Origin of the sequence: Mobilicoccus caccae, assembly GCF_030161635.1 — a bacterium.
In the GTDB taxonomy this organism is placed as follows: domain Bacteria; phylum Actinomycetota; class Actinomycetes; order Actinomycetales; family Dermatophilaceae; genus Mobilicoccus; species Mobilicoccus caccae.
Map to the genome: position 1 here is coordinate 1,139,394 of NZ_BSUO01000001.1, position 57,671 is coordinate 1,197,064.

Below are 57,671 nucleotides of genomic sequence, written 5' to 3' on the forward strand. Positions count from 1 at the left end.
GCCCTTCATCGCCTCCATGTCGGCGGTGGCGGCGGCGAGGTCGCCCTCGTCCTTGGACTTGTCGGTCTTGAGCAGGAACGCGGCGACGGCGAAGCTGACCAGCGTCGCGGCGAGCACCGACAGCGTCACGCCGATGTAGCTGTCGGAGGCCGTCTGCAGGTAGATGGCGATGATCGAGCCGGGAGCGGCCGGGGCCCGCAGGCCGACGTCGAAGAGGACGTTGACGAACACGCCGGTCATGCCACCGAGGATGACCGCGGCCAGCAGCTTCGGCTTCATGAGCACGTACGGGAAGTAGATCTCGTGGATGCCACCGAGGAAGTGGATGAGGATCGCGCCGGGCGCCGAGCCCTTGGCCATGCCGGTGCCGAAGAACATGAACGCGAGCAGGACACCCAGACCCGGGCCGGGGTTGGCCTCGAGGAGGAAGAGGACGGACTTGCCGTCGACCAGCGCCTGGTTGGTGCCGATCGGGGTGAGGATGCCGTGGTTGATCGCGTTGTTGAGGAAGAGGATCTTGGCCGGCTCGATGAAGACCGAGGTCAGCGGCAGCAACTGGCTCTGGACGAGGAAGTTGACGACGGAGGCGGCCGCGTTGCTGAAGGCCTCGACGACCGGGCTGATGAGGAAGAACCCGATGAAGGCGAGGATCATGCCCCAGATGCCGGCGGAGAAGTTGTTGACGAGCATCTCGAAGCCGGGACGGATGCGGTGGGTCCACAGGGCGTCGAGCTTCTTCATGCTCCAGCCGCCGAGCGGGCCCATGATCATGGCGCCCATGAACATCGGGATGCCGGCGCCGGCGATGACACCCATCGCGGCGATCGCGCCGACGACACCACCGCGGGCGTCGTAGACCATGCGGCCGCCGGTGTAGGCGATGAGGATCGGCAGCAGGTAGGTGATCATCGGGCCGACGATGCCGCCGTCGGCGAAGTCACCCCATCCCCCGATGCGGGCGACCCAGCTGTCGGCGCCCCACACGGCGCGCTCGCCGCCGCCGAGGTTGAGCCAGCCGGATTCGATGAAGAGGGCCGTGATCAGACCCCAGGCGATGAAGGCGCCGATGTTCGGCATCACCATGTTCGAGAGGAAGGTGCCGAACTGCTGCACCCGGACCCGCGCTGAGGTCTTCGGGGCCGCATCGGCCGTGGCCGGTGTCGCCATGGGGCGCTCCTGTCCATGCGGGGATCCACACCGTCGTGAATCTGTGATCTTGTTTATATACGTCTGTTTGGTTCCGGTCAAGACCCCCTTGACGGACAAACCCCAACAAGGCAGGCTGTGTCTCACACCAATCCCACACGAACAGGCATGTGTGCGGCCCGTTGCAAAGGAGCATCCGGATGAAGGCCCTGCGTTTCTACGCACCCGGCGACGTTCGACTCGAAGACGTCCCCGAGCCCGTGTGCGGCTCGGACGAGGTGAAGATCAAGGTCAAGAACTGCTCGACCTGCGGCACCGACGTCAAGATCTTCAACAACGGCCACGTCAACATCACCGGTGTGACGGTCATGGGTCACGAGATCGCCGGCGAGGTCGTCGAGGTCGGCGCCGACGCCCTCGGCGGGTTTTCCGTGGGTGACCGTGTGCAGGTCATCGCGGCCGTGCCGTGCGGCGACTGCCACGAGTGCAGCAGGGGCTGGATGGAGGTCTGCCAGAACCAGACCTCGGTCGGCTACCAGTACGACGGCGGCTTCGCCGAGTACATGATCGTGCCCCGGCAGGTGCTCAAGGTCGACGGCCTCAACCGCATCCCCGACAACGTGGGCTTCGACGAGGCCTCCGCTCTCGAGCCGTTCGCGTGCGCCATCAACGCCCAGGAGCAGCTCGGCATCTCCGAGGGCGACTTCACGGTCGTCTTCGGCGCCGGACCGATCGGCTGCATGCACATCCGCATCGCCCGCGGCGTGCACAAGGTGGGCCCGATCGTCCTGGTCGACATCAACGCCGAGCGTCTCAAGATGTCGGCCGACGCGGTGCAGCCCGACCACGTCATCGACGCCTCGACCGAGGACGTCGTCGCGAAGATCCTCGAACTGACCGACGGACGCGGCGCCGACGTCGTCATCACGGCGACCCCGGCCAACATCAACCAGGAGCAGGCCATCGCGATGGCCGCCCGCAACGGCCGGATCTCCTTCTTCGGCGGTCTGCCCAAGACCGACCCGACCATCACCTGCGACTCCAACCTCGTGCACTACCGCCAGCTGCACATCCACGGCGCCAACGGCTCGGCCCCGCGCCACCACAAGGCGGCGTTGGAGTACGTCTCCACCGGTCAGATCCCCGTCAAGGACCTCATCACCAAGCACATCCCGCTGGAGAACGTGCTCGAGGCCTTCGACATCGTCCGCAAGGGCGAGGCCATCAAGGTCACCGTCGAACCCTGAGAACCCTCCCGAAAGACGGGCGAGCCCGGTCACTGCTGCGTAGAGTGACCGGGCTTCGTCATGCCGCTAAGCGATGACCGTCACCCCGCTCGAGCGGCTCAAGATGACCGCTCGTCGGCCGACAGGTCACGGAGACCCGAAAGCAGGTTGAAGTTCCCCCTGGAGCGTAGAGGCATCCACAATGAGGGATCGAGATGCCAGAGAAGCGTAAGAAGTACGACCGGGAGTTCCGTGAGGGAGCGGTCCGGATCGTCGAGGAGACGAACAAGCCGATCGCGCAGGTCGCTCGCGATCTTGGCGTGAACGAGGGCACGCTGGGCAACTGGGTCCAACGCGCCCGTGCCGCACGCGAGGGTCATGGAGAGCTGTCCAAGGACGACTACGAGGAGCTGAAACGGCTGCGCGCCGAGGTCGCCGAGCTGCGGATGGAGCGTGATGTCCTCAAGCGATCCGTGGTCCTGTGGGTGAAGGAGGCGACGAAGTGAGCGTGGCACGCTTCATCGCCGACCAGAGGACCAACTACGCCGTGCCACACGCCCTTGTCTGCTCGCTGCTCGGAGTCTCCGAAGCGTGGTTCTACAAGTGGATCAAGCGCGCCGACGGTCCCGGCGCTGCCAGCGGGCTGTTCACCGACACCGACCGCCGCCGCGACACCGTCGACCGCGCGGTGCGCGTCGCGTTCAAGAACGCCAAGGGCCTGCACGGCTCACCGCGCTTGCACGCCGACCTGCGCGAGGCTGGCTGGCAGATCAGCGAGAAGACGGTCGCCGAGTCGATGCGCCGCCAAGGCCTGGTCGCCCGCGTCATCAAGCGGCGCAGCGGCCTGACCAGGCAGGACAAGACCGCACCCAAGTTCCCGGACCTGGTGCGTCGCAACTTCACCGCGCCGGCGCCGAACTGCAAGTGGGTCGGCGACATCACCGAGATCCCCACGGCCGAGGGCAAGCTGTACCTGGCCACCGTGATCGACCTGTACTCGCGCCGGTTGCTCGGCGCGGCCACCAGTGCCCACCCCGACGCTGACCTGGCGTGCGCGGCGATCCAGATGGCCGTGACCGCTCGCGGCGGCAAGGAGGCGATCTGGCGCGAGGACGAGTCCGACCGGGTCATCTTCCACACCGACCGGGGCTCGACCTACACGGCGACCTCGTTCACCCGGCTCTGCGCCGACCTCGGGATCCGCCAGTCGATGGGCCGGGTCGGGTCGTGCTTCGACAACGCCGCCGCCGAGGCGTTCTTCTCCTCCCTGGAGTGGGAGGTCCTGTCCCGGCAGGCGTTCGACACCCGAGCCCAGGCCCGGGCCCTGGTCATCGACTGGGCCTACGGATTCTACAACCACCAACGCCGGCATAGCGCGGCTGGCATGATGTCACCGGTCAACTACGAGCAGTCCACCGCAGCGTCCGTCCCGGACGCCGCGTAGCCCGAAGCCCTCCACGATCCGGGGGAACCACAGGTGACACGGTGACGGATCAGACTCTGTCCATGTCGGCGACCCGACCCGCGGGGGAAGACGTCGCCGCCGACGGCCTGGTCGCGCATTTCCAGCCCTTCTACAACCTGGGGACGGGCGCGCTCCAGGGAGTCGAGGCGCTCGCCCGGCTGGCCGGTGACGCCGGCGCCACCACGCCCGGCCCTTTCTTCGACGCCGTCCGCGACTCCGGGTGCATGGCGGAGGTCGACCGCTGGATCCTCCGGCAGTCGGTGCAGCAGTTGAGCCGTCTGCAGCAGGAGGAGGATCTGCGCAGGCTCATCCTCTCGGTCAACCTGTCGGGGGAGTTCGTCTGCTCCGAGGGGTTCCACACCGAGGTGCTCGAGGAGCTCGAGGCCGGCGGCGTCGCCGGTGACCGTCTCCTCGTGGACATCTCGACCGCGACGTTCCGCCGTCTGCAGGGCGCGGACTCGGGCGCGTTCGCGCGGCTGGTCGCGCTGCAGGAGCAGGAGATCACGTTCTGTCTGGACGGGTTCACCGTCGACGACCTCGATCTGCTTCCCGCCCTGACCGACGCCCGGGTCGACATCGTCAAGCTCCACCCGCGCGAGATCGCCGAGGGTGACTCCGACCGACTGTCCGCGATCGTCACCGCCGTGCACGACGCGGGCCTCCCCGCCGTGGTGGCGGGGATCGAGACCCCGATCAGCTCCGGCAGGCCACCGAACTCGGATTCGGTTGGGCCCAGGGCTTCCTCCTGGGCGCGCCGGTGCCGGGGGATGAGGTCCTGGCCTCCCCACGCGTGCTGACGATCTGAGTGCCGCCCGTGCCCCGGCGGAGGGGGTGGCCCCTTCTTCTCGGGGTCGCCTTCTCTGTGGTGGCCGGGGTGGCGATCTGGTACCTGGCCGACCCGTTCGGGTCGGGTGCCTCCGCGCACATGGTCCTCACGGCCGTCCTCCTGCTGGGGATGGCACTCGGCCCGGTGATCCGCCGTGTGCGACCGCGGCGGGTGTGGTTCGCCGCCGGCGCCGCGGGGCTGTTCTTCGTCGCCACGGCGTTCGACGCACTGGTGCCGGTACGGATCGGCCCGATGGAGTACTCCGACGCGATGTTCCTGTCGGGGTACGGCTTCCTCATCCTGTGGCTCGCGCTCATGTGCACCTACGGCGGGACGACGGATCGGGGCACCCTGGCCGCGACCGCGGCCTCGTGTACGGGCGCGGCGCTGGCGCTGTGGGTGACGATCCTCGCCCCGTTGGGCAACGGTGGAGGATCTCGCCACGGGCATCGTCTGGTCGCTCTACCCGCCGCTGGACATCGTGATCCTCACCCTCGCGGCGCAACTCGGCCGTCGCCTCGGCCGGGTGACGCCACCCCTGGTGTGGTTCATGTCGGCGATGGCGGTGTGGCTGGTCGTGGACACGGCCTACGCGGTCGTCGAGACGACGGCGCAGCAGGCCTACGACATCCCCGTGCTCGAGGCGGCCTACCTCCTGGCCCACTTCGCGCTGGCGGTCGCGTTCGTGCATCCCCGGCTGCGCGAACTCAGCCCGGCGCCCCGCCGGATCGCGCCGAGGTTCACCGGCGATCGCTCGACGATGATCCTCCTCACGGTCTTTCCCGTGATCCTCTCCAGCGCCGTCCCCGACGTGGACGCCTGGGACACGATGGTGCGCACCCTGATGATCACCGTGCTGGTGTCGCTGGTGTTCTGGCGCTGTCCACCACGGTCTCCGCGCTCTCCCGGGCAGAGGCCGACAGCCACCACCGCGCCACCCACGACCTGCTCACCGGGCTGCTCAACCGGGCCGCCCTGCTCGACGCGCTCGAGGACCGGTTGATCCGTGATGCCGTGACCGGCCGCTTCACCGTCGTGCTCTTCCTCGACTGCAACGACTTCAAGCGCGTCAACGACACCTGGGGACACCACGCGGGAGACACGGTGCTGCGTGACATCGCGACGCGCCTCCCTGCGGTGTTGCACCCCCGGGAGATCGTGGCGCGGCACGGTGGCGACGAGTTCGTCGTCGTCTCCTCGACCGAGGACACCGCCGGGGCGGTCTCGCTGGCCGAGCGGGTGCGGAGCGCGTTCGACGCGCCATTACGGATCATACCCGGGCGCGTCCACGCCATGACACCGGCGATGGGTCTGGCCCTGGCCGGTCCGGACGACCGGTGCACGACCGAGGAACTGCTCGGTCGTGCGGATGCGGCGATGTACGAGTCCAAGCAGCGTGGCTGCGGCGGTCACGTCGTGTTCGACGACGCCCTCGCCCTGCGGTTGCGCACGCGGGCCGAGGTGGGAGACCGCCTCGAGCAGGTCACCTGCACGGACCCGTTCGACATCGTGTTGCAACCGATCATGGGCGGCCCCGAGCACCGGACGCTCATCGGTCGGGAGGCCCTCGCCCGCTGGCGGGACCCGCAGCTCGGTGACGTCCCGCCCGACGTCTTCGTGCCGGTGGCCGAGCAGTTGGGACTCATCACCACGCTCGGCGAGGCCGTGCTGCGCCGCGCCTGCCGAGAGGCGGCCGGCCTGCGGGCGACGGGGGAGGAGGACGAGGTCGACCTGTTCGTCAACGTCTCCCCGGCGCAGCTGCGCGATCCGGGGTTCGCCGGAGTCGTCCGGGACGCCCTCGCCACGACCGGGCTCCCGCCCGCTCGACTCCGCCTGGAGGTGACCGAGACCGAACTCGTCGACGAGGGCCCGGCCACCGCGGAGACGCTGGAGGCGCTGCGCGAGGCCGGGATCAGGCTCTGCGTCGACGACTTCGGAACCGGGTACGCCTCCCTGGCGACGCTGCTGCGCCTGCCCGTCGACTGCGTCAAGCTCGACCGCTCGCTCGTGGCCGGGCTGGGCGAGAGCGAGGCCGCTGAACGTCAGCTCGCGGCCGTCATGTCACTGGTGCGCAGCCTCGGGATCGAGGACATCGTCGCCGAGGGCGTGGAGACCGAGCAGCAGGCGATCGCCCTGCTCGAACTGGGCTGTCCCCTCGCCCAGGGGTGGTTCTACGGCCGACCCTGCCCGAGCACGGACGCACTCGTCGGACGCCACCTGCTCGAGCGGCGCGCCGCGCGGCGCGACGCGGGTGGGCCGGCGACCGCCGCCCCACCCTGACGGCCCTGACCGGCCTGCGGTGACCGGCCGGTGCCTCACTCCTTGGGCGGCGGGGGAGGAGTTCGGCGTCGCGGACCTCGACGTGGTCGGCGTTCGTGTAGGTGATGTCACCGTCGACGCGACCGGCGGCGCGCAGGTCGGCCTCGGCGGCGCGGATCGCCGCGCAGGCGGCCTCCGGCCCGGCGATGGTCACCGACGACACCGTGGCGCGCATGCCGACCTTGGCGTCGGACTTGGCCCGGCGGATGCCGCCCAGGGCCTGCCCCACCCACGGGAGCATGTCGATGTCGACGGGTGCCGCCTCGGCGCCGTGCCCATCGCCCACCTCGGGGGTGCGGCACTCCTCCGGCTGCGGCCACACCTGGCGGTGTACCGATCCGCTGCGCCACCAGCTCCAGACCTCTTCGGTTGCGAACGGCAGCACCGGCGCGAACAGCCGCAGCAGCACGTCGAGCGCGACACGCAATGCGGCTCGGGCGCTCTGGGTCTGCGCCGACGCCGACCCGTCACCCTCGTCGTCCGCGCCGTAGGCCGGGCCTTGACCAGCTCGAGGTAGTCGTCGCAGAACGTCCAGAAGAACGTCTCGGTGACCTCCAGGGCCCGCGTGTGGTCGTACTTCTCATACCCCTCGGTCGCCTGGACGACGACCTGGGCGAGGGCGGCGAGCATCGCGCGGTCCAGCGGCTCGCTGACGAGGAGCGCCAGGTCGTGGGTGCAGTTCTGGGCCCCGCAGGACGCACCCGACGATGGGGTCTCGGGGAACCCGAGGACGAACTTGCTCGCGTTGAGCACCTTCATCGCGAGGCGCCGGCCGACCTTCATCTGGCCGGTGTCGAAGGCGGCGTCGGTGCCCAGGCGCGCGGAGGCGGCCCAGTAGCGCACCGCGTCGGATCCGTGCTGGTCGAGCATGCCCTCGGGGGTCTCGGCGTTGCCCTTGGACTTGCTCATCTTCTTGCGGTCGGGGTCGAGGATCCACCCCGAGATCGCCGCGTGGCGCCACGGCACCTCGCCCGCGAGGTGGTGGGCGCGGACCACCGTGGAGAAGAGCCACGTGCGGATGATGTCCTGGCCCTGGGGGCGCAGGTCCATCGGGAAGAGTGCGGCGTAGAGCTCGTCGTCGCCGCCGAGCGCCTCCCCGCCCCACCCCGTGGTGATCTGGGGGGTGAGTGAGGACGTGGCCCACGTGTCCATGACGTCGGGGTCGCCGACGAACCCGCCGGGCTCGCCGCGCTGGGACTCGGTGTACCCGGCCGGCGCATCGGCCGAGGGGTCGATCGGCAGCGCGTCCTGCGCCGGGACGATAGGGGAGTCGAAGACCGGCTCGCCGTGCTCGTCGAGGGGATACCACAGCGGGATCGGGACGCCGAAGAACCGCTGGCGGCTGATGAGCCAGTCGCCGTTGAGGCCGCCCACCCAGTTCTCGTACCGCACCCGCATGAAGTCGGGGTGGAAGTCGATCTGCGTGCCGCGCTCGATGAGCTCCTCGCGCAACTGCGCGTCGCGTCCGCCGTTGCGGATGTACCACTGGCGGCTGGTGACGATCTCGAGCGGCTTGTCGCCGCGCTCGTAGAAGTTGGCCTTGCGCTGGGTGGCCTTGGGCTCCCCGTCGAGGTCTCCGGAGGCCTGCAGCGCCTCGACGACGGCCTTGCGGGCAGCGAAGGTCGTGGCTCCGGCGACCGACCCGGCGTAGAAGTCGGCGCCCTCGCCCGAGAGCCAGTCGGGGGTCTCGGAGACCATGCGTCCGGTGCGGCCCACGAGCGAACGCATCGGCAGTTGCAGCTCGCGCCACCACGTGACGTCGGTGAGGTCACCGAACGTGCAGCACATGGCGATTCCGGCGCCCTTGTCCATCTCGGCACCGGGGTGGGCGAGGACGGGCAGCTCGACGCCGAACACCGGGCTCGTCACCGTGGTGCCGAACAACGGGGCGTACCGCTCGTCGTCGGGGTGGGCGATGAGCGCGACGCACGAGGGCAGCAGCTCGGGGCGGGTGGTCTCGATGTGGACGGGCTCGCCGCGCGAGCCGTCCTCGTTGACCCGGTGGAAGGCGACGCGGTGGTAGTGACCGGGGTAGTCGCGGGCCTCGAGCTCGGCCTGCGCGACGGCCGTCTGGTAGGTGACGTCCCACAGCCCGGGCGCCTCGGACTGGTAGGCGTTGCCCGCGGCCAGGTGGTCGAGGAACGCCTTCTGCGACACCGCGCGGCTGCGGTCGTCGATGGTGCGGTAGGAGATGTTCCAGTCGACGGAGAGACCGAGGCGCTTCCACAGCCGCTCGAAGGCCTTCTCGTCCTCGACGGTGCGTTCGTCGCACAACTCGATGAAGTTGGCGCGGCTCACGGCCTCCTGCTTGGAGGCGTCCTTGACGTCCTTGGCCGACATGTCGCCGCGGTACTTGGGCTCGTAGTTCGGCACGTACGGCAGCGAGGAGTCGCCGCGGACGCCGTAGTAGTTCTGCACGCGCTTCTCGGTGGGCAACCCGTTGTCGTCCCACCCCATCGGGTAGAACACCTCGAGCCCCCGCATGCGCTTGTAGCGGGCCATGCAGTCGGTGTGCGTGTAGGAGAACACGTGTCCCACGTGCAGGGATCCGCTGGCCGTGGGAGGCGGGGTGTCGATGGCGTAGACCTGCTCGCGCGGCGCGGCCAGGGCCCGCTCACGATCGAAGACGTAGGTACCCTCGTCTGCCCATACCTCGACCCACCGGTCCTCGAGGCCGTCGACCGACGGCTTGTCAGGGATGGGGCGGGCTGCGGAGGGGGTGTTGGTCATGGCGTCATTGTTCCAGAGAGGTCCGACACTCCTGCACCGCCGCAGGCGCGCCCGGGGGCCTCAGCGGCGAACGAGGCGGACGAGGCGTCGCATCCACTGTGGGCGGGCCGCGCCGCTGCGTCGCAGATGGACGAGTCGGGTGCGGGCCCGGGTGGAGGGGGTGATCAGCGTGGTCATCCAGAGGCCCTGGGCGGCCTGCTGCCACGTGGGCAGGTTGGACTGACGCAGGCGGCCGAGGTAGCGCGCCAGGCCGACGACGTCGGGGGAGCCGCCGGACAGTGCCCGTCGGAGTTGGTGGCGTTCGAGGAGGAACAACGGCATGGCCTCCCCGTAGGGAGGCTCCGACTGCCCCATGAGGCGGGCGGCGACCTCCCAGTTGGCCTCGAAGTCGGCGATCTCGCGGGTGCACTGCTCGGGCGAGGGCGCGAGCTGGGTGTTGCTCATGCTCGACCCGTGCACCCGGTACCCGCCGAGCGGTTCGGAGACGGAGACGATCTCGCCCAGGTAGGGCATCACCGCGCATCCGGCGCCGTCCAGGGGCAGCCGCGGGTTCTCCGCCTCCAACCCGAGTCCACGCAGGGTCGCGGTGTGGAAGACGTTGCCCGAGGTGGGTGGGCACTGGTAGAAGCCGATGACCCGGTTGTCCTCCTGCATCGCGGCCCGGTCGTATCCGTCGGCGAAGCTGGGGAAGACCGAGCCGTTGGGCTCGCCCTCCTCGTCGATGGCCGCCAACTGGAACTGCAGCTTGACCGGCGTCGACGCGAGCAGCGGAGCGCACTTCTCGACCAGGTGCGGGTCGGCGGTGTCGTCGGCGTCGAGGAAGTGGACGTACTCCGCCTGCACCCGGGCCAGGCCCGCGAGGCAGGCGCCGAGCAGGCCGGTGTTCTCCTGGGCCACGATCTCGAGGTGGTCGGCGTACCGGCGGATGACGTCCAGGGAGTCGTCGGTGGAGCCGTCGTCGACGACGATGACCTGGCTGTACGGACGCGTCTGATCCAGGACGCTGGTGATCGCCGCGCCGATGAACTCGGCGTAGTTGTGACACGGGATGACGACGGCGATCCCCGGGAGGCGCGGCTCGGCAGGGGTGAGCGCCTCGGGTGTGCGGGGATGGCGGGCTCGCGTGGAGGATGTCGGCCGGGTCGCGCCCGTGGAGGACTGGGCGGGGGGAGGCATGGCAGTCCTTCGCGTGGTGGACGGGGTTGTCCACCAGCATAGTTCGCGTGTCCTGCGGCGCAACGGAGGCACGTCGCGCGGCGCGCGGGCACTCAGCCCAGGTAGGACTTGCCCGGGTTGCAGATGCCCTTGGGGTCGAAGACGGCCTTGAGCTGACGCATGCGGGCGATGGCCGCCTCGCCCACCTGACGCCGCAGGTAGGGGGCCTTGATGGTGCCGATGCCGTGCTCGCCGGAGATGGTGCCGCCGAGGGCGATGGACAGGTCCACCAGGTCGGAGAACGCGGCGTGGCCGCGCGCGTTCGCGTCGGGGTCGGTGGGGTCGAAGAAGATCGAGGGGTGGAGGTTGCCGTCGCCGCCGTGGCCGGACATCGTCACCTCCACGCCGCGTGCGGCGCAGAGTTCACGCCCCTCCTCGACCAGTCGGGGCAGCGCGCGGATGGGGACGCACATGTCCTCGATGAGGTTGGGCCCTTTGGCCTCGAGCGCCGCGTTGAGGGCGCGTCGGCCGGCGAGCAGGGCGTCGGCCTCCTGCGCGTCGTCGGCGACGGCGATCTCGTCGGCGCCGTGGGACTGCATGAGGTCGGCGAAGCGCTGGGTGTCCTCGCCGACGTGGCCCGGGCGGTCGGACTGGACGAGCAGCGCGGCGGCGCAGTCGGAGGGGAATCCGTAGTCGGCCAGGGCCTGGATCGCGGCGATCGACGGCGCGTCGAGGAACTCGATGAGCGACGGCGGGTTGGGGTCGCGCCGCAGGGCGATGATGGCCTCGGCCGCCGAGGTGAGGTCGGGGAACGTGGCGAGCGCGGTGAGCGGGTCCTCGGGTGCCGGGACGAGCCGCGTGATGACCTTGGTGACGACCCCGAGGGTGCCCTCGGACCCGACGAACAGGCCGGTGAGGTCCAGCCCGGCGACGCTCTTGGCGGTGCGGCGGCCGGTGGTGATGGTCTCGCCGCCGGGGAGCACGACCTCGAGGCCGCGGATGTAGTCGGCGGTGACTCCGTACTTGATGCAGCACAAGCCGCCGGCGTTGGTGGCCACGTTGCCGCCGAGGGTCGAGGACGCCGCCGACGCGGGGTCGGGCGGGAAGAACATGCCCTCCACGCGCGCGGCCTTCTTCAGCTCCTCGGTGACGACGCCGGCCCCGGCCACGGCGATGCCGTCGACGGGGTCGACGAGCTCGATCTCCTTGAGGGCCTCGGTGTTGAGGACGATGCACCCCTGGGTGGCCACGGCCGCACCGTTGAGTCCGGTCCGGGCGCCCTGGGGGACGACGGGGACGCCGTGCTCGTGCGCATGTCGCATGACCTCGACGACGTCGGCGACGTCGCGGGCCCGGACGACCTCGAAGTCGTCCGGCGCGGCCGCACCGAAACTCGCGTCGACCGCATAGACGCGCTTGACGTCGGGGTCGCTGATCAGGGGCAGGGACGAGGACAGAGCGCTCACCCGACCACTATGCCCGAGCGTGTGGATGCCGGTCTCGGGGTCGGTGAGGATCGCGACAGGGGTCACTCCCGGCTCGGCCGGTGGTCGGCGCCTGACCCGCCGGGTAGGATGACTCCCATCGGCATCGACCCGGCCATCACCGGCGAGCCTCCGGAAGAACGGCGTCACCCTTCACAGGTCGGCACTCAGTAGAACCGGACGGGCAGGGCCCGTCACAGCCCGAACGAAGCGGCATCGCCCGCGAGCGCAGGTCAGGCGCGCGTGGGGGTGCAAGCGAGGTGGTACCGCGGGAACCGGCGCGCAGGATGCGTCCGATGCTCGTCCTCGTGTTCCGACCGGTCAGCGACCGGATCCGAAACGATCGAGAGGCACGTCCCGGCGATGAGCTACCCCCAGACCGCCACCGGCACCACCGACGCCGCACCAGGCGCCGCGTTCGGCGTCACCAGCGCCGTCCCCGCCTCCCCCGCTTTCCCGACATCGAGACGCGGATCCTGGACTACTGGGCCGCCGACGACACCTTCCGCGCGAGCGTCGAGAACCGCGACGCCGGCGAGAACGGAAGCAACGAGTTCGTCTTCTACGACGGCCCGCCCTTCGCCAACGGCCTGCCGCACTACGGTCACCTGCTGACCGGCTACGTCAAGGACGTCGTCCCCCGCTACCAGACGATGCGCGGACGCCGCGTCGAGCGCCGGTTCGGGTGGGACACCCACGGGCTGCCCGCCGAGCTCGAGGCCATGAGCCAGCTCGGCATCAAGACCACCGACGAGATCCGCGAGCTCGGCATCGAGAAGTTCAACGCCGCCTGCCGCGAGTCCGTGCTGCGCTACACCGACGAGTGGCGCGACTACGTCACCCGCCAGGCGCGGTGGGTCGACTTCGACAACGACTACAAGACGCTCGAGCCGGAGTACATGGAGAGCGTCATCTGGGCGTTCAAGCAGCTGCACGAGAAGGGCCTCGCGTACGAGGGGTTCCGCGTCCTGCCGTACTGCTGGAACGACGAGACGCCCCTGTCCAACCACGAACTGCGCATGGACGACGACGTCTACCAGGACCGCAACGACCCCGCCTGCACCGTGGGTCTGCGCCTGGGCACCAAGGCCGACGGGTCCGACCCGCTCGGCCTGACCGGCGTCCTCGCCACGATCTGGACGACGACGCCGTGGACCCTGCCGAGCAACCTCGCGATCATGGTCGGGCCCGAGCTGGACTACGTCGTCGTCGAGTCCGACGTGCCCACCGGCACGACCGAGCGCTACCTCTTCGGCGCCGAGCGGGCGCAGGCCTACGCCAAGGAGCTGACGGGGAGTCCAAGGGCGACGTCTCGGCGCGGATCGTGGCTCGGTACACGGGCGCCGACCTCGTCGGGTACGAGTACACGCCGCCGTTCGGGTACTACCTCGGTCACGAGAACGCGTTCCGGCTCGTGCCGGCCGAGTTCGTCACCACCACCGACGGTACGGGCCTGGTGCACACCGCCGGCGCCTTCGGTGAGGACGACAAGATCGTCACCGACCGGGAAGACATCGAGGCGGTCATGCCCGTCGGCATCGACGGACGCTTCACCGCGCCGGTGGACGACTACGTCGACATGCTCGTCTTCGACGCCAACGGCCCGATCCTCGACCACCTCAAGGCCCGCACGCGCCTCGACGCGGACGGCGCCGAGGGCGAGGTCGGGACGACCACCGGCGGCACCGTGCTCGTGCGGCGGGAGTCCTACACGCACTCCTACCCGCACTGCTGGCGGTGTCGTCAGCCGCTCATCTACAAGGGCGTGAGCAGCTGGTTCGTCTCCACCACGAAGATCCGCGACCGCATGCTCGAGCTCAACCAGGAGATCACCTGGGTGCCCGAGCACGTCAAGGACGGCCAGTTCGGCAGGTGGCTGGAGAACACCCGCGACTGGTCGATCAGCCGAAACCGGTTCTGGGGCAGCCCGATCCCGGTGTGGAAGTCCGACGACCCCGCCTACCCGCGCGTCGACGTCTACGGCTCCTTCGCCGAGCTCGAGCGCGACTTCGGCGTCGAGGTCACCGACCTGCACCGCCCGTTCGTCGACGAGCTGACCCGGCCCAACCCCGACGACCCGACGGGCAAGAGCACCATGCGCCGCGTCACCGACGTCCTCGACTGCTGGTTCGAGTCGGGCTCGATGAGCTTCGCGCAGGTGCACTACCCCTTCGAGAACGCCGAGTGGTTCGAGCACCACTTCCCGGGCGACTTCATCGTCGAGTACATCGGGCAGACCCGCGGCTGGTTCTACACGATGCACGTCATGGCCTCGGCGCTGTTCGACCGGCCCGCGTTCCGTACGTGCATCAGCCACGGCATCGTGCTGGGCAACGACGGCCAGAAGATGAGCAAGTCGCTGCGCAACTACCCCGACGTGCGCGAGGTCTTCGACCGCGACGGCGCCGACGCGATGCGCTGGTTCCTCATGAGCAGCCCGATCCTGCGCGGCGGCAACCTCGTGGTCACCGAGCAGGGCATCCGCGAAGGCGTCCGGCAGGCGCTGCTGCCGCTGTGGTCGACGTGGTACTTCTTCACCCTCTACGCCAACGCGGCGAACGAGGGCGCCGGGTACGACGCCAAGTGGTCCACGGCCTCGACGCACGTTCTCGACCGCTACCTGCTGGCCAAGCTGCGCGAGCTCGTCGAGGGCGTCACCGCCGCGCTCGATGTCGACGACATCGCCGGCGCCTGCGACCAGATCCGAGGCTTCCTCGACGTGCTCACCAACTGGTACGTGCGCCGCAGCCGGGACCGGTTCTGGGACACCGCCGGCGCCGACACCGAGGAGGCGACCCACGCCTTCGACACGCTGTACACGACGCTGGAGGTGCTCTGCCGGGTGGCGGCCCCGTTGCTGCCGCTGACCACCGAGGAGGTCTGGCGCGGACTCACCGGCGGCCGCTCGGTGCACCTCACCGACTGGCCCGTCGCCGACGACCTGCCCGCCGACCACGAACTCGTCGTGGCGATGGACCGGGCCCGCGACATCTGCTCGGTGACCTCCAGCCTTCGCAAGGCCGGCGGGCTGCGGACCAGGCTTCCGCTGGCCGAGCTCATCGTCGTCACCGAGGGTGCGGACACGCTCACCCCGTTCACCGGGATCATCGCCGACGAGGTCAACGTCAAGCGCGTCGACGTCGTCGAACTCTCCGGTGCCGACTCGGCGGAGTTCGGCGTCGAGCAGCGCCTCACCGTCAACGCCCGCGCCGCCGGCCCCCGACTGGGCAAGCAGGTCCAGACCGTCATCAAGGGCAGCAAGACCGGCGACTGGAGCGTGGACGGCGAGGTCGTCACCTGCGCCGGCATCGAGCTGGCCGAGGGCGAGTACTCCCTGGAGACCGTCGTGGCCGACTCCGGTCGCGCCGAGACGCACGCCACCGCGGTGCTGCCCGGAGGCGGGTTCGTCGTCCTCGACACCGAGGTCACCCCCGAGCTCGCCGCCGAGGGGTTGGCCCGCGACATCGTCCGCGCCGTCCAGCAGGCCCGTCGCGACGCCGGCCTCGAGGTCTCCGACCGCATCTCCCTCACGGTGCTCGGCGGCACCGAGGTGTGGGAGGCGACGGTGGCGCACCAGGCGCTCATCGTCACCGAGACCCTCGCCACCCAGTTCGGTTCGGCCGCCGACCTCGACGCCCTGCCCGGGCGCGGGGTCGAGGCCACAGTCGGCGACGGCACACCGGTACGGATCATCCTGGAGAAGCTGTGAGTGGGACACGGCCCGGGGCGCAGTCCGCGTCCGGCGCGACCCCCATCGTCGTCCGCCCCGCCATCGGGGACGACCTCGAGGGCGTCGTCAACGTCGGCCGGACGACGTGGCAGACCACCTACACCTCGATCCTCCCGCCCGAACTGCTCGAGCTGTTCCTCGCAAAGTGGTGGACCAAGGACGCCAACATCCCGGCGATCCGCGGCCGGCGCACCTTCGTCGCCGACCGCGGGGGCCGGATCGTGGGCATGGCCTCCTACGGGACGCACGAGGGCCGCCTCATCGTGTGGAAGATCTACGTGCTGGACGAGGCACAGGGGCAGGGCGTCGGTGGCCGGCTGCTCGAGGCGGTGTACGAGCGCGCGTCCGAGGGGCACGACAGCGTGTACCTCTCCTTCACCGACGGCAACGCCGCCGCGTACGACTTCGCGCGCTCGCACGGCTACGTCGAGGATCACCGCGAGGCGCAGAGCGGACTACCGGATCTCATCTGGATGCGGCACGATTTCGCCGACCCCGGGCCGGCCGAGGGCCGGGCGTCGGGGACCGGCGAGGAGAGCGTGGGTTCAGCATGATCGAACGACCCGACCCCCGACGCGAGGCGAGCGAGGCGCTGGAGGCCCGCCGCCGCCTGCGGGAGGTGGAGGAGGCCATCCTCGCCCGCGCCCCCGAGCACGACATCGACCCCACGCTCGACCGGGTCGCGGACGTCCTGCACCTGCTCGGCTCGCCCGAGCGGAACGCGCCGATCATCCACATCGCCGGCACCAACGGCAAGACCTCCACCGCGCGGATGATCGAGACCCTCGCCATGGAGACCGGCCTGTCGACCGGCCGGTTCACCTCCCCGCACCTTCACGACATCACCGAACGGATCGTGCTGTCGGGCAGGCCGATCGAGGCGCGGCGGTTCGTCGAGACCTACGACGACGTCATCCCCTACGTCGAGATGATCGACGCGCGCTCCCAGGCCGAGGGCGGGCCGAGGCTGTCGTTCTTCGAGGTACTCGTCGTCATGGCCTTCGCGGCGTTCGCCGACGCCCCCGTCGACGTGATGATCGTCGAGGTCGGCTTGGGCGGGACCTGGGACGCCACCAACGCCGCCGACGGGTCGGTGTGCGTCATCACGCCGATCGCCGTCGACCACGAGGCCTACCTCGGCAACGACATCGCCGGGATCGCCGAGAACAAGGCGGGCATCCTCACGCCCGACTGCATCGCCGTCGTCGCCGGTCAGGAGCCGGATGCGGCCGAGGTGATCACGGCCCGCGTGGAGGAGCTGGGCGTCAGCGCCGCGTACGAAGGGCGCGACATCGAGGTCGTCTCCCGCGAACTCGCCGTCGGCGGACAGCTCGTGACGCTGCGCGGTCTGGCGCGGGAGTACTCCGACGTCATGATCCCGCTGCACGGCGAGCACCAGGCCCACAACGCGCTGCTGGCCGTCGCCGCCGTCGAGGCGCTGCTCGGCGGGGGGAACGAGGGGCTCGACCCCGAGCTGGTGCGTGAGGCGTTCGGCCGGGTCTCCTCACCGGGGCGGCTCGAGATCGTGCGCCGGTCGCCGACCGTCATCGTGGACTCCGCCCACAACCCCGCGGGAGCCCGCAGCCTGGCCGCGGCCCTCATGGACTCCTTCACGTTCGGCCGGATCATCGGGGTCATGGCGGTCATGGCCGACAAGGACGCCGAGGGGATCCTCGAGGAGCTGGAGTCGGTGTTCGACGAGATCGTCGTCACCCGCTCGACGTCGGCGCGGGGCATGGCTCCGGCCCGCCTGGGCGAGCTGGCCGCCGACATCTTCGGTGAACACCGCGTCCACGTGATCCGCGACCTGCCCGACGCCCTCGACGCCGCAGCCGAACTCGCCGACTCCGGCGACAGCGGCGGGGTCATCGGGGGAGTCGTCGCCACCGGGTCGGTCATCACCGCTGGTGAGGTCCGGATGCTCCTGGGCGTCACCGACGTGTGAGGCGCCGTCCGTTCGGCTGAACGGCGACCGCAGGGTGAGGTTCAGGGGCGTGCCTGACGGTCGATCCGGCCGGTCGCCCCGTCCAGGGAGATCGTGTCCCCGTCCTCGATCGTGGTGGTCACGCCCGGGACGGCGAGGACGGCGGGGATGCCGAGCTCCCGGGCGACGATGGCCGCGTGGGACAGCACTCCTCCGGTCTCGGTGACCACTCCCGCTGCGATGCGGAAGAGGGGTGTCCAGGCGGGGTCGGTGGTCCGGCAGATGAGGATGTCCCCGGCTCGGACGCAGGCGAAGTCGGTGGGACCGTGGACGATCCGCGCGGGGCCGTGGGCCCGTCCGGCGGCTGCGCCCGCTCCCCACAGGATCGTCGTAGACCGGTCGCCGGGCTCGTCGGGTCCGTCGGGTTCGTCGGGTTCGTCGATGACGGGGCGCGTCGACGTCGGGACCGGTGAGGCGGTGATGGGTCGGGCCTGCAGGACGCGCACCCGTCCTCCGGCGAGGGCCCATTCGAGATCCACGGGGTGACCGAGGACGTCCTGGGCTCGTCGTGCCGCCGCGTCGACGGCGAGGACGTCGGCGGTCGACAGGCACGGTCCGAGGCGCGGGGGAGCCGGGAGGTCGACGAGGTGGTCGCCCCGGCGGTCGGTGCGGGTCGTGAGGACGCCCGGTCGGTGGTCGATGACGCGGCCCCGCTCGATCCTCCAGGAATCGGGGGTGATGCGGCCGCCGACGAGCGCCTCTCCGAGACCGGGCGTCGCCTCGACGATCCGTGGGTCGGTGGTGAACGCGACGCCGGAGACCTCGGCGTCGACGAGGCGCTGGACCAGCACGGCCATGGCGGGGGACTCGGCGGGCGCGGGGTGGGCCCGGCGGTAGGCGATCGCCCGCTCGTTCCACAGCGACGCCCAGCACCGGGTGACGGCGTCGGCGACGGCGCGGGTGCCGCGGACGGCGAGGACCGTCTCGTGTTGTCCGGCGGCCGAGGCCGACGGGGTGTCCTCACCGATGGCCGAGGAGCGCACCGCCACGTGCCCGGCGTCGGGGGCGCCGAACAGGTCTGTCAGGGCTGCGTCGATCTCGTCGAGGAGTTCGGCGCTCGGTGGGCGGAGGGCGGGGGCCCTCTGCCGCACGTCGGCGGTCGAGGGGGCGGCCGCATGATCCCGGTAGGCGTCCGTGGTGATGACGAAGCCGTCGGGGACGGTGATGCCGGCCTGCCGGAGGGTGGCCAGGGTGGCCGCCTTGCCGCCGGAGGTCGCCGGGGTGGCGTCGTCGAGGGGGATGACGTTCACGATCAACCCGGCAGCGGGGTGGGGTCGGGTGCGTCGAGGTGGCTCACGTCGTTGACACACCGGATCGAGGCGAGCTCGCCCTCGGGGAGGTCGACGATCGTCAGGCCGGTGTTGGCGATGCCTGCCAGGGACATCCAGGCGGCCGGCGGCGCGCCCAGCACGTGACGGACGAGCCAGGCCACGGGGTAGGCGTGGGTGACGAGCAACTCGCGGGTCGACCGGCGCCCCGGCCCCGGAGAGTGGGCGAAGCGGCGGACCGAGGACGCCGCCGTGCGCGCTCCGGCCTCCGCCTCCCGGGTGGAGTAGCCGTCGAAGAACCCGACCCACGCCCCGGACCTCGCGGTCGCGGGTGGGACGTGGGGGATGTGATCGACCAGTTCGGGAGCCTCGTCCAGCAGGACGCCGGGGTGCCTCCGGGCGATGATCTCGGCGGACTCCACGGCCCGCGGCAGGGGTGAGTGCCAGATCGCGTCGAAGGGGACCTCGGCCAGGCGCAGACCCAGGCGTCGGCTCTGCTCGCGGCCCTCGTCGGTGAGGGTTCCGAGGGCGTCGGCGGCGCCGTGACGCACGAGGTACAGGGTGCGGGTGCTGATGGCGAGGCGCCGGCGTTCGTGCCTGCCGGGTCGGTGCGCTCGCGGCTGAGGCTGAACAGCAGGTCCTGGTGCAGTTCGGCCCAGACGACGTGGCACGACAGGATCCCGACCCCGGTGACCCACCGCAGGCCGTCGACGCGGGCCTTCGCGACGGCGGCGTCGTACTGCGCCGGATAGCGCCCGAACCGGGGCAGCGCCGTGATCGCCCCGGACAGGGCTGTGCGCAGGTCGGCTCCCAGGTCGGTGAGTCGGGCGAGCAGTTCCTCGACCGCGCCGGTGTCGGCACCGGTGTATCCGTGCTCGTCGCCGGAGCTGGAGCGCAGCTGCCACGTGGAGACGACCCGGAGGAACCGCGCGTTGACGGGTTCGAACGCGGCCAGCGCGGAGGTCAATGCCTCGGTGGATGCCGCGTCGGCGACGTCGGTGGCCAGCAGGGTGGCCAATCGGGCCTGGCCGGTCTCGGTGACGGTGAATCCGCGCAGGTCGGCGAAGGAGAGCGGCTCGATCCACCCGTCCTGCTCGGCGCGCACCAGGATCGCCGCGAGGGTGTCCTCGCGGATCAGGGCCCGATCCAGCAGGGCGTCGCGGTCGGCCAGTCCGGCCAGACGGACCGCCTGCAACACGACCACCTCGGGCGAGGAGCCGCTCACCGGCCGGCGTCCCTCGGGGTCGAGGTGTCGGTGGAGCCCGGCAGGCGTGTGGAGACCCGCTGGAGGCGTTGCTGCGCGGCCTGCGGTGAGCGGAGCCCGAGCAGGTCGGCGATCTCGGGCCACGTCATGCCCTCCGCTCGGGCAGTGAACAACAGGGCCGTCTCCAGGGCGTCGAGATCGGCGCGCGCACCCTCGAGCAACACCAGTGCTGCGGCCAACTCCTCGCGGGACGCGTGCCCCACCTGCCCCGAGGCTCGCGACAAGGCGAAACGCAGCAGCGTCACGTCGTCCGGCGGCTCGTTCGGATGCTGCCAGGGGCGGTGCGGCAGGTCGGCGGCCCCGGCTGTCAGGAGCCGGTCGCGGGCCGCCACGACGCGGTCCTGCTCGGCTGATTCAGGGGAGTGCATGCACTCACTCGAGCACGGCAACGGGGTGTTGTCAACAGAATGTTGTCAATAGGTCGTTGAGATAGCGCGCCTCGAAGGGTTGTCGGTGGTCGAGGGCAGGGTGTGTCGCACGGTCTCACTGCGGCTCGGAATCGGTTCGTCCGCGGCGTGGTGGGGTCGTCCACAGAGGGGGTTGAGTCTCGGTGGACAGTGTCGAACTGGCGTATGATTGCTCGTGTGTCGAACAGCTATGAAAGGGTGCATTGTCATGTGGTCAACGTCTTCTCCCGCGGTGCTGAGTGCGCCTGAGGAGTGGGGCGTGGGCGGGCCGGTACCGGCGTCGGTGTTCGCCGACTTGAGTGATGACGAGTTGCTGGGTGAGGTCGAGACGATCGAGCGGATCAGTGCGTGGTTGGCCGCGCGGAGTGTGTCGGTGGTCGACGAGTTGGCCCGCCGCCGGGAGGGGGCTGCGGTGGTGGCGTCGGGTCCGGATGCCTCCTCCGGCGCGCGGAGGTTGGCGGTGACCGGGGCCCGGGAGGCGGTGGTCGACGAGGTCGTCCTGGCGACCGGGTTGGGGCGGCGGGCCGTGGAGACCCGGGTCGATCTCGCGCGCAAGGACGAACGACACGCCGCGACGCGGCAGGCGCTGGCGGCGGGACGGTTGTCGTGGAGTCGGGTGCTGCAGGTGCTCGACAAGACGGCGGCGGTCGATGCGCATCGGATGCGTGGGGTGGTGGAGGCTGTCCTGGCGCCGTGGCAGGCCCCGACCGAGGACGGTCCCGGTGACGAGGGTGGGCTCGCGGTGCCGCAGAGCGTGTTCTCCTGGCGGTTGGGTCGGGCGGTGGCTGCGGCCACGACGGCCGCGGCGCGGCATCGCGAGGCGGTCGATCGGCGCGATCTGTGGTCGGTGATCTCTGCGGACGCGGACGGCAGTCTGACGGTGACTGGGGATGCGGCGCGGGTCGCGGCGGCCACGCATCGGGTGGAGTCCATCGTGCGGCGGTTGCGTCGCGAGGGTGATGCGCGGACGTTGGCGCATCTGCGCAGTGATGTGGCGCTGGATCTGTTGCAGTACGGCGACCTGGGCGAGGGGCTGCCGGCAGAGGCTGCTGCCGGGTATGCGACGTTCGCCGGTGCGCTCCCGCCGGCGCGGGTGGACGTGACGATCTCGGCGGCCAGTCTGGTCGGGGTCAGTCACGAGCCCGGTGCGATCACCGTGGGTGGTCGGGAGTGCCATGTGCCGGCGTTGATGGTGCGGGATATCGCGTATCGGGCGGGATCGACGTGGCGGCGGATCGTGACCGATCCGGCGACAGGGTACATGGCCGATGTGTCGCGGGAGGGGTATGCGATCACCGGCGAGTTGCGCGAGCGGGTCTTCGCGCGGGATCGGCACTCTCGGGTTCCGGGCAGCATGCGACCGGCGGCGCTCTGCGATACCGATCATGACGTCGACTACGCCGAGGGCGGGGCCAGTAGTGAGTCGAACGCGTCGGCCAAGAATCGCCGGGGGCACAACCACAAGACGACCAAGCGGTGGTCCAGTCGGCGTGAGCCGGAGGTGCACGGGTCGATCACCTGGACCACCGGCACCGGGCGCAGCTACGTCACGACCCCTTCGATCACCGCGACCCGACCCCCACCCGCGATGAGAACTGGCGCGCGTTGCGGTCCTTCCTCGCCAGCCGCCAGATGGAGCACGCAGACCTCGACGACGACCCCCACCCCGACGACGACTGGGACGGCGATGACCACGACGGCGGACGCGGCCACGACGGACGCGGCCACGACGGCGGTGGCGGTGGCGGCAGTGGCAGGGACGGCAGTGGCATGGGCGGCAGTGGTGGCGGCGCCGGCAGGGGCATCGGCGGCGCCGTCGACCCTGGACCCGGCGAGCCTGCGGACTCGGTGACCTCCGAACCTCTCCCGTTGCGCGTTCGGGGACGCCGGCGCCTCGGACCCCAGACCCGGGCAGAGGCAGAGGCAGAGGCAGGGGCCGACGTCGACGCAGCGCCACCTACTGAGGCGGCAATGTCCACTGACGCTGCTCCGCTCGTTGATGGTGTGCCGCTCGTTGATGCTGTGCCGCCCGCTGACGCTGCGCTGCCGGCGAATGCTGCCTCGTCCGCTGATGCAGCGAATCCTGCTGACTCACCGGCGGATGCGGGGTCGCCCGGCACCTCCATCGCTTCCAGAGTCAGGAGGGCAGCCGCAGCCGGAGATCCGACACCGTGAACGGGCGGAGATCCCGGTCCGCCGCCCTTCTGACCTCGACTTCGCGACCGCCGCGTCGGTTTCGCGGGGTCATCGACACGACCGGCGGGATCGAGCGCCTCGGGGCGCCTTCCCGTGGGAGGGGGTTCGGCAAGCACGGGCCGGAGCTGGTCTCCCGCACGGGGAATCCGGCAGGGGCGGCGCTCCCAGTAGGCTGGCGGACATGGCCACGTCTCTCCCCTTCCACGGCATGCTCGGTCCGATGCAGCGGCGGCTGGGAGCGATCGTCCTCGGGAGTCAGGTGCCCGTCATCGTCTTCGGCGCCCTGGCCGTGTGGGGCCTCGCCTCGGCGCAGGACGACCCCCGGGCCGGTGTCTTCCTCGCCTCCGGGTTCGGCCTGGCGCTCGCCTCGATCGTGGCCGCGGCACTCCTGCGGCGGCCGTTCGGTGTCACGCTCGGGTGGGTCGTGCAGATCGCGATGTTCGCCAGCGCCGTCATCGCGCCCGTTATCGTCCTGGTCGCCGGCATCTTCATGGCCCTGTGGGTCACCGCCCTGGTCCAGGGGTTCAAGATGGACCTCCTCACTGCCCGCCGCGAGGCGGCTCGCGCCGAGACCGCCTGAGCGCGTGAAGCACCCGCCGCGGGGCCACGACCGGCAGGAACGGCGGGTGCGACGGCTGGATAGGGTGAGGCCATGACCGAACGCTCACTCGTCCTCGTCAAGCCCGACGGATACGCCCGCGGCCTCACCGGAGAGGTGCTCCGCCGCGTCGAGGCCAAGGGATACACCCTCGCCGCCCTGCAGGTGCTCACCCCCGGCCGCGAGCTCCTCGCCCAGCACTACGCCGAGCACGAGGGCAAGCCGTTCTACGAGCCGCTCGTGGAGTTCATGAGCTCCGGTCCCGTCACCGCCGTCGTCATCGAGGGCGAACGCTGCATCGAGGGCTTCCGCGCGCTCGCGGGCGCCACCGACCCGACGACCGCCGCCCCCGGCACCATCCGCGGCGACCTCGGCCGCGACTGGGGCGAGAAGGTGCAGAAGAACATCGTCCACGGTTCGGACTCACCGGAGTCGGCCGACCGCGAGATCGGCCTGTGGTTTCCGAACCTCTGATCCCAGCGGGTGCGACAACCCCGCGAGTGCGATAGACAGACCACGACGGCCCGCCACCACGGCGGTGACCGCCTGACATCGTGGCCCTCGGCCACTCGATCCCCCAGGAGCAGCGATGAGCGACACGACGACCAACCCCGTGGGTGACGGCGGCGCCGACGGCGGCGCGGACTCCGGCGCACAGGCCCCGGCCACCGGCCTCACCGCCGGCTCGCCCCAGGCCCAGGGTGACGTCGGCGCCGACGGCGGTGCCGATGGTGGCGCGGACGGCGGCGCCGATGGTGGCGCGGACTCCGGTGCCGACGGCGGTGCCGATGGTGGCGCCGACCAGGGTGCGGGTGCCGACAAGGGCGCCGACGCCGACGGTGGCGCTGACGGCGGTGCCGATGGTGGCGCCGACGGTGGGGCCAACCCCACCGGCGACGGCGGTGCCGACTCCGGCGCCGGCGTTCCCGCCTGACCCACCGTGACCCAGCAACACCACCGCACGCCACGGGCGAGTGCCGTCACCTCGGCACTCGCCCGTGTCGTCGGTGCAGACCTCCCCGGTTTCGAGGCGGCATGGGGGCGCGCGCCGTGGCTGTACGACGGCCCCGGCTACGACGATCTCCTCGACCTGGCCGGCATCGACGAACTCCTGAGCACCCGCGGCCTGCGCACCCCGTTCCTCCGGGTCGCCAAGAACGGGTCGACGCTGCCCGACCGGTCCTTCACCGCCGGTGGCGGGGTGGGCGCGGCCATCGCCGACCAAGTCAGCGACGCGCGCCTGGCGCACCTCTTCGCCGACGGATCCACGCTCGTCCTGCAGGCACTGCACCGCACCTGGGCACCGATCGCCGAGTTCACCGCGGCCCTCGCGGGTGAGCTGGGTCACCCGGTCCAGGCCAACGCCTACGTGACTCCGCCGCAGTCGCAAGGGTTCTCGGCGCACTACGACGTGCACGACGTGTTCGTGCTGCAACTGGCCGGTGAGAAGCGGTGGATCATCCACGAACCGGTCCTCACCTGGCCGATGCGCGACGAGCCGTGGGACTCCGGCGGGCGCCGTGAGCAGGTGGCGACCGCCGCCGAGGGCGATGCCGTCCTCGACGTCGTCCTCCGACCCGGCGACTGCCTCTACCTGCCGCGCGGATACCTCCACTCCGCGCGGGCGCTCGGCGGCGTCAGCGCGCACCTCACCCTGGGCATCCACGTGTGGACCCGCCACCACCTCGCCACGGAGATGATGCGCCGAGCCCTCGCACAGGCGGACGATCTGCGCCGTCCGCTCGACCTCGGCGTGCAGGTCGGTGACGCCGACACGATCGCCGCCGACACCGCCGCCGTGCGGACCGCGCTCATCGAGGCGATCGAGCACCTCGACGACGACGACCTCGCCGCCCTCATGGACGCCCGCGCCGACGACACCGGCCGGCCCGAACCCGTGCGGCCCCTGGCCCAGGCGGCGGCCGCCCGCGACCTCACCCCCGACACCCCGGTGCGCCTCCGACGACACCTTCGGCTGCGACGGACCGACGCCTCCGACGGTGTGCGCCTGCAGGGCCGAGGCGTCGACGTCCTCCTGGAGGCATCACCCGACCTCGACGTGCTGGATGCCCTCCTCGACGGCGGAGTGCACACGGCGGCAGAGCTCGATGCTCAGTTCGGTGGCGAGTCCCAGGGCGACGGAACAGCGCTGGTGGCCCGGCTCGTCGCTGCCGGGGTCCTCGTCCCGGCCTGACCCACTCCGGCCCGACCCGCTCCGGCCTGACCCGTGATCGGGACCCGAGCGACACCCACGTCGCCGAAACCGTCGCCTATAGGGGGCGGTTTCGGCGGAACCCACCCATGTCGTCGAGGCCGCCGGTTATAGGGGGCGGTTCCGGCGCGGTGACCCATGGAGCCGAGGTCGTTGGTTGCAGGGGGCGGTTCCGGCGGGGAGTGACGTCTGCGCGGGGATGCGTTCGGTGGTTGCGCTCAGCGCACGATGCCGATGGGGCGGTGCGTGTGTCCGGGGAACACCGAGGCGAGCTTCGGGGTGGCGAGGCGCTTGGTGAGGATCTCGCCGACGACGTCGCGGTAGTCGGTGGTCACCGCGAGGTCGCCGTCGTGCAGGGCCGAGGCGGCCAGGCCCGGCCAGCGCCCGTGGACCCGCCCACCGGCGACGTTGCCGCCCGCCACGAGCATCACGTTGCCGTGCCCGTGATCGGTCCCGCCGGTCGAGTTCTCCTCGACGCGACGGCCGAACTCGCTCATCGTCACGATCGTCGTGCGGCCCCACAGGTCGCCGATGTCGGCCCGGAACGCGGCGATGCCGCGGGCGAGGGAGTCGACGTTGCGGCGCATCGGTCCCCACTCCTCGTCGGGGGCGCCGTGGTCGCGGTGCAGGTCCCAGTCGCGGTGGTCGATGCACGCCGCCTCGACCGGAGCACCCGCGCGCATCATGCGGGCGATCTCGGCCATGCCCTTGCCGAAGGGGTCGTCCGGGTAGCCCGTGGGTCGTGGCGCGGTGGCGCGAGCGCGGGCCAGGGCGCCCACGGCCGAGAAGGTGCGGCTCGCGTCGCGGGCGAGGCTCCCACCGGCCCGGCCGTACATGCCCCGCAGGGTCGCGTCGATGCTCCGGCGATACCCCGACCAGCCGGAGATGTCGAAGGACTGCACGTCGTCCATCGACGCGGTGGGGAACGAGCCGCCGGCGGCCACGGACGCGCGGTCCCCGATGGTGACCGCACGCACGAGGTCGGTCCGTCGCGAGGTGGCCGCGAGGTGTCGGCCCAGCCATCCACTGCGCACCCCGACTGGAGCTGCACGCTCCATGTCGAGCTGGGCGTCGAAGTGACTGCGCGTGGCGTCCGGGTTGCCGACCGCGTGGACGACGGCCACCTGCTTGGACTGCCACAGCGGCATGAGCGGAGCCATCGCGGGGTGGAAGCCGAAGCCGCCTCCCGCGGGCAGGGTGACGTCGCCGGAGAGGGCGAGTCTCGGTCGTGCGCGCCGATAGTCGGCATCGTCGACGGGCGCCACCATCTGCAGTCCGTCGCTCGCGCCGCGCAGGAACACGACGATGAGGGTGTCCCGGCGGGTCGTCGCGGCACTCGGGGCGGCGAACGCGTACCTCGGTCGGGACGACACCGCACCCAGCGCGCCGAGGGCGGCCAACCCGCCCAGCACCGCGCGGCGACCCACCCGGCCGCCGGCCTGGCCGCCCTCGCCGAGGGCCTCGGCGGCCAGGCCGAGCGCGGTGTCCCCGCAGGCGTGGTCGCAGGCGATCTCGGACGCCTCACGCGCCCCGCCCAGCACGTCGGTCGAGCCGGTCGTGGTGCGCCGCACGAGGATCTCGCGGTCGTCGTGCGTGTGGACCGGGACGATGTCGTCGTCGAGTCGCCACAGATGGTCGGTGATCACGGCAGCTCCGTCGCTCAACGCAGGGACATGTAGGGGGACGCGAGGACGAGGCGGACGGCCTCGTCGAGATTCCAGCGGATCGCGTCACCGGTGACCCGCGCCGAGGCCTTCGGCACCCCGCTGCGCAGGGAGGAATCGGCGAGGAACGCGGCGACCGCGTCACGGTCCTTGGCCGCCGGCGCGTACCCGGTCAGCAGGGTGAACATCCGGGTGGTCGCCTGGGCGTAGGTGAGTTTCGTGGACACACCCAGGGTTCGGGCCCACCCCCGCCGCACGAGGGTCTCGTCCCAGCCGCCGGCGATCGCCTCGGCCGCGTTCCACGTGCCGAGCATCGACCCGGAGTGCATCCACGCGCTCACCGTGTCGGGGTAGCCCTCGGGGTCGGGGTAGGCCAGGGGCAGGTGCCCGAGTCGCTCGGCCAGCCAGGCGTAGGTGCCGAGCGGGGACCACGGGGTGAGCTCCTTGGGAGCCCGGTAGCTCGGGGCCGAGGAGGCGTACGCGGAGGCGAGGAACTCCTGCGGACGCGCCCACTTGCGACCGGTCGAGGCCGCGAACTCCTTGCTGGTGAACAGCACCCGCAGCACCGGAGCGATGCGCGTGCGGTTCGCGCGGTAGGCGACCTCGAGCCGGGAGACCAGAGACGCGGGCGGGGAGTCGGAGACGAACCGGCGCGCGAGCCGCAGGCACACGCGGCGCACCGTCGCGGGGTGCATCGCCAGGTGCTCGACCAGCGCCCGCAGCGCCTCCGGGCCCGCGCCGGGGGACGCGTTCGGGTGCCGGAACCCGACGATCGAGACGGGCCCCACCGCGTGCTGGGTGGGCCGGTAGCGGAACGCGCCCGAGGTGTCGTCGACGCTGAACCCGGTGAGCAGGCGCGACAGGTGCTCCACGTCGGCCTCGGTGTGGCGGCCCACGCCGACGGTGTGCAGTTCGAGGAGTTCGCGGGCGAGGTTCTCGACGGGGTGGTCGGGGTCGGACCAGACGTTGTCGAGGTAGTGGAGCATCGCGGGGTGCGTGGTGGTCGCGTACAGCAGGTCGGCGAAGCGGCCGAGCGCGTGCGGGCGCACCGCCTCGCGGTCGTACACGCAGACCCACCCGTGCACCTTGTCGCTGTTCAGGGCGATGTGCAGGTGGTCGTGCCACACCTCGACGACCCGTTCGAGCAGGGGCCGTTTCGTCGTCATCTGCCGCCACAGGGTCGCGCGGGCCAGGGACGCCTGGGCCTCCCACGTGCGGTCGGACGTGAGTCGCCGGATCCCCGGCATGTCCGCGCGGGTGACGGGAAAGGTGCGCGCGACGAAGGCCTCGCACGCGCGGTCGTCGATCGCCGACGGGGCGAGCTGTCGATCGAGCCAGCGCGTCGTGCCGAGCCGGCGGATCGCGGTCACCTGGGAGGCCGTGGCCGCATGGGTCGCGCGACGGGCGAGCAGCCACGCGGGGTCGACGGTCAGCGGCAGCCCGGGAGCCAGGGGGAGGTCGCGGTGGCCGGGGCAGGGCGTGTGCTCACGCACCCTCGCTTCGATGATGTGGCAGGACTCGGGTCGCCCTCCACGTCGGCATCGACGGGGTGGTCCTGACCACCGCGCGGGGCCGACTTCGACGCCCGTCCGAATCCCGTTGTGCCGGGCCGAAAGCCCGGCGGAACTCATCTGCGAGTGAGGGTCAGGCGTCGACGCGGGACCGTGCGAGACGGTGCGAGAGGTAGGCCGCCAGCAGACCCGCGGCCAGGGGCACGAGCAGCGCATAGCGCAGCCCGACGCCGTCGGAGATCACGCCGATCACCGGGGAGGTGAGCAGGAACCCCAGACGCATGACCCACCCGAGCATCGCGATCCCCGTCCCGTGGGGGAGGCCCGGCACCCGGGCCGAGGCCGCGAACGCGGCGGGCACCAGCGTGGCGGACCCGAAACCCATGAGGCCGAACCCGATCAGCACCAGCGTCCACGCCGGGCTGACCATGGCCAGCGCCATGCCCGCCGCGACGAGGAGACCGCCGAGCCGCGCGACGGCCTCTCGGCCCCAGCGGTCGGTCATCGGATCGCCGACGATGCGGCCGACGAACTGCGCGGCCAGCACGATCGTGAATCCGAGACCGGCGAGCTCCGGCGGGGCGTCCGTCTCACGCCCGAGGAACAGCGCCGACCAACTGTTGGCGACCTCCTCCATGAGAGTTCCGCAGGTGGCGAGCACGGCCAGCGGCAGGAGCAGGCGCCACGGACGAGGCCCGGCCGCCGCCACGTCCTCGACCTGACCCGCCTCCGGCGCGCGCGAGGTCGCAGACGCCTCCGAGGTCGCCGATGCCTCTGACTGGTGGGCCGCGCCGGTCCGCGCATCGTGCGGTGTCGCGGCCAGCACGGCCGCGGCGACGGCCACGACGACCCACACGGCACCGTTGACGATCATCTGCGTCGTGAGCGGGATGCCCGAGACGGCGCACCACGTGCCGATCAGTCCGCCGCTGGTCGCGCCGAGACTCCAGATGGCGTGCATGGAGTTGATGATCGAGCGACCCTTCCACTCCTCCACGAGGATGCCCTGCACGTTCTGGGCGGAGTCGACGATCGCGTCGGTGACACCGGCCAGGAACAGCCCGGCGGCGAAGAACAGCGGGGTCGGGCTGTGCACCGCCGCCGCGAGCACGACCCCGAGCACGACCGAACCGACCCCGTTGACCCACCGCGCGCCGAACCGGCGGATCAGCGGCGCGGCGGTCGCGGCGGCACCGATCGCACCGAGCGGCATCGCGACGACGAGCAGCCCGAACTGCGCCCCGGTGAGGTCATAGGCGTCCTTGACCTCGGGATACCGGGGGAGGAGAGCAGCGAAGAGCACCCCGTTGGTGAAGAACATCAGGGAGACACCGAGGCGTGCGCGCGCCGGGGAGGTCGGAGGCATGAGCGCGACGATAGATGCTCGAACGATCAGCCGCGGTGACCATCTCGCGCGAAACGATCACGCGGGGACGAACGCGGCTCGGACCGCCTCCGGGTGGAGGCGGTCCGAGCTCGGGGTGCGTCAGTCGTGCTTCTCGCTCTGGCCCGGCGTCGCGCGACCCTCCGCGGCGTCCTTCTGATCGCCGACGTCCTGGTAGTTGCCGTCATGGTCCATGACCTTGGCCCGGCCCTCCTCGACGATGAGGTCACCACGCCGACGGAACTCCGCACCCGCCGTCACGTCGTGATCGGCCGGATCGTGGTCCTTGGCGAACTGCTCACGCTTCGCCTCCTCCTCACGACGCTCCTCCTCGTCGTCGGAGTCGTCGTCGCGATCGTCGTCGTCGCGATCCCCGTCGTCGGGGTCATCGTCGTCGGAGTCCTCGGCACGATCGGTGGCGTCGGGACGTCGCACGTCGGGGTCGCTCGCCTCGCCCAGGTCGGCGTCGCGGTCGTCGTCCTGGCGATCGTCCTCGTCTCGGTCGTCGCGGTCGTCGCGTCGATGCTCGTCGTCGCGGTCGTGGTCGGTGCCGACCGGGACGGCGGGGTCGCCCCGGTCGTCGTGGAGGGTGTGCAGGCGGTCCTCGACGTCGTCTGCGCGGGACTCGAACTCGCGGTCGTCGATGCCCTCGCGGCCGTCGGCGTCGTGGTCGCCGAGTCCGGAGTCGCTGCTGCGGGGGTCTGATGCGGATTCATTGGCGGTGCTGCCCATGACACGTCCTTCGCCGTTGGAGGTCGTCCTATGGCCGCCAACCTACTGCGCGGAACGCCCCGTCGCGCGGCGCAGCGACGGGGCGTTCCCTCACCCGGGGCTCGTTCCTCCGGGCGCATTCACTCGCTCGCTCACTCCGCGAGGATCACCACCAGGGTGCGCGGGCCGTGGACTCCCTCGACCCGGGAGAGTTCGATGTCGCTGGTGGCCGAACCGCCGGAGATCCACGTGATCGGCTGCCGCTGCTCGCGCACCGACGGCGCGATCCGGGCGACCGCCTCGGGGACGTCGGAGACAACCTGGTCGGCCCGCACCACGCAGACGTGCAGGTCGGGGACGAGGGAGAGGGCGCGCCGCCCCTGGTCGCCGCGGTGGTCGAGCATGATCGTGCCCGACTCGGCCGCCCCCACGCAGCACGCCGTGACCACCGCGTCGGTCGCGTCGAGCTCGGCCCGCGACAGGCGGGGCTCGTCCTCGCGGATCTCGATCCCGGCGCCCGAGATCGCCTCGCGCCACGCGGGATCCAACTCGGCGGGGACGACGACCGTTCCCGCCTCGCGGCTGCTCAGGGCCTCGGCGATGCGGGCCGGCACCTCCTCGGCGCGGCACCGGACCACCTCGGCCTTGTAGTCCTCGACGCGCTCGACGAACACCTCGAGCACACCCTCGGTGCGGGTGGGCCGGCCGTACGACCAGGCCACCGGGGTGTCCTGCTCCGGCGGTGTGTCACCCGCGTCGGGGACGTCGGACAGGGCCGTGCGGATGCGGGCGAGGATCTCGTCCTTGGCGCTCGTGCTGGTCGTCACTGCTCTTCCCCTCCACGTTCGCGCTTCCACCAGGACCGGAAGGATTCGGTGGGTGGGACCGGGACGTCACGGGCGTTCGTCCACAGCGACAACGGTCCCGGCATCGGACCGATGTGGTCCAGACGCCCGAGCAACCGGCCGCTGAGCCCGGCGCCCTTGGTGGCAGCCTTCCAGCGGCGGTGGTCGGCCATCATCCACGCCGCCGCGGTGAGCGACGCGGACTCGCCGTGGGCCAGGAACGGCAACCCCTTCTTGGCCTTGGCCTCGGCCTTCTTGGTCTCCACGACCTTGTTGCGCATGTGCACCAGCAGGTCGGGGATGGGGATGCGCACCGGGCAGACGTCGAAACACGCGCCGCACAGCGAACTCGCGAACGGCAGCGACTTGTCCACCGCGGAGCCCGTGCCGCGCAGCTGCGGGGTGAGGATCGACCCGATCGGGCCGGGGTAGACCGAGCCGTAGGCGTGCCCGCCGACCTTCTCGTAGACCGGGCACACGTTGAGGCAGGCGGTGCAGCGGATGCAGCGCAGCGCGGCGCGGCCCTGCCGGTCCTGCAGGACGTGCGTGCGGCCGTTGTCGAGCAGCACCACGTGGACGTTCGCCGGGCCGTCGACCCCGTCGGGACCCGTCCCGGTCCACAGCGAGGTGTAGGGGTTCATCCGCTCGGCCGTGCTGGAGCGCGGCAGGAGCTGGAGGAACACCTCGAGGTCCTCGAACGTCGGCAGCACCTTCTCGATGCCCACGACCGAGATGAGGGTCTGCGGCAGCGTCAGGCACATGCGGCCGTTGCCCTCGGACTCCACCACGCACAGGGTGCCGGTGTCGGCGACGGCGAAGTTGGCCCCGGAGATCGCGACCTTGGCCCGCATGAACTTCTCGCGCAGGTGCAGCCGGGCCGCGCCCGCGAGGTGGCGGGGTTCGGAGTCGAGGTCCGCCGGGGCGGGGCGACCGTAGTTGCCCATCTCCTCGAGGAAGATCTCGCGGACCTCCGCGCGGTTGCGGTGGATCGCCGGGACGAGGAAGTGACTCGGGCGGTCGTGCCCGAGCTGGACGATGATCTCGGCGAGGTCGGTCTCCCAGGCGGCGATGCCCGCGGCCTCGAGGGCCTCGTTCATGTCGATCTCCTGGGTGACCATCGACTTGACCTTGACCACCTCGTCGCCCACCACGCCGGTGCCGTCGTAGCCGCACGCGTCGTCGTCCTCGGCCAGAGCCGCGCGGGTGAGCCGGATGATGATCTCGTTGGCCTCGGCCGCGTCGCGGGCCCAGTGGACGGTGGCGCCGGCCCGGGTGAGGTTCTCCTCGAGCTGCACCAGGTAGTGGTCGAGGTGGCGCAGCGTCCGGTTCTTGATGGCCTCGCCCGCGAGCCGCAGGTCCTCCCAGTTGTCCAGCTCGGCGACGACCCGCTCGCGCTTGGTGCGGATCGTCGTCATGGCGTGGTGGAGGTTGCCGCGCTGGACCGGGTTGGCCAGCTCACGGCGGGCGGCCACGGGAAAGCCCGGGGCGTCACGCAGTTCACCCGACGGTGGGGCCGGGGTGCGGCGGTTCGCGCCCTCGTACCGCGGGGCCGGGTGTCCGGCGACGGGGATCGTCGCGCCGAGGAAGGTCGGCGTGCGGTCGGTGCGGTGGGTGCCGTCGGTCGTGGTCATGACCGCTCTCCTTCCGTGCTCGCGAGGATCTCGGCGAGGTGGATGGGTTTGACCCCACCCTGCTGCCGGCCGGTGACGCCGGAGATGTTGAGCAGGCACAGGTTGTCGCCGGCGACGAGGTACTCCGCGCCGGTGTCGAGCACGTGCCGTGCCTTGTCGCCGGCCATCGAGGTGGACACGTCGGGGTTCTTCATCGCGAACGTCCCGCCGAAGCCGCAGCACCGTTCGGCGTCGACCAGCGGCAGGATCGTGATGCCCTTGACGGCCTCGAGCAGCCGCATCGGCTTGTCGCCGACCCGCGCGATGCGCATTGAGTGGCACGTCGGGTGGAACGTGACCTTGTGGGGGAAGTAGGCGCCCACGTCGACCACCCCGAGCACGTCGACGAGGAACTCGCTGATGTCGTACGTGCGCGAGGCCACCGCGTCGGCCTCACGGGCCAGGCCGGCATCCCCGGCGTGCTCGGCGAGCATCCGGTGCTGGTGGCGGACCGCGCCGACGCACGACCCCGAGGGGCCCACGACGTACTCGTACTCGGCGAACGTCTCCACGTGGTTGCGCACCACCGGGACCGACTCGTCGAAGTAGCCGCTGTTGACGAACGGCTGCGCGCAACACGTCTGCCGTTCGGGAAAGACCACCGTGCACCCGAGACGCTCCAGCAGCGTCACGACCGCCTTCGGCGTCTGGGGGAACATCACGTCGTTCGCGCAGGTGGCGAACAGGGCGACCCGGAGCCCCGCGCCGCTGGAGCGCGGGGTCGCCGTCGTCGGGGACGTGGCGGGTGTGGTCGACGTCGGGGCGGTCATCGTGTCTCCGTTCATCGGTGCGGTGCTCACGGCAACATCCAGGACAGGACCGGGGTCGACTGGAGGCCGACCAGCAGGCACATGAGCACGAGCAGCCCGAGGCTCCACCAGATCACACGCCGGAGGATCTCGGACTCCCGGCCCAGCAGCCCGACGGCCGTCGCGGCGATCGTGAGGTTCTGCGGGCTGATCATCTTGCCGACGACACCACCGGAGGTGTTGGCCGCCACGAGCAGCGTCGGGTCGATGCCGATCTCCTGCGCCGCGGCCTGCTGCAGGGTGGCGAACAGGGCGTTGGCGCTGGTGTCGGACCCGGTGACCGCGGTGCCGAGCCACCCGAGGATCGGGGAGAGGAAGGCGAACGCGGCGCCGGTGCCCGCGATCCACGTGCCGATGGTGATGGTCTGACCGGACAGGTTCATCACGTACGCGAGGCCGAGGACCGAGGCCACCGTGAGGAAGGAGAACCGCATCTTGTGGGCGTTGTGCGTGTACTCGCCGAAGAACTTCGACGCCGGCACGCGGTAGACGAGGGCGACGACCACGGCGCAGATGAGCAGGATCGTGCCCGGGCTGGACAGCCACCCGAACGTGTAGACCGTCGATGCGCTCGGCTTGCCGGCGGCGGTGAGGATCTGGCCGTCCAGGCCAGGCCAGGGGATCTTGAGGTCCGTGGCGGTCAGGGCGGCGGAGGCGGCCGGGACGAGCTTGGCCACCGAGAAGAACGCGATGACCAGCAGGTAGGGGAACAGGGCCATGCCGATGCGGCCGGCGGTGAGGGCGGGACGGTCGCCGCGCTCGGTGGCGGGCTCGGACTCGGCGCGCTCGGCGTCGGTCATGTCGGCGCGCTCACGCTCGTACTCCTCGCGGAGGGAGGCGCGGGCCTCGTCGCGGCCCTGGGGCTTCCAGAAGCGGAGCATGAGGACGACGACCGCCAGGCCGCACAGCGAGCTGATGATGTCGGTGAGCTCCATCGAGATGTACGTGGCGCTGATCCACTGCGAGACGCCGAAGGCGAGCCCGGTCACGAGGGCGAGCGGCCACACCTGCTTGACGCCGCGGCGTCCGTCGGTGAGGAAGCAGATGAACAGCGGCACGAAGAACGCCACGATCGGGGTCTGGTGGCCGACGTAGGCGCCGATGACCGCCGGGTCGATGTGGGTGAGCCGGCCGGCGGTGAGGATCGGGGTGCCGATGGCGCCGAACGCGACCGGCGCGGTGTTGGCGAGGAGGACGACCGTGGCGGCGCGCAGCGAGGAGAACCCGACGGCCATGAGCATCACACCGGTGATGGCCACGGGGGCGCCGAACCCGGCGAGGGCCTCCATGAGTCCGCCGAAGCAGAAGGCGATGACGATGGCCTGCACGCGCGGGTCGTCGGAGATGAGGTCGAACACGGCGCGGAGGTCCTCGAACCGTCCTGACACCACGGTGATCTGGTACAGCACGATCGCGTTGAAGACGATCCACATGATCGGGAAGAGGCCGAAGACCATGCCCATGACGCCCGAGTTGAGGGCGTGTGCCACGGGCATGTGGTAGGCGAGGACGGCCACGAGGACCGCGACCGCCAGGCCGGTCAGTCCGGCGTAATGGGCCTTCCACTTGAGGAGTCCCAGGGTGACGAAGACGGTGGCGAGGGGGAGCATCCCGACCAGTGCGGACAGCCAGAGCGGTCCGAGTGGGGAGATGTCGGGCTGGTAGGCAGTGATCATCGGCGCGGCTCCGGGACGATGGAAGGATGTGATGGCCGACCGTTAGTGGTCAGACCAATACGCTCAAGGTAGAATCGTGTGGTCCGGGCGTCAAGAGTCTCCGTCCGTTTCGGGCGATACGCCGCCGACGATGCGCCGAACGGTCGCTCGAGGCCGCCCGGCGGTCGGGGTGGACGCGTCACTCAGGTGGCCGTCCGTGAGTTCGAGTGCGCGGTCGGCGTATCCGACGATGACGGGGTCGTGCGTGGTGAGGAGCGCCGTCATCGAGCGCGCCGCGATCGTGCTGCGGATCAACGCCACGATCTCGGCGGAGGTCTCCGAATCGAGCTGACCGGTGGGCTCGTCCGCGAGCAACACTGCGGGCTGCGCCACGAGGGCGCGGGCCAGGGACACCCGCTGATGCTGGCCACCGGACAGCTGACGCGGCGTCTGCCGGGTGTGCGGGCCGAGCCCGACCTCCTCGAGGATGTCGGCGACGCGGCGGTCGCGTTCCCGCGGCGGCATCCGGCGCAACCGCAGCGGGATCGACACGTTCTCCTCGGCGGTCAGCTCGGGGATCAGACCGAAGGACTGGAAGACGTAGGCCACGACGTCCCGGCGCAGCGCGAGTCTGCCCTCCTCGTCCAGGGCACCGACGTCGCGGCCCTCGACGGTGACACTGCCGGCGTCGAGACTCTCCAGGGCGCCGATGACGTGCAGCATCGTCGTCTTGCCCGAGCCCGACCGCCCGCGGACGGCGACCATCTCACCCCGCGCGACGTCGAGATCGAGGTCGCGCAGGGCGTGCACGGCCCTCTCGCCGCTGCCGAAGGTCTTGCACACACCCCGCAGGCGCAACGCGTCGGTCATGGCGTCCTCTCCTCGGGGGTCTCGGGGGTCTCAGGTGTCTCGGACGTCTCGGGTGACGCGGTCGTGCGGCCCGGCCAGACGCCGATGTGGTCGGGTCGGAGGTCGAGGCGGACGCGGTCGCGCAGGTCGAGGGCGCGGGTGAAGTCGCGGGGCAACTGCAGTCGCCCGGCGCGGTCGAGGACGGCGTACTCCTCGGCGACGAGTTCGGAGCGGCCCTCGTGGTCGATCTCGGTGCGGCGCAGGACCTCCGAGCTGGTGCGTCCGTCGCGGATGCCGACGGTGCGCCCCACCTGCTCGGAGACGCCCGGATCGTGCGTCACGACGACGACGGTCGTCCCGAGGTGGGCGTTGACCGTCCGCAGCGCGGCGAAGACCTCCTCGGCGGTGGCCGTGTCGAGTTCGCCGGTCGGCTCGTCGGCCAGCAGGACCGTGGGGGAGTTGGCGAGGGCGACCGCGAGCCCGGCGCGTTGTTGCTGGCCGCCCGACAACGCTGCGGGCCGACGATCCGCGTGGTCGGCGAGTCCCACGAGGTCGAGCAGGTCGGCGACCCGGGTGCGCACCTGCGCGGAGCGGGCTCCGGCGAGGTGCATCGGTGTGGCCACGTTGTCGGCCACGGACAGGTAGGGCAGCAGGTTGTCGGCGGCCTGCTGGTAGAGGAATCCGACGGTCTCGCGACGGAATCGGAGCCGTTCGCGGCGGCCCATCGCGATGAGGTCGTGCCCGGCCACGTGCGCCGACCCGGCGCTCGGGCGGTCGAGGCCGGACAGGATGCGCAGGAGGGTCGACTTGCCGCTGCCGGAGGCGCCGACCACGGCCACGAACTCCCCGTCGGAGACGAGGAGGTCGAGCCCCGAGAGCGCCACGACCTCGACGCCGGCGGAGGTGAAGATGCGGACGAGGTTCTCGCACCGGATGACGACGCTCATGGGTCTTCTCCTGCCCGTAGGTGGGACGTGAGGTGGCCGGTGGTGGCGCGCAGATCGATCGCGACGACGGCCAGCACGAGGACGAGCAGGCCGGCACCGATGGCGGCGACGGCCGCCCACGACGGGGTCAGCGGCGGCCAGGGCGCGCCGCCGGTGAACGGCGACAGGTCGACCAGCCGCGGCACCAGGGGTGGCAGGGCCTGGCCGGTGAGGAGTCCGGCAGCGATGGCCGCGACCGCCGGGGGCAGGACCTGGACGGCCACCAGCCGGCGACGGTCACCGGTCCGCATCCCGAGGACGCGGGCGCGGGCCAGCACGCGGCGGCGGGCGGTGGCGGTCGCGGCGGCGAGCGCGTGCACGGCCAGGGCGGCCAGCAGCGCGGCGGCGGCCGCCGTGAGGATCACCACGGTGTCGATGTGCGCCGTGAGGGGTTCTTCGCCGCGGGACCGGGCGATGGCGGCCCGGCCCACGACGTCGGTGACCATCGGTGACAGCCCGGGCACCTGCGCGGCGAGGTCGGCGGCGGCGCTCTCGTCGGCGGCGACGAGCAGCCGGGTCGTCGTCACCGGCCGGCCGAGCGCCCGTTCGACCGCCTCGCGGGGAGCGAGGACCACCGGGCGGTCCCCGGAGGCGAGCCCGGGGTCGACGACGACCGAGGCGATGGGCAGGCGGCGGTTCTCCACGACGAGGGTGGGGTCGGGGCGGTCCAGCGCCGGCAGGGGTGCGGAGGTCACGACGGCGAGGCCGTCGCCGCCGAGCACGCGTGGGGGCGCGGCGTCCTCGCCGGGCTCGAGCGGGGTGCCGGCATGGACGGCGTCGACCTCGGCCGACGAGCCGAGGAGTACCTCGACGGACACCCGTGATCCGAGGCCGCCACCGGCACCGGCCACCTGACCCGGCCGCTCGGCCAGGGGCGCGACCGTGTGCACTCCGGAGTGGGCGCGGACGGTGCCGGTCACGTCCTCGAGGCGATCGCCGTCGATGCGCAGGGCGGCGCCGGTCTCGCGCCAGGTCTGCAGCTCGCGGTGCTCGGTGAGGGTGTGCGAGATCGACGTCAGCCACACGGTGAGCGACGCGGCCACGACGATCGCGACGACGGGCAGGGTGGCGACCTGGGGCGAGCGCACGCTCTGGAGCAGCCCGAGCCAGACCCCGACGCCGCGCCGCGAGCCGCAGGCGGCCAGGAGGCGGGTGAGCCCCCGCAGGAGGAGGACCAGCAGGACCCCGGCGCACACCGCCAGGAGCACGGGCAGGCTCTGGGTGAGCAGGTCGGGACGCGGCGCGAGGCCGCGGGGCGTCTCGGCCGCGGTCTGCCGCGCGGTGAGCACGGCGGCGACGGTGACGCCGAGGCCGAGGAGCAGCGCCACGACCCGCGTCGTGGAGCGGACGCGGCCGAGACGCCGTCGGTCTCCGCGGCCGGTCAGGTCGGTGAGCCCCGACAGGGTCGAGTGGGCCGTGGCCACGGCGACCGCGGCGAGCAGGAGGGCCGCCCACCAGCCCGGGACACCTCGTCCGACGCTCAGGCACGCCGCGGCGTACCCGACGAGGGCCCCCGCCAGCGCGGCCGGTGCGACGTCGAGCAGGGCGAGGCCGACCGACTGCCCGCGGGAGGCGCCGCGCGAGGTGAGCAGCCGGTCGGCCTCGCGGCGGTCCTCGGCGCGCAACCGGCACAGCAGGAGCAGCAGCGGGATGCCGAGCACGACGAGCCCGGTCCCGACCGCGCCGTCCATGACCCGCGTGGTGACGACCGCGGTCCGCCAGCGGTCGATCGTCACGTCGAGGCCGGACCGCACCTGCACGGGGCCGCCGGTGCGGTCGGCGGTCGCGGACCGCAGCCGGGCCATCGCCGCCTCGAAATCCGGGATGTCCGCGGGGGTGATCCGATCCGGCCGGATCGCCCAGGCCCACTCGTAGAGGAACGGCCCGGCGAAGACCTCCCGCAGGCGCTGATGCTCCCCGGGGGCGACGACCAGGCCGGTGAACTGCGCGATCCCGCCGTCCGGCTGGGGGATGGGGACGGGCGTGCGCAGCTCGGAGAACGCCGACCACAGGTCCGCCTCGGCGGCGACCGGGTCGTAGAGGCCGACGACGACGACCCGACGCCGCTGTTCGGGGGCGGCGGGGGAGGTGGCGATGCTCCACTCGTCCCCGACGCGGACGCGCAGTGCTCGGGCCGAGGTGGCCGAGAGTCCTACCTGGAGTACGGGATCGGTGGTGGCTGCCGGCGCCCGGCCCTCGACCCAGCGCACCGCGTCGTCGAGGGTGGGGGAGAGGACGAGACGGGCCAGTCGCTGCTCGCCGGGTGGGGCGGGGGAGACCGCGAGGGTGCCGACCGTCGACACCGTGGGGGTCACCGGCGAGAAGTGGGCCATCGCGGCCGGACCCATGACCTGCTCCACCCCTGCCGTGACCGGGTCGAACGGTGTTCCCTCGGTGGGCATCTCGGGCACGTCGTACCCGGTGGTGACCGAGAGGGACCGGCCGGCGCGGGGCGCCTCCCGCACGCTCTGGGTGAGGCGCTGGGCCGCGGCGTCGTCGGTGAGGGGCGGCAGCGCCGCGGCCGGCGCGGTCACGACGGCGACGGTGACGGCCACGAGCAGCAGCAGAACCCGTGACCGGGCCGAGCCCGCCAGGCGGGTCCAGGTGCGGGGACCGGTCACGACGCACCCTCCCGCAGGCGGTGCGACGGCGACGCGTCGTGCGCCCGGAGGCCCGGGAGGGCGGCGAGCCACACCAGGGCGGTGAGACCGGCGGCGCCGAGTCCGAGCATCCCGACCGGGAGGACGGGGGTGGGCAGGACGGTGGGCGTCACGGTCCACGCACCCGCGACGGCGAAGGCCAGCAGCGTCCCCGCCCCCGTCCCGACGACGACGCAGAGCAGGACGTGGAGCAGTTCGCTGCGGCCCACCCCGCGCCGCACGAGTCCCGGCGGCGCGCCCAGCGCGGCCAGCACGGCGTGATCGCGCCTGCGGGCACGTCGCGCGCCGACGGCGCAGGCGAGGGCGGCGAGGACGCAGGCCGTGAGCGTGGTGCCCAGGCCGAGCAGGAGCACACCACGCAGCGCGGCGGACGCCGGTTGCGCGTGGGCGCGGTCGAAGGCCTCCTGCTGGGTGGAGATGCGCAGGTCGCCGCGGTCGAGCGCGGCCGCGGTCGATCTCGGGGCGTCGGTCCAGATCTGCCGAGGTGAGATGTCGACCCCGCTCATCGCCGCGCGGAACGCGGTGAGGTCGGTGAGGACGGCGTACGTCTCGCCGCCCTGTCCCGGAACCCGATCGGTGATGCCCACCACGCGCAGCGGCACCTGCGTGGATCCCACCGTGAGCTGCGTGGATCCGCCCACTGCGACACCGACGAGATCCGCCAGTGACCGGGTGAGCACCGCCGGCGGGGCGCCCGGGCCGCTGCGCCCCAGCGCGTCGGCGGCCTGCGGCCAGGTGGGGTCGGGATCCGGGCCGACCAGAGGTGTCGAGGCCACCGCCGCGTCGTCGACGGCGATCACGGCCCCACGTGTTCCGGCGCCCAGGGTGAACTCGCCGCGCCAGACGGCGGTCGAGCTCGGCAGGTGCGAGAGGAGTTCGGAGGTGCGCTCCGGCCCGGTGAGGGCGACGTCGACGGACGTGGGCGCGGGAACCTCGGCGATGGCGCGCTCCCGGGCGGTGGACCCGGCGGTGGCGAGCTGGGTGAGCGTCAGGGCGAGGACGGCCGCGGTCAGCACGGTGAGCAGCCGCATCGTCACGATCACGGGGGAGGGGCGTCGCGCCGACCACGCGCCCCACGTCGTCGCGAATCCCCCTGGGAGGCGGCCGGTCAGTCCGGCGAGCGCGAGGACGAGGACGACACCGACCGCGCCGGCCCCGAGCGCCAGCAGGGCGGGGGCGAGCGTGGTCAGCGGCCCCGGTTCGGGCGCGGTCCGCAGGCGCCACCAGGCGAGCGCGGCGAGGGCCACCGACAGCACGGGCCCGGCGAGACCGAGCCGGTCACCCCCGAGATCGCGCACCCCGGACAGGCTCGCGGTGGTCGAGGCGATCGCGCCGAAGACCGCGGTGAGGACGGCGACACCCCAGGTCGTCGCAAAGATCCTCGCGTCGCCACCGCCGGGGAGCAGATCCGCGAGGACGGGCGCGAGCAGGGCGGCGCCGATGACGACGGGCACGAGCACGAGCATCCCGAGCAGCACGAGGGCGAGGACCTGGGCGCGTGAGGCGCCGCGGCTGATGAGCAGCCGGTCACCGTGCCGGTGGACCTCTCCGAGGAGCAGCCCGACGAGGGCGACCGCCACGAGCGCCACCATGCCCAGGAGCATGCCGGGCCCGACGACGACCGCGGCGGTCGCGCGTTCTTGCTCGTCGGCGGCCTGGAGCGACTCGATCAGGTGGGTGTGCACCGAGAACCCCGCGAGGGCGGGGTCACCGCGCAGGGAGGCCAGGGCGGCCGTGACGGGTCCGAGCAGGTCCCGGGTCTGCGACGGGGGAGTGATCCACCAGGTCCCCGACGCGCCGGCCGCGAGCGTCGGGTGGTCCCGGCCGGCCACGAGCAGGGGGCCCACGGTGATGTAGTCGCTCTCGCGGATCCCGCCGCCGGTCAGGACGTCGCGCATGACCAGATCGTCGGGATCGGCACGGTAGATCCCGACCAACCGCAGGGCCGGCACCGCGGGGCGTCCCGGCACGAGCGTGGCGGGGACGATCTCCTCGCCCACCCGCCGACCCAGGCGCTGCGCCACCGCCTCCGGGACCGCGACCTCGGCGATCCCCGTGGGCGCCCTGCCGGTGATGATCTCCACGCCGCCCGCCCCGTCACCGTGGGCGAACTCGAGGCGCAGCCGGGGATCGCCGCCGGTCAGGCCGTAGGTCGCGGAGGTCAGCCACCGCTGGAGCCGAGATCCGGGGATGCCGGCGGCGATGCCGGCCACGGCCCGGTCGGCCTCGGGGAGCCCGGTGACGTCGGGCCTCGCACGACGATCCGCGGGTCCTGCGAGGCCAGAGCCTGGGCGCGCGCCGCCTCGCCGGCGGCCTGCGCGTGCACCTGCGCGGTCGTCGTCGCCAAACAGGCGAGCAGGACGCACAGGGCTCCCAGGGCCGCGGCGCCGGGATGTCGGCGCACGCGCCGGTGGGCGAGTCGTGTCACGAACCTCATGTACGCCCCCGAGTCGCATCGTTGCGGGGGAATCCTGCCACGCCCGTCCCGACGGGGAAGGGAACTCCGAGATTGTCGGCGACGCACCGACCTTCGTCAGGCCGGGACGTCCACGGCGTCGGCGAGGGCGTCGAGCACGTGACGGTAGGGCCGGCCGGTCGCCCGGCTCAGACCCATCTCGCACGTCCGGTTGGAGGAGAGGTAGAGGTCGTAGGACCGCGCGGTGACCTCGGCGGACTCCCGCGCAGTGGCCGCGGCGGTGAGCTCGGGGTGCAGCATCCCGCGGTCGCCGGCGAACCCGCAGCAGCCGGCCTCGACCGGCACGACCACCTCCTCCGCGATCGCCTCGGCCAGCCGGGTCAGGCTGGGGAGGTCGCCCGCGTGGCGGTCCGAGCACGTGGGGTGCAGGACGGCCGAGGCGACCCGGCGCCCGATCGTCAGCCGCGGCAGCACCTGCTCGGCGACGAAGCGGGTGGAGTCGATGATCGTCAGGGCCTCCAGGCGCGCGGCGAGCCTCTCCTCGCCCGCCGAGCGGAGGTCGGACGGCAGCGCGTGCAGGCCGTGCGTGCAGGAGCTCGCGTCGGTGACGACGGGGACGCGGCCGTCCTCGCTCGCCTCGAGCAACGCGCGGGCGGTGCGGACCGCCATCCGGTCGCGTCCGTCGACCAACCCCTTGCTGCGCCAGACGGTTCCGCAGCACAGCGTGTGCATCTGCTCGGGCAGGCGCACGGCCACCCCGGCCCGGTCGCACAGGGTGAGGAACGCCGCCGCGGCGCCGGAGCCGCCACCGTCGGGACCGAACAGCTCGTCGATGCAGGAGGGCAGCAGGACGACGTCGCCGGGCTCCTGCCGGGCACTCGTGCGCCGGGAGTACCCGGGCCCGGGGAGGTCGCCGCCGACACGGGGCAGCAGGTCGGGGGAGACGAGGCGCCGAGCGGTGTCGGTGAGGCGTTCGAGCAGGGTCGCCGGGGCGAGTCCGGCGGCGCCGACACCGGTGCGCAGCGCCGTCAGGGTGGGCCCCCAGTGGTCGGCGAGCATGACGCCGACCTGCTGGGCGGTGTCCGGCTGGGCCCGGCGGCGCAGGTCCTTCATCACGGCGCCGGTGTCGATGCCCACCGGGCAAGCGGGCAGGCACAGGGAGTCGACCGCGCAGGTCTGCACCGCCATGTAGTCGAAGTCGGGCGCGATGGACTCGGCGCCCGCGGCCATCTCGCGCATGAGGACGATGCGCTGGCGCGGGGTCGTCGTCGCGTCGCGGCTCGGGCACACCGGCTCGCAGTACCCGCACTCGACGCAGCGGTCGATCGCCTCGTCCACGAGCGTCGGGTGCTTGAGGTCACGCAGGTGGGCCTGGGCGTCGTCGGTGATGATGACGCCGGGGTTGAGCACGTTGTGGGGGTCGAACAGGTGCTTGACCTCGCGCATCACCGCGTACAGCTCCTCGCCGTACTGACGCTCCACGAACGGCGCCATGACGCGGCCCGTGCCGTGCTCGGCCTTGAGCGAGCCGTCGGCGGCGAGGATGAGGTCCACGAGGTCGTCGCTGAACGCCGCCAGGGTGTCGACCTGGGCCGGGTCGCGCAGGTCGGGATTGATCATGAAGTGCAGGTTGGCGTCCTTGGCGTGCCCGAAGACCACCGCGTCGCCGTAGCCGTGCCGCGCGCAGAGCTCACCGAGGTCGCGCACCGTCTGGGTGAGGGCGGGCATGGGGACGACGACGTCCTCGAGCAGTGCCGTCGACCCGGCCGGGCGGGCGCTCGCGACGGCGGTGTAGAGGCCCTTGCGCACCTGCCAGGCCTGGGCGCGGGGGATCGGGTCGGTCGAGAAGCGGGTGGGGACGGCGAGGTCGGTCAGCGCACCGTCGCGGGTCAGGTCGGCGAGGATCGAGGAGAGGACCTCCACGCGCGCGTCGAGCTCGTCGCGTTCGGGGGCCTGTGCCTCCACGAGCAAAGCCGTGTGCTCGCGCACGTGCAGATCGCGGAGGGCCTCGACCGGGTTCGTCAGTCCCTGCGCGACGCGCAGCGAGGCGGCGTCCATGAGCTCGGCGGTGGCGGCCCCGGCCTCGATGATCGCGGGGAGGGCGGCCGTGGCCGGTTCGATCCGGTCGAAGACGAGCAGTCCCGTCGAGACGTGGGGGTGCACCGCGACGGTGCGGAACGTGGCCGAGGAGATGAATCCCAGCGTGCCCTCGGAGCCCACGAGCAGGTGGGCGAGGATCTGCACCGGCTCGTCGTGGTCGACGAAGCTGTTGACCCCGTAGCCCATCGTGTTCTTCATCGAGAACTGGTGGGCGATGCGCCGGAGGGAGTCGGGGTTGCCGCGCACGCGGTCCCGCAGCCGGGCCAGGCCCTCCCACACCTCCGGTTCGGCGGCGCGCAGCCGGGCGTCGGCGTCGGGCAGCGCGGTGTCGACGACGGTGCCGCTCGGCAGGACCGCCTCGATGGCGTCCAGGGTGCGGTAGGTGTTGTGGGTCGTGCCGCACGCCATCCCCGAGGAGTTGTCGGCGACGACACCGCCGATCGTGCACGCCGCCTCGCTGGCGGGGTCGGGGCCGAGCGCCCGGCCGTAGGGGGCGAGGTGGGCGTTGACCGTGCGCACCGTGGCGCCGGGGCGGCACCGCACCCGCGCCCCGTCGTCGAGGACCTCGACGTCGCGGAAGCCGCGGCGTGTGTCGATGAGCACACCGTCGGTCACGGCCTGACCCGACAGCGAGGTGCCACCCGAGCGGAACGTGACCGGCACCCCGTGGCGGGCCGCGACGGCCAGGGTGCGCGCGACGTCGGGGGTGTCGCGCGCCACGACGAGCGCGCGGGGGTGAAGCAGCACGTGGGAGGCGTCGTGGGCCATCCGCGAGAGGTCGACGGGCCGGTCGCTGACCACCTCCTGCGACCTCGACAGGGCGGACCTAAGATCGGAGAGGAGTGCGGTGGTCATCGTGCGTCTCCCGTCGTAGCGATGTCCCCTCATTCTAACCCCCGAGCGCCGCGTGCGGGCGGGGTTGAGCAGGGCCGACGTGCCCGGCCGGCACGGGGGTCGGTCGAACCGGCAGCGACGGTGAGAGGATCGAGAGGTGCCTGGACTTCGAGACACCCCCGACCCCGAGTGGCGCCCGGTCGAACGGACCCGAGCGTATGAGTCGGTGATCCACCAGATCGAGGAGCAGATCGCCGCCGGGGCGTTGCGGGTCGGTGACCGCCTGCCCGCCGAACGCGACCTCGCGACCAGACTCGGCGTGAGCCGCGCAGCGGTCCGTGAGGCGTTGCGGGCGCTGGAGGCCGTCGGCGTCGTGCGGGCGGGGCAGGGGCGCGACGGCGGGTCGGTGCTCGCCTCCATGTCGGCCGAGGCGCTGACCGGGATGCTGCGGCTGCACATCGGCCTGGCGAATTTTCCGATGCCCGACGTCATCGAGGCGCGGGTGATGCTCGAACGGTGGAGCGTCGGCCTGGCGGCCGCGAACGCGACCGAGGAGGACATCGCGGCCATGCGCGAACTCCTGGAGCGCATGGACGACCCCGAGATCACCCGTGAGGACTTCAACGTCCTCGACACCGACTACCACGTCGCGATCGCCGAGGCCGGCGGCAACCGGCTCGTCTCGGCGATGACGACGGCGATCCGTGCCTCGATGGCGACGGCGATCCTGCGGTCCTTCCACAGCAACCCCCGCTGGGAGGACCTCGTGGACGACCTGCGGGCCGGGCACCACGCCATCCTCGACGCGCTGGCCGCCCGCGATCCGCAGGGCGCGGCCGACGCCCTCGAACGCCACGTGCGCTTCGCCTACTCCTCGCTGTCCTGGTCGACCGAGAGCTGAGCAGGGAGGTCGGACCCCTCCACGCCGGGGGAATCCTCAAGTACCCCCGATCGTTGCAGTGAGGCCTGTCGCCACGCCGTGCTCTTCGACGTCCGGCCGAGGCCGAACGCCTAGGCTCGGCTCGTGCGGTGCTCGCGCGCGTGAGATCGGCGGCAAGCACGACACGAGACGCGCCCGCCACCTGCCGTGACGACGCGGATCGAGGCCCGGCCGTCTGCGGCGCGAGCCCTCGGTCGCCGGTTCGAGCCTCAGGAACAGCCCGGCCCGGCCGACATGTCCTACGAGTGAAAGAGGGTGGCAGCGTGACACGTCCATCGGAGCGCCGACCGCCGGAGGAGGTGCCGCCGACGGCGGGGCCGAGCAGCAGCGGTGCGAACGGCACCGACCTCGTCACCTTCTTCCAACCGTTCTACAACCTGCGCTCCGGGCGGTTGCAGGGCGTCGAGGCGTTGGTGCGCCGGCACGGTGCGAGCGACGGCCGGCACCAACTCCCGGTCGACTTCTTCGCCGCGGCCAGCGACGAGGGCTCGATGCGGGGCATCGACCTGCTCGTACTCGAGGACGCCCTCGGGTACCTGGCACGTCGGCGGCGGACCGACGGCCGCACCGATCTCATCTGTTCGGTCAACCTCTCGTGGGAGTTCGTCTCCCACCGCGACGTGTCGAGTGACATCGAGGACGCCCTCGTCCGTCACGGCGTCCCCGGCGACCGGCTGCTCATCGACATCACGACCCACACCTTCCGCCGCCTGGTCGAGGTCGACGGTGACTGCCTCGAGCGGTTGAACCGGTTGCAGCGGCGGGAGGTCTCGTTCTGCCTGGACGGGTTCACCGTCGAGGACCTCGACCTGTTGCCCGACGCGGCCTCGGTCCCCGTCGACATCATCAAGCTCCACCCCAGTCAGGTGGCCGTCGACACCGAGGACACGAGGCGGCAGCTGGGGGAGATCGCGCAGGCCATCCAGGCCGCGGGTCTGCCCGTCGTGGCGGCAGGTGTGGAGACCGCCGACCAACTCGAGTTCGTCCGCGAGCTCGGGTTCGAGTGGGCGCAGGGATTCCTGCTCGGTGCGCCCACGGCGGCCGACGACACCCTGTCGCATCCCGCCTCGCTGCAGGCCGACTGAGACCGACCACGCTCATGGCCATCGCCGCGGCCATGCGCCGCATCGCTTCCGTCGGCACCCGGGTGATCGAGATCTGCGCCGGGCCCATCCGCCCCTGGCTCATCGGGCTCGGGTTCGTGTGGGCCGCGGGCATCGCGGTCGCGTTCGCCCGCGACCCCTCGGGCGTCGGTGGGATGATCTTCTTCGTCTCCGCGGCGGTCCTCATCCTCATTATCTCCTTCGGCCCGATCCTGCTGGGGGCCCGGCCCCGACGGATCTGGGCGCTGGAGACCCTGGCCGGCATCACCCTGCTCCTGTCGCTACTCGGGCAGTCCCTCATGTGGCGGATCGGGCCGTTGACGTACGTCGACCTCACGTACTTCGCCGCCTACATCCTCCTGCTCCTGTGGCTCCTCCTGCTGTCCCGCCACGTCGGCGGTGGCGGAGACCGGACCTCGGTCCTCGACTCCGCCGGGGCTGCTGTCGGTCTGTCCCTGGCGCTGTGGTCGACGGCGCTGGCACCGATCGCGGACGGATCGACGCTGCCGTCGAGTGTCGTGTACCTCGTCTATCCCACGGTCGACGTGGCGCTCCTCGCGCTGGCGACCCACCTGGCCATGCGGCTGGGCAGGTTGCATCCGGCCATGATGTGGCTGCTCGCCTCCTTCCTTCTCCAGCTCACCATCGACACCGCCCACTCGGTCGTGCGGATCGTCTCGCCGGACACGAACACGGCGCCGATCTTCGCCGCGTTCATCTTCTGGCTCTACGGCCTGGCCGTGGCCGCCACGGACCCCTCGGTCGTCGAGCTGTCGCGGCAGCCGTCCGACACCCGCCACGGGCACGGATCCCTGCGCACGGCCGCACTGCTCATGCTAGGCGTCTCGCCCGCGATCCTCACCGTCGCCGTCCCGGTGAGCGGCATGAACGACCGCATGGTCCGGACCGTCCTCGTCGCGCTGCTGCTCACGCTCCTGATGGTGCGTCTGTGGCGGACGATGGCCGCGTTGTCGCGGGCCGAGGCCGACAGCCACCATCGGGCGACCCACGACGAACTCACCGGACTCCTCAACCGGGCGGCACTCGCGGGGCGGTTGGATCAGCTGCTGGCCGCCAACGCGGTGGCCGGCCGCGCCACGGCCGTGCTCTTCTTCGACTGCGACGACTTCAAGTACGTCAACGACACCTGGGGGCATCAGGCCGGGGACACCCTGCTGCGCGACATCGCGATCCGGCTGCCCGCCTGCCTCGGCCCCCACGACACGCTTGCCCGGCAGGGCGGTGACGAGTTCGTGGTGCTCGCCACCGTGGACGGCCTGCCGGAGGCCGTGATGCTGGCCGACCGTGTCGAGGCCTTCTTCGACGAACCGCTGCAGATCCTGCCCGGCCGCGTCCACGCCGTGACCACGTCGATGGGGCTCGTGGTGACCCCGCCCGGGGCCGAGGGCACGACGCAGGAGATCCTCGGCAGGGCCGACCTCGCGATGTACGAGGCCAAGGCGGGTGGACGTGCGCGCTACGTGGTGTTCGACCAACACCTCGAGCAGGGCAGCCGCACGCGTTCGGCCGTGGGCGACCGGTTGGAGGAGGCCGTCCACGACGGCGTCATCGGGCTCGAACTGCAACCGATCATGGGCGGAGAGGGATACACGTCGGTCGTCGGGTGGGAGGCGTTGGCGCGCTGGAACGACCCGGATCTCGGGGCCGTGCCCCCCGACGTCTTCGTCCCTCTGGCCGAGCAACTCGGCCTCATCGCCGACCTGGGCGAGGCCGTTCTGCGCCGCGCGTGCCTGGATCTGGCGCGGCTGCATCGCCTGTCGGGGGAGGACGACCTCGCGATCTTCGTCAACGTCTCCCCGGCCCAGTTGTGGCGGACCGACTTCGGTGCCGTCGTGCGCGACGCGCTCTCCTCGGCCGGGCTCCCCGGCCGTTGCCTGCGGCTGGAGCTGACCGAGACGTTGCTGGTCGACAAGGGGTCCGCGGCGCTCGGCACCCTGGAGGAGCTGCGGGCGTTGGGCGTGGCCATCTGCCTGGACGACTTCGGCACCGGGTACGCCTCCCTCGCGACACTCCTGCGGTTGCCGATCGACTGCGTCAAGCTCGACAAGTCACTCACCGCGCGCCTCGGCGAGGATCCGGCGGCCCCACGTCAGGTGCGCGCCGTCATCGACCTCATCGTCAGCCTCGGCATCGACCTGGTCATCGCCGAGGGGGTCGAGACGGAGGAGCAGGAACAGCTCCTGCACGAGGTGGGATGCCCGATGACGCAGGGGTGGCTCTACGGCCGGCCGTCGTCGTTCGAGGCGGTGCTGGCGGCGCGGACCGCGCCGGTGCGACCGAGTTGACCGGGCTGACCTGAGCGTGGCGAGGTACGTCCGTCGTCGCCGGTGACGATGGCCAGGGCCGCGCGCCAGTCGTCGGGCAGGCAGACGACACCCGGGAGGCGCACGCCCCTCGCGGCGGGGCCGGCCACGTACACCGGCAGGACGTGACTCATCCGGCGCAGACCGGTGCCCCGGGTGCTCAGGCTGTGCGGGCGCTTGCTCGCGATGACGCAGGCGTCGGCCTCGTGGGTCCGCATCGCCCGGGCGATCGCCGCCCAGGGCACGTTGGCCCCGAGCACCGCGGTGCGGTGGCCGCGCTCGCGCAGCATCGCGGCGAACAGGTGGGTCGGCAGATCGTGGAGTTCTCCGGGCGGGCAGGCCAGCACGATCGTGCCCCGGCCGTCGGCCTCAGGCGTCCTGCGGATCTCCTCGACGGCCGAACGCACCGCCGCGGAGGCCGAGTGCTCGGCCAACACGCTGAGCTCGCCCTGCTCCCACAGGTCACCGACCCGGTGCATCAGCGGCACGAGGAGGTCCACGATCACCGTGTCGACGTCGTGGTGTCGAAGGGCGTCCTCGATCACCACATGCAGTGCGGCGGTGTCGAGTTCGGCGGTCGCGCGCAGGAACGACGTCGTCAGGTCGGCGAGGTGATCGCTCGCGTCGTCGTCTCGTTCCGTCATCCTCGACCCTCCTGCGCCCCTGCGAAAGGTCCCATCGTCCCAGGTCGCGGGCGCACCCACGACTGCTCTCGCATCCACGTGCCCCCGGAAGGCACCCCGCAGGTGTCCGCGGACGTGTCCGATGCGGGGGTTGCGTTCGCGCGCGCTCCAACCCCTAGCGTCTGGCTCATGGACGAGACCGACATCACCGCCGTGGCCCTCAAGGTCGCGTCAGGGCATCTGACGATCGAGGAGATCGTCGCCCAGTTGCCCGATCCCGACGACTCCACGACCCGCACCGTCACCGAGGCCGCCGAGATGCTCGGCGTCTCGACCCACACCATCCGCTACTACGAACGCCTCGGCCTCGTCGAGGTCCCGCGCGACACCGCGGGACACCGTCGCTACGACGGCAACGCGCTGCGGCGCCTCACCTTCCTCGTCCGCATGCGGGTCTCGGGGATGGGCATGGCCGACCTCCAGCGTTACGTCGACCTCATCGAAGGCGGAGACGCGACCGTGCCCGAACGCCTGGAGATGATGCTGGAGCACCGCGACACCATCCGTCTGCGCATCGCGGAGCTCCAGCTGTCACTGGCCGCGACCGAGTACAAGATCGCGACCTACGGGGGCCACCTGGGCGATCCCGAACGAGACGAGACCACCCGATGATCACCCGCGCCCTCGGCGATCTCGAGGTCTCGCCCCTCGGCCTCGGCTGCATGGGCATGACCCTCGCCTACGGCCGCCCCGACCAGGCGTCGGCCCGTCGCACGATCGACGCGGCGATCGACGCCGGGGTCACCCTCTTCGACACCGCCGACATGTACGGCAACGGCGCGAACGAGACCTTCGTCGGCGGGGCGCTGGCGGCCCGCCGCGGCCGCGTGCGCATCGCCACGAAGTGCGGCATCACCACCTGGCCGGTCGTCGGGATGCCGCGGGGACTGGACGCGCGCCCCGAGCGGATCCTGCGCTGCGCCGACGCCTCCCTGCGACGTCTGCGGACCGACGTCATCGACCTCTACTACCTGCACCGCCCCGACCCGAAGGTGCCGATCGAGGAGTCGATGGGGGCGATGGCGCACCTCGTGACGGAGGGCAAGGTCCGCGCAGTCGGGTTGAGCGAGGCCGACGCCGGGACGATCCGCCGGGCGGCGGCGGTCCACCCCATCGCCGCCCTGCAGACCGAGTGGTCGCTCTTCGAGCGCGGCATCGAGGACGGCCCTCTGGCCGCCGCGCGTGAGGTCGGGGCGGGCGTCGTGCCGTACGCGCCACTGGGTCGCGGCATGCTCACCGGCGATCCGTCGGCGGCGACCGATCTGCCACTGTTGGACTTCCGCCGGTTCCTGCCGCGCTGGCGCCGCGCGAACATCGCCGCGGCACTGGAGGGCGTCGAGGTCGTCAGGCGCGTCGCGGCCGGCCACGGAGCGACGCCGGGCCAGGTCGCGCTCGCGTGGTTGCTCTCACGGGGGAGGACGTCGTGCCCATCCCCGGCACCACGAAGCCCCATCGTCTGGCCGAGAACCTCTCGGCGCTCGACCTGGACCTGACCGCTGAGGACCTCGCCACGCTCGAGGGCGTGGGGGCGAGGGCCGGCAGTCACCGGCGCACGTGGAAGGGCTGATGCACCGGACGGGCTACCGCCGCGCCTCGTCGACAAGTTAGGTTAGCCTAACCACAGAGACGAGCGGGGAGATGCGATGAGCGGAAGTAGCGGGAGTCGCCGGTTGGCGCGCCGGGCCAGGACGATCGTGGCCACGGGACGGCATCTGGAGATCGGTGTGCTGTCGGGCAGGCGGGTCGTGGACCGGCACCTGGTGGAGATGGACGGCAGCATCCTCTGTGGGGCCGAATCGGTCGCGGGGAACTGCTTCGAGGCCCTGCTGCGCGGCGCTCCCTCCCCGGAGATCCACCTCGAGGCCGTGGACGTCTCCTCGGTTCCGCAGCCCGATCGTCAGCGGGGGTCGGTGTGGGCGCGGGGTCGGGTCGAACTCGTCACCCGGCCCCTGCCGGTCCCGATGCGCTCGATGCTCGGACTGACCTGCGTGGAGCCCGTGCTGCGCTTCCGCCCCGAGTCCGTGACGGTGCGGGAGGGCATGTACGGGCAGACCGCACCCGTTCCCATCGACATCGGCGTGTACCGCGACGAGTGCGAGGACCGGCTCGCGGGGTGGGAGGGGGCCTGGTTGACCCATCTCGACGCCGGACACGCCGACGCGGTCCGCTGGCTGGCGGCCACGCGGATGACGCTGCGACCCGAGGCTCGTGTCCACCCCCTCCTCGTCGACGAGGAGGGGGTCGTCCTGCGCGTCTACCAGGACGGGACCATCACCGACCTGCGTCTCGGCTTCCCGTGGCCGGCCCTGTGCGGATGCAGCGCCGTCGCGGCGTTCGACGCCCTCCTCGTGGAACTGCGGGCCTGAGGCTCCCGAGCCGACCTCACTCCGACCAGTCGTTGCCGCGGATGATCTCGACGAAGTCCTCCCGCTCGAAGTCGGGGTCGAAGTGGGCGAGCACGTCGTCGTTCATCGTGCCGAACGTCGTCTCGGGGCGGTCCTTCATCGCGTCGTAGAAGGCGTGCAGGATGCGGTTCTTGAAGTCGGTGCGCGGGTGGGCGGCGACGACCTCCTCGCGCTGCTCCGGGGTGATCTGGTCGAGGTCGAGGCCGAGCACGTCGGACTCGACGCCGAGGGTGACGACCTCGATCTCGGGGAGAGGTGGTTCGGGATGCCCGGTGTCGTGTGCAGGGCGATCGCGAACCAGACGGCGCGGGCCTCCTCCTCGCTGCGGCCGTGCTCGCGCAGGAAGTCGTACGCGGCCTGTGCGCCGTCGACCTCGAAGCGACGCTCGGTCGTGCGGTAGCCGGGCGTGAGGCCGAGGTCGTGGAACATGCCTCCGACGTAGGCGAGTTCGGGGTCGACCTGCTTGCCCTGGTGGGCGGCCTTGATCATCCCGAAGAAGAACACCCGGCGGGAGTGGTGGAAGACGTTGTCGTCGGTGGCCTCCCGGACCAGTTCGGTCGCCGCGCGGGCGAGTTCGGTGTCGGGGACGGTGATCCCGGCGATCGTCTCGGTCATGATCTCTCCTGGCAGTCGGGGGTGGCGCTGCCACCGTCTCCCGGAACCGCCGCCGAGCGCGCCGGTCTGGGCGGACCGCTACCCCTCGGATCCGGACATCACGGGCGGGAAGGTGCTCAGCCGAGGTGGGCCCAGACATCGTCCATCACCCCGCGCCTGGTCGCGCAGGCTGTACAGCTCGGGCCCTCGCCCGGATGCAGCGGCGCCCGGCAGCGATCGCACCGCCCCACCCGCACCCTGGCCAGACGCACGGGCGCGGTCGCCTGGGGACCGGGCAGGGTGGCGGCCGGGGCGAGCACCGACTCCGGGCACCTGGCCACGCACTCGCCGCACCCCGTGCAGGCAGTCGGGTCGACCCCGATGACCACCGTCGTGGGGAGCCGTGCCTGCGTCATGGCCCCGGTCGGACACACCGCGACACACGTGCCGCAGCCGGTGCACCCGGCGACGGCGGCCGGCCGGGGGAGCGAGCGCACCTCGCCCTCGGACGGCGAGCGCAGGCCGAGGAGGGCGCGACGATCCACCCTGCCGTCGGGGCGCTCGACGGCCAGCCACCGTGTCATCCCGCCTCCGTTCGTCGCGTCCCCACCCTCATCACACGCGCTCGACCTCGATCCACGTGTCGAGCTGGGCCGCGCCGCCACCGATCGGGTCGCACATGCCACCCCCACCGACGAGCGTGTCGTCGACCAGCAACGCGTTGACCGCCACTCCGGTGTCGCGAGGGCCGGCGAACCCCATCTCCTCGTGCATCGGGGTGATCAGGCGTGCCGAGTCGTTGTGTCCGTAACCCTCCACGGGCTCGATGCGCCTGCCGTCGATCTCGATCGCCGACGCCCCGACGCCGCGGTGGCCCAGCGTGGCGTCCGTGCCGACGACGCCCGGGCGGATCGCCTGGGTGACGTGCGCGATGCCCTCTGCCTCGCCGTTCGGCGAACGCAACCGCACCCGGTCGCCGGAACTGATGCCCCGCTCCTGCGCGTCCTTGGCCGCGATCGTCACGTAGTTGCTCGGGCGCACCTCCCGCAGCCAGGCGTTCTGCACGGTGCGGTGCGTGCCGTGCTGGCGGGCCTTCCAGTTGAGGAAGTGCAAGGGGTAACCCTCGGTCGGTACCGGGGTCCCGTCTGCCCGGGTCGGTGGCCGCAGCGTGGCCAGACCGTCGAAGGGCTTGCCCGTCATCGGGTCCTTGGCCGCCGCCACCTTGGGGTCGTAGAACTGGCAGAGGCCCTCGTAGCGCGCCTTGAGCCAGTCGCCCTCGTAGCCGTCGGCACGGTCCTCGCTCGATCCCTCGAACCGGCCGCCGCGTCCGAGGACGTAGACCACCTTGGCCCACTCCGCCGGTCTCACCGCCGCCTTCCAGGCCTTCTCGTCGTAGTGACGGCCGAGGGCCTTGGTGCGGGCCTTCGTGAAGATGTCGAGCTCCTCCGCGGAGGCGTCGGGTACGGGCTTCTTCGCGGCGTAGGCGACGTTGGCGGCCATCTTGAGCCAGTAGTCCTCCACCGTGTCGAACCGGGTGCCGGGCCCGAACGCGTCCTTGCCGACACCCGGCAGCTTCAGCGCCTTCGCCAGCTCGAGGTAGAACCACTCCACGGGCCTCGGTCCGTCGAACGCGCGCGTGGTCGGCTGCCCGAGCTGGATGAGCTTGTACTGCTGGCTCGGGTAGATCGACTCCTGGGTGAACCGTTCCAGGTAGGTGAGGTCCGGGAGGACGTAGTCGGCGTAGGCCGAGGTGTCGCCGACGCTGGTGTCGAAGCTGACGAGCAGTTTGATCTTCTCGACGTTCTGCAGGGTCTTCGCCTGGCGGTGTGCGCCGGGGGAGGAGTTGAGCGGGCTGTGCCGGTGGATGAACAGGGCGTCGAGCGTGTAGGGATAGCCGGCCTCGACGCTAGGAATCACCTCGTGACACAGGTTGCCCGGGAACGGGTACCAGCGCCGCCTCGCCGGGTAGCCCTCGGAGAAGAACGGCGACTTCTCATAGGCCACCTTCTCGCGGGTGACCGGCACGCCCCAGGCGGTGTTCGCACCCGGCACGGTCTCCAGGTCGTAGCGCCCGGTCGTCGGCGCGAACTTCTGCTGGGCGGTGATGTGCCCGCCCTTCCAGTCGTGGTTTCCGATGAGGAAGTTGAGGTAGCCGATGGCCCGGATGGTGTCGAAACCGTTAGCGTGCATGGCCGGTCCGCGGTAGCTCATGATCGCTGCTCGCTTGCCGTGGGAGGTGAACTCCTTGGCGATCCGCTGTGCGGTACCGACGTCGACACCGGCGGCCTCGCAGTACTCCTCCAACGAGCGCTCCGCCAGCCGGCTCCGCAGGAGTCGGAACACGGAAGCGACCTTGACCGGGCCGTCCGGCGTCGCCAATTCGGTCTCCACGTCGAGGTCGGCCAATCCCCTGGCCGTGTTCGCCCCCACGGGCTGTCCCGCCACGAGGACGACCGGTTCACCGTCGGGCACCTTGCCGTCGGCATCAGGCTGCGGCGCCTCGGCCCGGCCCAGATCGACCAGGGTCAGCTTGCCCCGCTTGGGGTCGTCGACCTTGACGAGGTGAGTAGCGTCCGACCAGGTCGGCTCGCCGATCGCCTTCGCCGCGGCCTTGCCCGGCGCGCGCAGGTACCGCTCGTCGTAGCGCTTGTTGTCGATGATGTCGCGGCCGATCGCGAACGCGAGTTCTGCGTCGTGGCCCGGCTTGACCGGCACCCAGAGGTCGGCCTTCTCGCCGGTCTTGCTCATGCGCGGGTCGATGACGACCATCTTCATGCCGCGCTCGCGCGCCGCGCCGATACGGGGGGCGAGCCAGGTCGGACCCTTCTGGGCGGTGAGCGGCTCGGTACCCCACACGATGAGGTAGTCGCAGTAGTCGATGTCGGCGTACATGCGCTTGTAGCCCGTGTCGGGGTGCATGCGCGCGTTGGCGACGACGCCGGTGACGCCGCAAGTTCCGCCGTGGTTGAACTGGTTGATCGACCCGAAGGACTGCAGCCCGAACCGTTCGCCGATGAGGTACATGCGGTCGCCGCCGAGGATCGCGAGCCCGTTGGAACGGGGGCCGAGCGCGGGGCGCTTGGGGTCGAGCAGCTTGGCCCCCACGTGGTCTCGAACTCTGCCACCGTCATGGACTTGTCGGTGACCTTAGCCCAGTCGTCCATGACCGGCTTCTCGGGCGCGTACGCCCACCACGATCGCAGCCCCGTCGTGCCGAGGCTCGCGTCGCCGTCGAGCACCTCGGCGAGCGCCTGTTCCCAGCTGATCGTCTGCCACTTTCCGCTGCCGCGCTCACCGACCCGCTTGAGCGGCTGGGTGATCCGCCGGGAGTCGTGGGCGGTCTGGATGCCGGCCTGCCCCTTGAGGCAGGCGATGCCGCCGGCCCGGGAGCGGGCTTCGCGGGTCATCGTGCCGATCCCGACGACGGCCTCCGCCAACGGCGTGTCATAGGGGATGCACGGGGCTGGTTGGCTCGTCAGGGGGCTGTAGGGATTGCCCGAGATCTTGCGGATCAGGGA

Annotated in this window: 45 protein-coding genes and 2 pseudogenes (2 of these 47 cut by a window edge); 20 read left to right on the forward strand and 27 right to left on the reverse strand. The window is 71.7% G+C overall.

Annotated elements, in window-relative coordinates; genetic code table 11:
* Nucleotides 1–1,167: the 5' portion of a PTS mannitol transporter subunit IICBA gene (locus QQK49_RS05605; protein WP_284303086.1), read on the reverse strand. It extends 909 nt beyond the left edge of the window; the window shows 1,167 of its 2,076 coding nt (coding positions 1–1,167); it begins with the start codon at nt 1,165–1,167; its stop codon lies beyond the left edge, outside the window.
* Between the two features lie 179 nt (nt 1,168–1,346).
* Between QQK49_RS05605 and QQK49_RS05610 the strand changes: the two genes are divergently transcribed.
* The 6 genes from QQK49_RS05610 (at nt 1,347) to QQK49_RS05635 (ending at nt 6,943) form a co-directional block, all read left to right on the forward strand.
* Nucleotides 1,347–2,393 (forward strand): zinc-dependent dehydrogenase, encoded by a 1,047-nt coding sequence (locus tag QQK49_RS05610; protein ID WP_284303087.1) that lies wholly within the window; start codon nt 1,347–1,349, stop codon nt 2,391–2,393.
* 194 nt (nt 2,394–2,587) lie between these two features.
* Complete coding sequence (locus QQK49_RS05615) at nt 2,588–2,878, forward strand: transposase (RefSeq protein ID WP_182818941.1); 291 nt, start codon at nt 2,588–2,590, stop codon at nt 2,876–2,878.
* 41 nt (nt 2,879–2,919) lie between these two features.
* Nucleotides 2,920–3,816 (forward strand): IS3 family transposase, encoded by an 897-nt coding sequence (locus QQK49_RS05620; protein WP_431310568.1) that lies wholly within the window; start codon nt 2,920–2,922, stop codon nt 3,814–3,816.
* A gap of 62 nt (nt 3,817–3,878) precedes the next feature.
* Nucleotides 3,879–4,634 (forward strand): EAL domain-containing protein, encoded by a 756-nt coding sequence (locus QQK49_RS05625; RefSeq protein WP_284303088.1) that lies wholly within the window; start codon nt 3,879–3,881, stop codon nt 4,632–4,634.
* Between the two features lie 456 nt (nt 4,635–5,090).
* On the forward strand, nt 5,091–5,666 hold the full coding sequence (locus QQK49_RS05630; protein WP_284305978.1) for a hypothetical protein: 576 nt from the start codon (nt 5,091–5,093) through the stop codon (nt 5,664–5,666).
* Entirely contained in the window at nt 5,639–6,943 is a 1,305-nt protein-coding gene (locus tag QQK49_RS05635; protein WP_284305830.1) for a putative bifunctional diguanylate cyclase/phosphodiesterase, read from the forward strand. Before QQK49_RS05630 ends, QQK49_RS05635 begins: the two co-directional genes overlap by 28 nt.
* Nucleotides 6,944–6,986: 43 nt before the next feature.
* On the opposite strand, the pseudogene valS reads toward QQK49_RS05635, so the two are convergent.
* The 3 genes and pseudogenes from valS to QQK49_RS05650 all read right to left on the reverse strand — a co-directional run.
* Nucleotides 6,987–9,712: pseudogene (valS, locus tag QQK49_RS05640) on the reverse strand (valine--tRNA ligase); the annotation flags it as partial.
* 60 nt (nt 9,713–9,772) lie between these two features.
* Entirely contained in the window at nt 9,773–10,888 is a 1,116-nt protein-coding gene (locus QQK49_RS05645) for a glycosyltransferase family 2 protein (RefSeq protein WP_284303089.1), read from the reverse strand.
* A 92-nt stretch (nt 10,889–10,980) separates the two neighbouring features.
* The gene (locus tag QQK49_RS05650) at nt 10,981–12,399 is read right to left on the reverse strand and encodes an FAD-binding oxidoreductase (protein WP_348536101.1); all 1,419 of its coding nucleotides are present in this window, start codon (nt 12,397–12,399) and stop codon (nt 10,981–10,983) included.
* 315 nt (nt 12,400–12,714) lie between these two features.
* Here QQK49_RS05650 and ileS point away from each other — a divergent pair.
* The 3 genes and pseudogenes from ileS (at nt 12,715) to QQK49_RS05665 (ending at nt 18,026) form a co-directional block, all read left to right on the forward strand.
* A pseudogene (ileS, locus tag QQK49_RS05655) lies at nt 12,715–16,060 on the forward strand (isoleucine--tRNA ligase).
* On the forward strand, nt 16,057–16,635 hold the full coding sequence (locus QQK49_RS05660; RefSeq protein ID WP_284303090.1) for a GNAT family N-acetyltransferase: 579 nt from the start codon (nt 16,057–16,059) through the stop codon (nt 16,633–16,635). Before ileS ends, QQK49_RS05660 begins: the two are co-directional and overlap by 4 nt.
* Nucleotides 16,632–18,026, forward strand: a complete 1,395-nt coding sequence (locus QQK49_RS05665; RefSeq protein WP_284303091.1) for a bifunctional folylpolyglutamate synthase/dihydrofolate synthase — start codon at nt 16,632–16,634, stop codon at nt 18,024–18,026. Before QQK49_RS05660 ends, QQK49_RS05665 begins: the two co-directional genes overlap by 4 nt.
* Before the next feature lie 41 nt (nt 18,027–18,067).
* On the opposite strand, the gene QQK49_RS05670 is transcribed toward QQK49_RS05665, so the two are convergent.
* The 3 genes from QQK49_RS05670 to QQK49_RS05680 form a co-directional block, all read right to left on the reverse strand.
* On the reverse strand, nt 18,068–19,315 hold the full coding sequence (locus tag QQK49_RS05670) for a PEP/pyruvate-binding domain-containing protein (RefSeq protein WP_284303092.1): 1,248 nt from the start codon (nt 19,313–19,315) through the stop codon (nt 18,068–18,070).
* A 2-nt stretch (nt 19,316–19,317) separates the two neighbouring features.
* Nucleotides 19,318–19,884: a histidine phosphatase family protein gene (locus QQK49_RS05675; protein WP_284303093.1), complete on the reverse strand. Its 567-nt coding sequence runs from the start codon at nt 19,882–19,884 to the stop codon at nt 19,318–19,320.
* 670 nt (nt 19,885–20,554) lie between these two features.
* Nucleotides 20,555–20,965 (reverse strand): hypothetical protein, encoded by a 411-nt coding sequence (locus QQK49_RS05680; protein WP_284303094.1) that lies wholly within the window; start codon nt 20,963–20,965, stop codon nt 20,555–20,557.
* 298 nt (nt 20,966–21,263) lie between these two features.
* On the opposite strand from QQK49_RS05680, the gene QQK49_RS05685 reads away from it, so the two are divergent.
* The 5 genes from QQK49_RS05685 to QQK49_RS05705 all read left to right on the forward strand — a co-directional run bounded on the left by QQK49_RS05685 (nt 21,264) and on the right by QQK49_RS05705 (nt 25,992).
* Complete coding sequence (locus tag QQK49_RS05685) at nt 21,264–22,856, forward strand: hypothetical protein (RefSeq protein ID WP_284303095.1); 1,593 nt, start codon at nt 21,264–21,266, stop codon at nt 22,854–22,856.
* A gap of 525 nt (nt 22,857–23,381) precedes the next feature.
* Nucleotides 23,382–23,780, forward strand: a complete 399-nt coding sequence (locus tag QQK49_RS05690; RefSeq protein ID WP_284303096.1) for a DUF4233 domain-containing protein — start codon at nt 23,382–23,384, stop codon at nt 23,778–23,780.
* A 72-nt stretch (nt 23,781–23,852) separates the two neighbouring features.
* Nucleotides 23,853–24,272, forward strand: a complete 420-nt coding sequence (gene ndk, locus QQK49_RS05695) for a nucleoside-diphosphate kinase (RefSeq protein WP_284303097.1) — start codon at nt 23,853–23,855, stop codon at nt 24,270–24,272.
* 115 nt (nt 24,273–24,387) lie between these two features.
* Nucleotides 24,388–24,732, forward strand: a complete 345-nt coding sequence (locus QQK49_RS05700; protein WP_284303098.1) for a BatC protein — start codon at nt 24,388–24,390, stop codon at nt 24,730–24,732.
* 6 nt (nt 24,733–24,738) lie between these two features.
* Nucleotides 24,739–25,992, forward strand: a complete 1,254-nt coding sequence (locus QQK49_RS05705) for a cupin domain-containing protein (protein ID WP_284303099.1) — start codon at nt 24,739–24,741, stop codon at nt 25,990–25,992.
* A 236-nt stretch (nt 25,993–26,228) separates the two neighbouring features.
* Here QQK49_RS05705 and QQK49_RS05710 read toward each other — a convergent pair whose 3' ends face one another.
* From QQK49_RS05710 to QQK49_RS05775, 14 genes are all read right to left on the reverse strand, one after another.
* Nucleotides 26,229–27,656 (reverse strand): DUF1501 domain-containing protein, encoded by a 1,428-nt coding sequence (locus tag QQK49_RS05710; protein WP_284303100.1) that lies wholly within the window; start codon nt 27,654–27,656, stop codon nt 26,229–26,231.
* Nucleotides 27,657–27,670: 14 nt separating this feature from the next.
* Nucleotides 27,671–29,167, reverse strand: coding sequence for a DUF1800 domain-containing protein (locus QQK49_RS05715; RefSeq protein ID WP_284303101.1), 1,497 nt, complete (start codon nt 29,165–29,167; stop codon nt 27,671–27,673).
* 151 nt (nt 29,168–29,318) lie between these two features.
* Complete coding sequence (locus QQK49_RS05720) at nt 29,319–30,551, reverse strand: MFS transporter (RefSeq protein ID WP_284303102.1); 1,233 nt, start codon at nt 30,549–30,551, stop codon at nt 29,319–29,321.
* A gap of 120 nt (nt 30,552–30,671) precedes the next feature.
* Nucleotides 30,672–31,301, reverse strand: a complete 630-nt coding sequence (locus QQK49_RS05725; protein WP_284303103.1) for a hypothetical protein — start codon at nt 31,299–31,301, stop codon at nt 30,672–30,674.
* A 131-nt stretch (nt 31,302–31,432) separates the two neighbouring features.
* The gene (locus QQK49_RS05730) at nt 31,433–32,107 is read right to left on the reverse strand and encodes a LutC/YkgG family protein (protein WP_284303104.1); all 675 of its coding nucleotides are present in this window, start codon (nt 32,105–32,107) and stop codon (nt 31,433–31,435) included.
* Nucleotides 32,104–33,756: a lactate utilization protein B gene (locus QQK49_RS05735; RefSeq protein ID WP_284303105.1), complete on the reverse strand. Its 1,653-nt coding sequence runs from the start codon at nt 33,754–33,756 to the stop codon at nt 32,104–32,106. Before QQK49_RS05735 ends, QQK49_RS05730 begins: the two co-directional genes overlap by 4 nt.
* Complete coding sequence (locus QQK49_RS05740; RefSeq protein WP_431310572.1) at nt 33,753–34,565, reverse strand: (Fe-S)-binding protein; 813 nt, start codon at nt 34,563–34,565, stop codon at nt 33,753–33,755. The genes QQK49_RS05735 and QQK49_RS05740 overlap by 4 nt, the downstream gene beginning before the upstream one ends.
* 26 nt (nt 34,566–34,591) lie before the next feature.
* Nucleotides 34,592–36,280, reverse strand: coding sequence for an L-lactate permease (locus QQK49_RS05745; protein WP_284303107.1), 1,689 nt, complete (start codon nt 36,278–36,280; stop codon nt 34,592–34,594).
* Nucleotides 36,281–36,370: 90 nt separating this feature from the next.
* Nucleotides 36,371–37,129, reverse strand: coding sequence for an ABC transporter ATP-binding protein (locus tag QQK49_RS05750; RefSeq protein WP_284303108.1), 759 nt, complete (start codon nt 37,127–37,129; stop codon nt 36,371–36,373).
* Nucleotides 37,126–38,055, reverse strand: coding sequence for an ABC transporter ATP-binding protein (locus tag QQK49_RS05755; protein ID WP_284303109.1), 930 nt, complete (start codon nt 38,053–38,055; stop codon nt 37,126–37,128). The genes QQK49_RS05750 and QQK49_RS05755 overlap by 4 nt, the downstream gene beginning before the upstream one ends.
* A complete protein-coding gene (locus QQK49_RS05760) occupies nt 38,052–40,715 on the reverse strand; it encodes an FtsX-like permease family protein (RefSeq protein ID WP_284303110.1) in 2,664 nt (887 codons plus the stop codon). Before QQK49_RS05760 ends, QQK49_RS05755 begins: the two co-directional genes overlap by 4 nt.
* Nucleotides 40,712–42,967 carry a hypothetical protein gene (locus QQK49_RS05765; protein ID WP_284303111.1) on the reverse strand — a complete coding sequence of 752 codons (2,256 nt, stop codon included), beginning with the start codon at nt 42,965–42,967 and terminating at the stop codon, nt 40,712–40,714. Before QQK49_RS05765 ends, QQK49_RS05760 begins: the two co-directional genes overlap by 4 nt.
* Nucleotides 42,916–43,182: a hypothetical protein gene (locus tag QQK49_RS05770; protein WP_284303112.1), complete on the reverse strand. Its 267-nt coding sequence runs from the start codon at nt 43,180–43,182 to the stop codon at nt 42,916–42,918. The genes QQK49_RS05765 and QQK49_RS05770 overlap by 52 nt, the downstream gene beginning before the upstream one ends.
* Before the next feature lie 105 nt (nt 43,183–43,287).
* Entirely contained in the window at nt 43,288–46,125 is a 2,838-nt protein-coding gene (locus QQK49_RS05775) for an FAD-binding and (Fe-S)-binding domain-containing protein (RefSeq protein ID WP_284303113.1), read from the reverse strand.
* 136 nt (nt 46,126–46,261) lie between these two features.
* On the opposite strand from QQK49_RS05775, the gene QQK49_RS05780 reads away from it, so the two are divergent.
* The 3 genes from QQK49_RS05780 to QQK49_RS05790 all read left to right on the forward strand — a co-directional run bounded on the left by QQK49_RS05780 (nt 46,262) and on the right by QQK49_RS05790 (nt 50,453).
* Nucleotides 46,262–47,005: a FadR/GntR family transcriptional regulator gene (locus QQK49_RS05780; RefSeq protein ID WP_284303114.1), complete on the forward strand. Its 744-nt coding sequence runs from the start codon at nt 46,262–46,264 to the stop codon at nt 47,003–47,005.
* 302 nt (nt 47,006–47,307) lie between these two features.
* Nucleotides 47,308–48,129: an EAL domain-containing protein gene (locus QQK49_RS05785; protein WP_284303115.1), complete on the forward strand. Its 822-nt coding sequence runs from the start codon at nt 47,308–47,310 to the stop codon at nt 48,127–48,129.
* A 14-nt stretch (nt 48,130–48,143) separates the two neighbouring features.
* Nucleotides 48,144–50,453, forward strand: a complete 2,310-nt coding sequence (locus QQK49_RS05790) for a putative bifunctional diguanylate cyclase/phosphodiesterase (protein ID WP_284303116.1) — start codon at nt 48,144–48,146, stop codon at nt 50,451–50,453.
* On the opposite strand, the gene QQK49_RS05795 is transcribed toward QQK49_RS05790, so the two are convergent.
* The gene (locus tag QQK49_RS05795; RefSeq protein ID WP_284303117.1) at nt 50,387–51,115 is read right to left on the reverse strand and encodes a cobalamin B12-binding domain-containing protein; all 729 of its coding nucleotides are present in this window, start codon (nt 51,113–51,115) and stop codon (nt 50,387–50,389) included. The genes QQK49_RS05790 and QQK49_RS05795 overlap by 67 nt on opposite strands.
* A gap of 168 nt (nt 51,116–51,283) precedes the next feature.
* On the opposite strand from QQK49_RS05795, the gene QQK49_RS05800 reads away from it, so the two are divergent.
* The 3 genes from QQK49_RS05800 (at nt 51,284) to QQK49_RS05810 (ending at nt 53,520) form a co-directional block, all read left to right on the forward strand.
* On the forward strand, nt 51,284–51,766 hold the full coding sequence (locus QQK49_RS05800) for a MerR family transcriptional regulator (RefSeq protein ID WP_284303118.1): 483 nt from the start codon (nt 51,284–51,286) through the stop codon (nt 51,764–51,766).
* Nucleotides 51,763–52,647: an aldo/keto reductase gene (locus QQK49_RS05805; protein WP_348536102.1), complete on the forward strand. Its 885-nt coding sequence runs from the start codon at nt 51,763–51,765 to the stop codon at nt 52,645–52,647. The genes QQK49_RS05800 and QQK49_RS05805 overlap by 4 nt, the downstream gene beginning before the upstream one ends.
* A 150-nt stretch (nt 52,648–52,797) precedes the next feature.
* The gene (locus tag QQK49_RS05810; RefSeq protein WP_284303119.1) at nt 52,798–53,520 is read left to right on the forward strand and encodes a hypothetical protein; all 723 of its coding nucleotides are present in this window, start codon (nt 52,798–52,800) and stop codon (nt 53,518–53,520) included.
* A 16-nt stretch (nt 53,521–53,536) separates the two neighbouring features.
* Here QQK49_RS05810 and QQK49_RS05815 read toward each other — a convergent pair whose 3' ends face one another.
* From QQK49_RS05815 to QQK49_RS05835, 5 genes are all read right to left on the reverse strand, one after another.
* Nucleotides 53,537–53,659: a hypothetical protein gene (locus QQK49_RS05815; RefSeq protein WP_284303120.1), complete on the reverse strand. Its 123-nt coding sequence runs from the start codon at nt 53,657–53,659 to the stop codon at nt 53,537–53,539.
* Complete coding sequence (locus QQK49_RS05820) at nt 53,656–54,174, reverse strand: HD domain-containing protein (protein WP_284303121.1); 519 nt, start codon at nt 54,172–54,174, stop codon at nt 53,656–53,658. Before QQK49_RS05820 ends, QQK49_RS05815 begins: the two co-directional genes overlap by 4 nt.
* A 116-nt stretch (nt 54,175–54,290) precedes the next feature.
* Nucleotides 54,291–54,737 carry a 4Fe-4S dicluster domain-containing protein gene (locus QQK49_RS05825; protein ID WP_284303122.1) on the reverse strand — a complete coding sequence of 149 codons (447 nt, stop codon included), beginning with the start codon at nt 54,735–54,737 and terminating at the stop codon, nt 54,291–54,293.
* Between the two features lie 31 nt (nt 54,738–54,768).
* The gene (locus tag QQK49_RS05830; protein WP_284305832.1) at nt 54,769–57,009 is read right to left on the reverse strand and encodes a molybdopterin-dependent oxidoreductase; all 2,241 of its coding nucleotides are present in this window, start codon (nt 57,007–57,009) and stop codon (nt 54,769–54,771) included.
* Nucleotides 56,925–57,671 carry the 3' portion of a molybdopterin-dependent oxidoreductase gene (locus QQK49_RS05835; RefSeq protein WP_284303123.1) on the reverse strand. The gene runs 321 nt beyond the window's last position, so 747 of the gene's 1,068 nt are visible here — the last part of the coding sequence; the start codon falls outside the window, past its right edge; the stop codon is at nt 56,925–56,927. The genes QQK49_RS05830 and QQK49_RS05835 overlap by 85 nt, the downstream gene beginning before the upstream one ends.

Excerpts from the sequence above, each read along its gene's own strand:
- QQK49_RS05805 (WP_348536102.1), top strand. The coding sequence starts at position 51,763 with ATGATCACCCGCGCCCTCGGCGATCTCGAGGTCTCGCCCCTCGGCCTC.
- ndk (WP_284303097.1), top strand. The coding sequence starts at position 23,853 with ATGACCGAACGCTCACTCGTCCTCGTCAAGCCCGACGGATACGCCCGC.
- QQK49_RS05790 (WP_284303116.1), top strand. The coding sequence starts at position 48,144 with ATGGCCATCGCCGCGGCCATGCGCCGCATCGCTTCCGTCGGCACCCGG.
- QQK49_RS05665 (WP_284303091.1), top strand. The coding sequence starts at position 16,632 with ATGATCGAACGACCCGACCCCCGACGCGAGGCGAGCGAGGCGCTGGAG.
- QQK49_RS05740 (WP_431310572.1), bottom strand. The coding sequence starts at position 34,565 with ATGACCGCCCCGACGTCGACCACACCCGCCACGTCCCCGACGACGGCG.
- QQK49_RS05690 (WP_284303096.1), top strand. The coding sequence starts at position 23,382 with ATGGCCACGTCTCTCCCCTTCCACGGCATGCTCGGTCCGATGCAGCGG.
- QQK49_RS05625 (WP_284303088.1), top strand. The coding sequence starts at position 3,879 with ATGTCGGCGACCCGACCCGCGGGGGAAGACGTCGCCGCCGACGGCCTG.
- QQK49_RS05820 (WP_284303121.1), bottom strand. The coding sequence starts at position 54,174 with ATGACCGAGACGATCGCCGGGATCACCGTCCCCGACACCGAACTCGCC.
- QQK49_RS05615 (WP_182818941.1), top strand. The coding sequence starts at position 2,588 with ATGCCAGAGAAGCGTAAGAAGTACGACCGGGAGTTCCGTGAGGGAGCG.
- QQK49_RS05680 (WP_284303094.1), bottom strand. The coding sequence starts at position 20,965 with ATGCACTCCCCTGAATCAGCCGAGCAGGACCGCGTCGTGGCGGCCCGC.
- QQK49_RS05745 (WP_284303107.1), bottom strand. The coding sequence starts at position 36,280 with ATGATCACTGCCTACCAGCCCGACATCTCCCCACTCGGACCGCTCTGG.
- QQK49_RS05725 (WP_284303103.1), bottom strand. The coding sequence starts at position 31,301 with ATGGGCAGCACCGCCAATGAATCCGCATCAGACCCCCGCAGCAGCGAC.
- QQK49_RS05795 (WP_284303117.1), bottom strand. The coding sequence starts at position 51,115 with ATGACGGAACGAGACGACGACGCGAGCGATCACCTCGCCGACCTGACG.
- QQK49_RS05700 (WP_284303098.1), top strand. The coding sequence starts at position 24,388 with ATGAGCGACACGACGACCAACCCCGTGGGTGACGGCGGCGCCGACGGC.
- QQK49_RS05775 (WP_284303113.1), bottom strand. The coding sequence starts at position 46,125 with ATGACCACCGCACTCCTCTCCGATCTTAGGTCCGCCCTGTCGAGGTCG.
- QQK49_RS05720 (WP_284303102.1), bottom strand. The coding sequence starts at position 30,551 with ATGCCTCCGACCTCCCCGGCGCGCGCACGCCTCGGTGTCTCCCTGATG.
- QQK49_RS05755 (WP_284303109.1), bottom strand. The coding sequence starts at position 38,055 with ATGAGCGTCGTCATCCGGTGCGAGAACCTCGTCCGCATCTTCACCTCC.
- QQK49_RS05645 (WP_284303089.1), bottom strand. The coding sequence starts at position 10,888 with ATGCCTCCCCCCGCCCAGTCCTCCACGGGCGCGACCCGGCCGACATCC.
- QQK49_RS05810 (WP_284303119.1), top strand. The coding sequence starts at position 52,798 with ATGAGCGGAAGTAGCGGGAGTCGCCGGTTGGCGCGCCGGGCCAGGACG.
- QQK49_RS05800 (WP_284303118.1), top strand. The coding sequence starts at position 51,284 with ATGGACGAGACCGACATCACCGCCGTGGCCCTCAAGGTCGCGTCAGGG.
- QQK49_RS05735 (WP_284303105.1), bottom strand. The coding sequence starts at position 33,756 with ATGACCACGACCGACGGCACCCACCGCACCGACCGCACGCCGACCTTC.
- QQK49_RS05610 (WP_284303087.1), top strand. The coding sequence starts at position 1,347 with ATGAAGGCCCTGCGTTTCTACGCACCCGGCGACGTTCGACTCGAAGAC.
- QQK49_RS05750 (WP_284303108.1), bottom strand. The coding sequence starts at position 37,129 with ATGACCGACGCGTTGCGCCTGCGGGGTGTGTGCAAGACCTTCGGCAGC.
- QQK49_RS05815 (WP_284303120.1), bottom strand. The coding sequence starts at position 53,659 with ATGAAGGACCGCCCCGAGACGACGTTCGGCACGATGAACGACGACGTG.
- QQK49_RS05825 (WP_284303122.1), bottom strand. The coding sequence starts at position 54,737 with ATGACACGGTGGCTGGCCGTCGAGCGCCCCGACGGCAGGGTGGATCGT.